The organism is Streptomyces sp. NPDC058650 (assembly GCF_042717315.1).
In the GTDB taxonomy this organism is placed as follows: Bacteria; Actinomycetota; Actinomycetes; order Streptomycetales; family Streptomycetaceae; genus Streptomyces.
In genome coordinates this window covers 1-55,036 of sequence record NZ_JBHXRL010000019.1, presented here as the reverse complement: position 1 = coordinate 55,036, position 55,036 = coordinate 1, and the positions used below count along the sequence as shown (strand labels likewise).

Annotated in this window: 53 protein-coding genes, 8 tRNA genes and 1 pseudogene (1 of these 62 cut by a window edge); 41 read left to right on the top strand and 21 right to left on the bottom strand. The window is 72.4% G+C overall.

Annotated features, from left to right (window positions below):
- The 3 genes in view from argB to ACFWWU_RS28200 are tightly spaced (at most 7 nt apart) and all read left to right on the top strand, a layout consistent with a single transcriptional unit that may run on beyond the window.
- Positions 1-480, top strand: the 3' portion of a protein-coding gene (argB, locus tag ACFWWU_RS28210) for an acetylglutamate kinase (RefSeq protein ID WP_384149052.1). Its footprint begins 444 nt before the window's first position; 480 of the gene's 924 nt are visible here — the last part of the coding sequence; its start codon lies off the left edge, out of view; its stop codon occupies positions 478-480.
- Positions 477-1,682, top strand: a complete 1,206-nt coding sequence (locus tag ACFWWU_RS28205; protein ID WP_384149050.1) for an acetylornithine transaminase — start codon at positions 477-479, stop codon at positions 1,680-1,682. The genes argB and ACFWWU_RS28205 overlap by 4 nt, the downstream gene beginning before the upstream one ends.
- A 7-nt stretch (positions 1,683-1,689) precedes the next feature.
- The gene (locus tag ACFWWU_RS28200; RefSeq protein ID WP_329624456.1) at positions 1,690-2,223 is read left to right on the top strand and encodes an arginine repressor; all 534 of its coding nucleotides are present in this window, start codon (positions 1,690-1,692) and stop codon (positions 2,221-2,223) included.
- A gap of 18 nt (positions 2,224-2,241) precedes the next feature.
- Here ACFWWU_RS28200 and ACFWWU_RS28195 read toward each other — a convergent pair whose 3' ends face one another.
- On the bottom strand, positions 2,242-2,436 hold the full coding sequence (locus tag ACFWWU_RS28195) for a hypothetical protein (RefSeq protein WP_384149048.1): 195 nt from the start codon (positions 2,434-2,436) through the stop codon (positions 2,242-2,244).
- Positions 2,433-3,779 (bottom strand): hypothetical protein, encoded by a 1,347-nt coding sequence (locus ACFWWU_RS28190; protein ID WP_384149046.1) that lies wholly within the window; start codon positions 3,777-3,779, stop codon positions 2,433-2,435. Before ACFWWU_RS28190 ends, ACFWWU_RS28195 begins: the two co-directional genes overlap by 4 nt.
- Positions 3,780-3,803: 24 nt before the next feature.
- On the opposite strand from ACFWWU_RS28190, the gene ACFWWU_RS28185 reads away from it, so the two are divergent.
- Both ACFWWU_RS28185 and argH read left to right on the top strand, forming a co-directional pair.
- Positions 3,804-4,034 carry a hypothetical protein gene (locus ACFWWU_RS28185; RefSeq protein ID WP_384149044.1) on the top strand — a complete coding sequence of 77 codons (231 nt, stop codon included), beginning with the start codon at positions 3,804-3,806 and terminating at the stop codon, positions 4,032-4,034.
- A 39-nt stretch (positions 4,035-4,073) separates the two neighbouring features.
- Positions 4,074-5,501 carry an argininosuccinate lyase gene (gene argH / locus ACFWWU_RS28180; RefSeq protein ID WP_384149042.1) on the top strand — a complete coding sequence of 476 codons (1,428 nt, stop codon included), beginning with the start codon at positions 4,074-4,076 and terminating at the stop codon, positions 5,499-5,501.
- Between the two features lie 11 nt (positions 5,502-5,512).
- Here argH and ACFWWU_RS28175 read toward each other — a convergent pair whose 3' ends face one another.
- Entirely contained in the window at positions 5,513-6,022 is a 510-nt protein-coding gene (locus ACFWWU_RS28175) for an HAD domain-containing protein (protein ID WP_384149040.1), read from the bottom strand.
- A gap of 84 nt (positions 6,023-6,106) precedes the next feature.
- Between ACFWWU_RS28175 and ACFWWU_RS28170 the strand changes: the two genes are divergently transcribed.
- Together ACFWWU_RS28170 and ACFWWU_RS28165 are read left to right on the top strand one after the other, a co-directional pair.
- Complete coding sequence (locus tag ACFWWU_RS28170) at positions 6,107-6,658, top strand: TetR/AcrR family transcriptional regulator (RefSeq protein ID WP_384149038.1); 552 nt, start codon at positions 6,107-6,109, stop codon at positions 6,656-6,658.
- The gene (locus ACFWWU_RS28165) at positions 6,655-8,199 is read left to right on the top strand and encodes an MFS transporter (RefSeq protein WP_384149036.1); all 1,545 of its coding nucleotides are present in this window, start codon (positions 6,655-6,657) and stop codon (positions 8,197-8,199) included. Before ACFWWU_RS28170 ends, ACFWWU_RS28165 begins: the two co-directional genes overlap by 4 nt.
- 71 nt (positions 8,200-8,270) lie before the next feature.
- On the opposite strand, the gene ACFWWU_RS28160 is transcribed toward ACFWWU_RS28165, so the two are convergent.
- Positions 8,271-8,942, bottom strand: coding sequence for a 1-acyl-sn-glycerol-3-phosphate acyltransferase (locus tag ACFWWU_RS28160; RefSeq protein WP_024760652.1), 672 nt, complete (start codon positions 8,940-8,942; stop codon positions 8,271-8,273).
- Between the two features lie 226 nt (positions 8,943-9,168).
- Between ACFWWU_RS28160 and ACFWWU_RS28155 the strand changes: the two genes are divergently transcribed.
- The 3 genes from ACFWWU_RS28155 (at position 9,169) to ACFWWU_RS28145 (ending at position 11,590) form a co-directional block, all read left to right on the top strand.
- Positions 9,169-10,338 (top strand): glycerophosphodiester phosphodiesterase, encoded by a 1,170-nt coding sequence (locus ACFWWU_RS28155; RefSeq protein ID WP_384149034.1) that lies wholly within the window; start codon positions 9,169-9,171, stop codon positions 10,336-10,338.
- A gap of 114 nt (positions 10,339-10,452) precedes the next feature.
- Complete coding sequence (locus ACFWWU_RS28150; RefSeq protein WP_384149032.1) at positions 10,453-11,058, top strand: sigma-70 family RNA polymerase sigma factor; 606 nt, start codon at positions 10,453-10,455, stop codon at positions 11,056-11,058.
- Between the two features lie 37 nt (positions 11,059-11,095).
- On the top strand, positions 11,096-11,590 hold the full coding sequence (locus ACFWWU_RS28145; RefSeq protein ID WP_384149030.1) for a GNAT family N-acetyltransferase: 495 nt from the start codon (positions 11,096-11,098) through the stop codon (positions 11,588-11,590).
- A 16-nt stretch (positions 11,591-11,606) separates the two neighbouring features.
- Here ACFWWU_RS28145 and ACFWWU_RS28140 read toward each other — a convergent pair whose 3' ends face one another.
- Positions 11,607-12,047, bottom strand: coding sequence for a hypothetical protein (locus ACFWWU_RS28140; RefSeq protein WP_384149028.1), 441 nt, complete (start codon positions 12,045-12,047; stop codon positions 11,607-11,609).
- A 2-nt stretch (positions 12,048-12,049) separates the two neighbouring features.
- The gene (locus tag ACFWWU_RS28135; protein WP_384149026.1) at positions 12,050-12,412 is read right to left on the bottom strand and encodes a hypothetical protein; all 363 of its coding nucleotides are present in this window, start codon (positions 12,410-12,412) and stop codon (positions 12,050-12,052) included.
- A gap of 583 nt (positions 12,413-12,995) precedes the next feature.
- On the opposite strand from ACFWWU_RS28135, the gene ACFWWU_RS28130 reads away from it, so the two are divergent.
- From ACFWWU_RS28130 to ACFWWU_RS28095, 8 genes are all read left to right on the top strand, one after another.
- A complete protein-coding gene (locus ACFWWU_RS28130; protein ID WP_384149024.1) occupies positions 12,996-14,069 on the top strand; it encodes a methionine ABC transporter ATP-binding protein in 1,074 nt (357 codons plus the stop codon).
- Positions 14,066-14,734, top strand: a complete 669-nt coding sequence (locus ACFWWU_RS28125; RefSeq protein WP_384149022.1) for a methionine ABC transporter permease — start codon at positions 14,066-14,068, stop codon at positions 14,732-14,734. The genes ACFWWU_RS28130 and ACFWWU_RS28125 overlap by 4 nt, the downstream gene beginning before the upstream one ends.
- A gap of 96 nt (positions 14,735-14,830) precedes the next feature.
- Positions 14,831-15,694: a MetQ/NlpA family ABC transporter substrate-binding protein gene (locus ACFWWU_RS28120; protein WP_384149020.1), complete on the top strand. Its 864-nt coding sequence runs from the start codon at positions 14,831-14,833 to the stop codon at positions 15,692-15,694.
- Positions 15,695-15,878: 184 nt separating this feature from the next.
- Positions 15,879-16,514, top strand: a complete 636-nt coding sequence (locus ACFWWU_RS28115; protein WP_384149018.1) for a GNAT family N-acetyltransferase — start codon at positions 15,879-15,881, stop codon at positions 16,512-16,514.
- 72 nt (positions 16,515-16,586) lie between these two features.
- Positions 16,587-17,867, top strand: a complete 1,281-nt coding sequence (cbiE, locus tag ACFWWU_RS28110) for a precorrin-6y C5,15-methyltransferase (decarboxylating) subunit CbiE (RefSeq protein WP_384149016.1) — start codon at positions 16,587-16,589, stop codon at positions 17,865-17,867.
- A 330-nt stretch (positions 17,868-18,197) separates the two neighbouring features.
- Positions 18,198-21,863: a nicotinate-nucleotide--dimethylbenzimidazole phosphoribosyltransferase gene (gene cobT, locus ACFWWU_RS28105; protein WP_384149014.1), complete on the top strand. Its 3,666-nt coding sequence runs from the start codon at positions 18,198-18,200 to the stop codon at positions 21,861-21,863.
- A 317-nt stretch (positions 21,864-22,180) separates the two neighbouring features.
- Positions 22,181-23,422 carry a uroporphyrinogen-III C-methyltransferase gene (gene cobA, locus ACFWWU_RS28100; RefSeq protein WP_384149012.1) on the top strand — a complete coding sequence of 414 codons (1,242 nt, stop codon included), beginning with the start codon at positions 22,181-22,183 and terminating at the stop codon, positions 23,420-23,422.
- Positions 23,423-23,497: 75 nt separating this feature from the next.
- Entirely contained in the window at positions 23,498-24,316 is an 819-nt protein-coding gene (locus ACFWWU_RS28095; RefSeq protein WP_384149010.1) for a TrmH family RNA methyltransferase, read from the top strand.
- A gap of 120 nt (positions 24,317-24,436) precedes the next feature.
- On the opposite strand, the gene ACFWWU_RS28090 is transcribed toward ACFWWU_RS28095, so the two are convergent.
- Entirely contained in the window at positions 24,437-25,621 is a 1,185-nt protein-coding gene (locus ACFWWU_RS28090; RefSeq protein ID WP_329624474.1) for a serine/threonine-protein kinase, read from the bottom strand.
- A 560-nt stretch (positions 25,622-26,181) separates the two neighbouring features.
- Here ACFWWU_RS28090 and ACFWWU_RS28085 point away from each other — a divergent pair.
- The 3 genes from ACFWWU_RS28085 to ACFWWU_RS28075 all read left to right on the top strand — a co-directional run bounded on the left by ACFWWU_RS28085 (position 26,182) and on the right by ACFWWU_RS28075 (position 27,918).
- Positions 26,182-26,349 carry a hypothetical protein gene (locus tag ACFWWU_RS28085; RefSeq protein ID WP_024758747.1) on the top strand — a complete coding sequence of 56 codons (168 nt, stop codon included), beginning with the start codon at positions 26,182-26,184 and terminating at the stop codon, positions 26,347-26,349.
- A gap of 307 nt (positions 26,350-26,656) precedes the next feature.
- Positions 26,657-27,589 carry a phosphotransferase gene (locus ACFWWU_RS28080; protein WP_384149214.1) on the top strand — a complete coding sequence of 311 codons (933 nt, stop codon included), beginning with the start codon at positions 26,657-26,659 and terminating at the stop codon, positions 27,587-27,589.
- Between the two features lie 47 nt (positions 27,590-27,636).
- On the top strand, positions 27,637-27,918 hold the full coding sequence (locus ACFWWU_RS28075) for a zf-TFIIB domain-containing protein (protein ID WP_384149008.1): 282 nt from the start codon (positions 27,637-27,639) through the stop codon (positions 27,916-27,918).
- A gap of 47 nt (positions 27,919-27,965) precedes the next feature.
- Here ACFWWU_RS28075 and ACFWWU_RS28070 read toward each other — a convergent pair.
- From ACFWWU_RS28070 to ACFWWU_RS28045, 6 genes are all read right to left on the bottom strand, one after another.
- A tRNA-Val gene (locus tag ACFWWU_RS28070) sits at positions 27,966-28,040 on the bottom strand.
- Between the two features lie 42 nt (positions 28,041-28,082).
- Positions 28,083-28,154: transfer RNA gene (locus tag ACFWWU_RS28065), tRNA-Val, on the bottom strand.
- Between the two features lie 41 nt (positions 28,155-28,195).
- Positions 28,196-28,267: transfer RNA gene (locus ACFWWU_RS28060), tRNA-Val, on the bottom strand.
- Positions 28,268-28,301: 34 nt separating this feature from the next.
- Positions 28,302-28,373 (bottom strand) — tRNA-Val (locus tag ACFWWU_RS28055).
- A gap of 1 nt (position 28,374) precedes the next feature.
- Positions 28,375-28,448: transfer RNA gene (locus ACFWWU_RS28050), tRNA-Cys, on the bottom strand.
- Positions 28,449-28,487: 39 nt separating this feature from the next.
- Positions 28,488-28,560 (bottom strand) — tRNA-Gly (locus ACFWWU_RS28045).
- A 244-nt stretch (positions 28,561-28,804) separates the two neighbouring features.
- Here ACFWWU_RS28045 and ACFWWU_RS28040 point away from each other — a divergent pair.
- The 3 genes from ACFWWU_RS28040 to ACFWWU_RS28030 are packed head-to-tail and all read left to right on the top strand — an operon-like array spanning position 28,805 to position 31,595.
- On the top strand, positions 28,805-29,872 hold the full coding sequence (locus ACFWWU_RS28040) for a chorismate-binding protein (RefSeq protein WP_384149006.1): 1,068 nt from the start codon (positions 28,805-28,807) through the stop codon (positions 29,870-29,872).
- Positions 29,869-30,699 (top strand): aminotransferase class IV, encoded by an 831-nt coding sequence (locus tag ACFWWU_RS28035; protein ID WP_384149004.1) that lies wholly within the window; start codon positions 29,869-29,871, stop codon positions 30,697-30,699. The genes ACFWWU_RS28040 and ACFWWU_RS28035 overlap by 4 nt, the downstream gene beginning before the upstream one ends.
- Before the next feature lie 56 nt (positions 30,700-30,755).
- Positions 30,756-31,595, top strand: a complete 840-nt coding sequence (locus tag ACFWWU_RS28030; protein ID WP_384149003.1) for a GNAT family N-acetyltransferase — start codon at positions 30,756-30,758, stop codon at positions 31,593-31,595.
- A gap of 7 nt (positions 31,596-31,602) precedes the next feature.
- On the opposite strand, the gene ACFWWU_RS28025 is transcribed toward ACFWWU_RS28030, so the two are convergent.
- Complete coding sequence (locus ACFWWU_RS28025; RefSeq protein ID WP_384149001.1) at positions 31,603-32,118, bottom strand: DsbA family protein; 516 nt, start codon at positions 32,116-32,118, stop codon at positions 31,603-31,605.
- Between the two features lie 111 nt (positions 32,119-32,229).
- Here ACFWWU_RS28025 and ACFWWU_RS28020 point away from each other — a divergent pair, with 111 nt between their 5' ends.
- Together ACFWWU_RS28020 and ACFWWU_RS28015 are read left to right on the top strand one after the other, a co-directional pair.
- Positions 32,230-32,679 carry a hypothetical protein gene (locus tag ACFWWU_RS28020; protein ID WP_384148999.1) on the top strand — a complete coding sequence of 150 codons (450 nt, stop codon included), beginning with the start codon at positions 32,230-32,232 and terminating at the stop codon, positions 32,677-32,679.
- Positions 32,680-32,788: 109 nt separating this feature from the next.
- Positions 32,789-32,971: a hypothetical protein gene (locus ACFWWU_RS28015; protein WP_384148997.1), complete on the top strand. Its 183-nt coding sequence runs from the start codon at positions 32,789-32,791 to the stop codon at positions 32,969-32,971.
- Between the two features lie 73 nt (positions 32,972-33,044).
- Here ACFWWU_RS28015 and ACFWWU_RS28010 read toward each other — a convergent pair whose 3' ends face one another.
- Both ACFWWU_RS28010 and ACFWWU_RS28005 read right to left on the bottom strand, forming a co-directional pair.
- Positions 33,045-33,602 (bottom strand): CGNR zinc finger domain-containing protein, encoded by a 558-nt coding sequence (locus tag ACFWWU_RS28010; RefSeq protein ID WP_384148995.1) that lies wholly within the window; start codon positions 33,600-33,602, stop codon positions 33,045-33,047.
- Positions 33,603-33,793: 191 nt separating this feature from the next.
- Positions 33,794-34,207 carry an SsgA family sporulation/cell division regulator gene (locus tag ACFWWU_RS28005; protein WP_015032345.1) on the bottom strand — a complete coding sequence of 138 codons (414 nt, stop codon included), beginning with the start codon at positions 34,205-34,207 and terminating at the stop codon, positions 33,794-33,796.
- A gap of 190 nt (positions 34,208-34,397) precedes the next feature.
- Between ACFWWU_RS28005 and ACFWWU_RS28000 the strand changes: the two genes are divergently transcribed.
- Together ACFWWU_RS28000 and ACFWWU_RS27995 are read left to right on the top strand one after the other, a co-directional pair.
- Positions 34,398-34,820 (top strand): TIGR02611 family protein, encoded by a 423-nt coding sequence (locus tag ACFWWU_RS28000; RefSeq protein WP_384148993.1) that lies wholly within the window; start codon positions 34,398-34,400, stop codon positions 34,818-34,820.
- A 54-nt stretch (positions 34,821-34,874) separates the two neighbouring features.
- Positions 34,875-34,949: transfer RNA gene (locus tag ACFWWU_RS27995), tRNA-Val, on the top strand.
- Between the two features lie 90 nt (positions 34,950-35,039).
- Here the strand turns inward: ACFWWU_RS27995 and ACFWWU_RS27990 are convergent.
- Entirely contained in the window at positions 35,040-37,580 is a 2,541-nt protein-coding gene (locus ACFWWU_RS27990; protein ID WP_384148991.1) for an SCO7613 C-terminal domain-containing membrane protein, read from the bottom strand.
- Positions 37,581-37,662: 82 nt separating this feature from the next.
- Between ACFWWU_RS27990 and ACFWWU_RS27985 the strand changes: the two genes are divergently transcribed.
- Positions 37,663-38,109, top strand: a complete 447-nt coding sequence (locus ACFWWU_RS27985) for an SRPBCC family protein (protein WP_384148989.1) — start codon at positions 37,663-37,665, stop codon at positions 38,107-38,109.
- A gap of 39 nt (positions 38,110-38,148) precedes the next feature.
- Positions 38,149-38,220 (top strand) — tRNA-Val (locus ACFWWU_RS27980).
- Positions 38,221-38,293: 73 nt separating this feature from the next.
- On the opposite strand, the gene ACFWWU_RS27975 is transcribed toward ACFWWU_RS27980, so the two are convergent.
- Entirely contained in the window at positions 38,294-39,022 is a 729-nt protein-coding gene (locus ACFWWU_RS27975; RefSeq protein WP_384148987.1) for a 3'-5' exonuclease, read from the bottom strand.
- Between the two features lie 120 nt (positions 39,023-39,142).
- On the opposite strand from ACFWWU_RS27975, the gene ACFWWU_RS27970 reads away from it, so the two are divergent.
- From ACFWWU_RS27970 to thrS, 3 genes are all read left to right on the top strand, one after another.
- Entirely contained in the window at positions 39,143-39,709 is a 567-nt protein-coding gene (locus ACFWWU_RS27970) for a DUF4365 domain-containing protein (RefSeq protein WP_329624487.1), read from the top strand.
- On the top strand, positions 39,709-41,049 hold the full coding sequence (locus tag ACFWWU_RS27965; RefSeq protein ID WP_384148985.1) for a hypothetical protein: 1,341 nt from the start codon (positions 39,709-39,711) through the stop codon (positions 41,047-41,049). The genes ACFWWU_RS27970 and ACFWWU_RS27965 overlap by 1 nt, the downstream gene beginning before the upstream one ends.
- A gap of 259 nt (positions 41,050-41,308) precedes the next feature.
- Positions 41,309-43,285 carry a threonine--tRNA ligase gene (thrS, locus tag ACFWWU_RS27960; RefSeq protein WP_384148983.1) on the top strand — a complete coding sequence of 659 codons (1,977 nt, stop codon included), beginning with the start codon at positions 41,309-41,311 and terminating at the stop codon, positions 43,283-43,285.
- Between the two features lie 15 nt (positions 43,286-43,300).
- On the opposite strand, the gene ACFWWU_RS27955 is transcribed toward thrS, so the two are convergent.
- Complete coding sequence (locus tag ACFWWU_RS27955) at positions 43,301-43,987, bottom strand: potassium channel family protein (RefSeq protein WP_384148981.1); 687 nt, start codon at positions 43,985-43,987, stop codon at positions 43,301-43,303.
- Between the two features lie 65 nt (positions 43,988-44,052).
- On the opposite strand from ACFWWU_RS27955, the gene ACFWWU_RS27950 reads away from it, so the two are divergent.
- On the top strand, positions 44,053-44,616 hold the full coding sequence (locus tag ACFWWU_RS27950; RefSeq protein ID WP_384148979.1) for an HIT family protein: 564 nt from the start codon (positions 44,053-44,055) through the stop codon (positions 44,614-44,616).
- An 84-nt stretch (positions 44,617-44,700) separates the two neighbouring features.
- Here the strand turns inward: ACFWWU_RS27950 and ACFWWU_RS27945 are convergent, their stop codons facing one another.
- A complete protein-coding gene (locus ACFWWU_RS27945) occupies positions 44,701-46,359 on the bottom strand; it encodes a hypothetical protein (protein ID WP_384148977.1) in 1,659 nt (552 codons plus the stop codon).
- A gap of 183 nt (positions 46,360-46,542) precedes the next feature.
- Positions 46,543-48,750 (bottom strand): elongation factor G-like protein EF-G2, encoded by a 2,208-nt coding sequence (locus ACFWWU_RS27940; RefSeq protein ID WP_384148975.1) that lies wholly within the window; start codon positions 48,748-48,750, stop codon positions 46,543-46,545.
- 272 nt (positions 48,751-49,022) lie between these two features.
- Between ACFWWU_RS27940 and pgsA the strand changes: the two genes are divergently transcribed.
- From pgsA to ACFWWU_RS27905, 7 genes and pseudogenes are all read left to right on the top strand, one after another.
- Positions 49,023-49,682, top strand: coding sequence for a phosphatidylinositol phosphate synthase (gene pgsA, locus ACFWWU_RS27935; RefSeq protein WP_384148973.1), 660 nt, complete (start codon positions 49,023-49,025; stop codon positions 49,680-49,682).
- A gap of 5 nt (positions 49,683-49,687) precedes the next feature.
- A complete protein-coding gene (locus ACFWWU_RS27930; RefSeq protein WP_384149212.1) occupies positions 49,688-50,623 on the top strand; it encodes a phosphatidylinositol mannoside acyltransferase in 936 nt (311 codons plus the stop codon).
- Complete coding sequence (locus ACFWWU_RS27925) at positions 50,620-51,771, top strand: glycosyltransferase family 4 protein (RefSeq protein WP_384148971.1); 1,152 nt, start codon at positions 50,620-50,622, stop codon at positions 51,769-51,771. The genes ACFWWU_RS27930 and ACFWWU_RS27925 overlap by 4 nt, the downstream gene beginning before the upstream one ends.
- Before the next feature lie 187 nt (positions 51,772-51,958).
- Complete coding sequence (locus ACFWWU_RS27920; protein ID WP_384148969.1) at positions 51,959-52,501, top strand: hypothetical protein; 543 nt, start codon at positions 51,959-51,961, stop codon at positions 52,499-52,501.
- Between the two features lie 115 nt (positions 52,502-52,616).
- Complete coding sequence (gene pdxS, locus ACFWWU_RS27915) at positions 52,617-53,531, top strand: pyridoxal 5'-phosphate synthase lyase subunit PdxS (RefSeq protein ID WP_384148967.1); 915 nt, start codon at positions 52,617-52,619, stop codon at positions 53,529-53,531.
- 6 nt (positions 53,532-53,537) lie between these two features.
- Positions 53,538-54,131 (top strand): pyridoxal 5'-phosphate synthase glutaminase subunit PdxT, encoded by a 594-nt coding sequence (pdxT, locus tag ACFWWU_RS27910; protein ID WP_384148965.1) that lies wholly within the window; start codon positions 53,538-53,540, stop codon positions 54,129-54,131.
- A gap of 62 nt (positions 54,132-54,193) precedes the next feature.
- A pseudogene (locus tag ACFWWU_RS27905) lies at positions 54,194-54,943 on the top strand (YebC/PmpR family DNA-binding transcriptional regulator); the annotation flags it as partial.
- Between the last annotated feature and the right edge of the window lie 93 nt (positions 54,944-55,036).

Genomic DNA, 55,036 nt, shown 5'->3' with positions numbered 1-55,036 from the left:
CCGGTCATCGACGGCGAGCAGGTCGACATCGGCCGGGTCGGCGAGATCACCGCCATCGACACCGGCGCCATCGAGGCGCTCCTGGAGGACGGCCGGATCCCGGTCATCTCCTCCATCGCCCGCTCCCAGGACGACGGACATGTCTACAACGTCAATGCTGATACGGCGGCTGCGGCACTCGCTGCGGCGCTGGGTGCCGAGACCCTGATGGTCCTGACCGACGTCGAGGGCCTCTACGAGGACTGGCCGAACAGCGACGAGGTCATCAGCAGGCTCACCGCGAGCCAGCTGGAGAAACTGCTGCCCGAGCTCTCCAGCGGCATGGTCCCCAAGATGGAGGGCTGCCTGCACGCCGTACGGAACGGGGTCACCACGGCCCGCGTGATCGACGGCCGGGTCCAGCACTCGATCCTGCTGGAGATCTTCACCGACGAGGGCATCGGCACGATGGTCGTACCGGACGGACAGGGGGACGGATGAGCGGCACCGGCAACGAGCAGCTGACCCAGCGGTGGCAGGGCTCGCTCATGAACAACTACGGCACCCCCCGGCTGCCCCTCGTCCGCGGTGAGGGCGCCAAGGTCTGGGACGCCGACGGCAAGGAGTACCTCGACTTCGTCGGCGGCATCGCCGTCAACGCCCTCGGCCACGGCCACCCGGCGATCGTCGAGGCCGTGACCCGGCAGGTCCAGAGCCTCGGCCACGTCTCCAATCTCTTCGTCGCCGAGCCGCCCGTCACCCTCGCCGAGCGGCTGCTCGGCCTCTTCGGCCGGCCCGGCAAGGTCTTCTTCTGCAACTCCGGCGCCGAGGCCAACGAGGCCGCGTTCAAGATCGGCCGGCTCACCGGCCGGACGCACATGGTCGCCACCGAGGGCGGCTTCCACGGCCGGACCATGGGTTCCCTCGCGCTCACCGGCCAGCCCGGCAAGCAGACCCCCTTCCTGCCGCTGCCCGGTGACGTCACCCACGTCCCGTACGGCGACGTCGAGGCACTGCGCGCCGCGGTCACCGAGGACACGGCCCTCGTGATCATCGAGCCGATCCAGGGCGAGAACGGCGTCGTCGTCCCGCCCCCCGGCTACCTCAAGGCCGCCCGCGAGATCACCCGCGCCACCGGCACCCTCCTCGTCCTCGACGAGGTCCAGACCGGCATCGGCCGCTGCGGCCACTGGTTCGAGTACCAGGCCCACGACGGCGTCGAGCCGGATGTCGTGACCCTCGCCAAGGGGCTCGGCGGCGGCCTCCCGCTCGGCGCGACCGTCGCCTTCGGCCCGGCCGCGGACCTCTTCGGCCCCGGCCACCACGGCACCACCTTCGGCGGCAACCCGATCGCCTGCGCCGCCGGACTCGCCGTCCTGGACACCCTCGGGGCCGACGCGGCCCTGGACCACGTCAAGGCGGTCGGGGAGCGGCTGCGCTCGGGAATCGAGGGTCTGGGCCACCCGCTGGTCTCCCACGTCCGTGGAGCGGGCCTCCTGCTGGGTATCGTGCTCACGGAGTCCCTCGCACCCCAGGTGCAGCAGGCGGCTCAGGACGCCGGTCTCCTGGTGAACGCGCCCGCCCCCGATGTCGTACGGATCATGCCTCCGCTGGTCCTCACCGACGCCGAGGCGGACGCCTTCCTCCGGGCCCTCCCCGGAGTCCTCGACGTGGCGAACGGGCAAGGACGAACCGGAGAATGAGACGACGATGACCGACGCGCAGGAGAACGAGCACGGCGGGCCGTCCGTTCCGCAGACCCGCACCGCACGCCACCGCAGGATCGTCGACATCCTCAACCGCCAGCCGGTGCGCTCGCAGAGCCAGCTCGCCAAGCTCCTCGCGGACGACGGGCTGAGCGTCACCCAGGCGACGCTCTCCCGCGACCTCGACGAGCTGGGCGCGGTGAAGATCCGCAACACCGGTGGCGAGCTGATCTACGCGGTGCCCAGCGAGGGCGGCTTCCGCACCCCGCAGGCACCGCTCGGCGAGTCCGCCAAGGAGGAGCGCATGCGGCGCCTCTCCGGCGAACTGCTGATCTCCGCCGAGGCCTCCGCCAACCTGGTGGTCCTGCGGACCCCGCCGGGCGCGGCCCAGTTCCTCGCGTCGGCCATCGACCAGGCCGAACTCCACGCGATCCTCGGCACGATCGCGGGCGACGACACCCTCCTGCTGATCAGCCGGGACCCGACGGGCGGCCAGGGACTCGCCGACCACCTGCTGCGCCTGGCGCAGAAGGGCTGACCTGACGTAGTACCCGTGTCAGCACCGGTTGATCGCCGTCGGACCGCTCAGCGTGCCGACGGCGAAGTGCTGTCGGCACGCGGGATCCGCCCAGACGAGCCCCGCGCGCAGGACGTCGCCCGACACGGCCACCCAACCGACCGTCGCCCCGCCCCCGTCGACGCGCAGGAAGACACGGCTGTTCTGCGGACCGCCGGGGCGCCACCGTCTCACATCCCGGGTGTCCGAGTGCGATCGCGCCCGCGGGCGAGGCGGAGCACCCGGAGCACCCACGCGCCCGGCTTCGGGGCCGTCGCGCGGACCGGCGCTCCGGCCCCCGCGCGGACCGCCGTGCCGACCGTCGCTCCGGCCCCCGCGCGGACTGCCGCGCCGGCCGTCGTGCCGACCGGGGCATCGACCCGGCCGGTGGCTGGCGCGCCGACCGTCACCCCGGTCGGTACCTCGGCCGGGGTAGCGGGCGGAAGGTGGTCGGGCCAGGGGGCCAGCGCCTTCGTGGCCTCCCGTACGACCCGCGGCGAACCGTCGTCGAGCAGCGGTACGAGCCGCTGGGGCCGGACGGCGTCGAGCAGCCGCAGCCCCACCACGGCGCCGGCCCGCACCCGGGGCCGCTCGTGTGCGATGAGCGACCAGAGCGTCGGCACGTCCGTGGCCCGGTCGCCGCACTCGGCGAGACCCACCGGAGCGAAGTCGGGCGTCCGGTCCCCGGCGGCGCAGGCGGCCCGGTAGAGCGGCAGCGGATCCGTACCCACCTGCCGCAGGGCCCAGCGGGCGCAGGCCCGTACGAGCACGGAGCGGTCGTACAGGAACGGCTCGGCCTCGGCGGCCCGCCCGCTCCGGCGCAGCGCCGTGACGCCCGCCGCCCGCACGCGGCCGGTCCGGGAGCCCAGCAAGGGGGCGAGCACGGTCTCGTCGACGGTGTCGCCCGCCGCGGCGATCGCCGCGCTCGCGCACAGGTCCTGGACGACCACGTCCGGGTCGCCGGCGGCGATCGTGGCGAGCCGCGCGGGGGAGAGGAGACCGCGCTCCACGGCGACCCGGTGCGCGAGCCGCCGGACGGCCCGGTCCTCGGCGGTGAGCAGCGAGGTCAGATGCGCCGCGGGACCCTCGCTGAGCCGCGCGGTCAGCAGTTCGCGTGCGGACTCCCCACGCAGCCGCCGGGCCTCCCGGAGGACCACGGAGGCCACGGTGGCGAGCGCCTCGGGCGCGAGACCCGGCAGCTCCGCGCGCAGCAGGGCCCGGGCCCGGTCCCGTACGGGCTCGGCCCAGTCGGCGCACCGGATCACGACCAGGGGGAGGAGTGCGGGGAGGTGGGTGACGTACGGGAGGGCGGCCTCCCTGGTCCGGCCGTCGGGGTCGCACAGGGCGAGTGCCAGCTCGACGGCGGTGGGCGGGCGGCTCGGCGTGGGGGAGAGCCACGTGCCCCGGGGCGGGACACGGCCGCCCCACCGGACCAGGCCACGGACGTGCCCGTCCAGTTCGGCCCACGCGCCCGCGTCGGCCCCCTCCATGGCCTGGGCCAGCCGGTCCGTGACGTCCAGGTGCGCGTTGCTCGACATGGCGGGAGCCTAGGACCCGGGACGGTGGGACGGCCCCTGATTATCGGGATCACCGGGATCACCGGGATCACCGGGATCACCGGGATCACCGGGATCACCGGGATCACCGGGATCACCGGGATCACCGGGATCACCGGGTTCACCGGACCGACGCCGACCGACCGGCCAGACATCGCGTTGACAAAACATACGGTGCACCGCATAGTTATGCCTCATAGAGGGTGCGCGATCGCCGCCCGGTATGACCTGGCGTGACCCGCACACGTACACCCACCCTCCTGAGGAGTAGCAGCTGTGAGCAGCAACAACGGTGACGTCCGGCTCTGGGGCGGCCGGTTCGCCGACGGCCCCGCCGAGGCCCTCGCGAAGCTGTCCGCGTCGGTCCACTTCGACTGGCGTCTCGCGCCGTACGACATCGCCGGCTCCCGCGCCCACGCGCGCGTGCTGCACAAGGCGGGCCTGCTCACCGAGGACGAGCTGACGCGCATGCTCGCGGGCCTCGACCTGCTGGAGGCGGACGTCGCCGACGGCTCCTTCGTCGGCACCGTCGCCGACGAGGACGTCCACACCGCCCTGGAGCGCGGCCTCCTGGAGCGCCTCGGCGCCGACCTCGGCGGCAAGCTGCGCGCCGGCCGGTCCCGGAACGACCAGGTCGCCACCCTCTTCCGGATGTACCTCCGGGACCACGCCCGCGTCATCGGCGGTCTCATCGCCGACCTCCAGGACGCCCTGGTCGGCCTCGCCGAGGCGCACGCGGACGTCGCCATGCCCGGCCGTACGCACCTCCAGCACGCCCAGCCGGTGCTCTTCGCCCACCACGTGCTGGCCCACGCCCAGTCCCTGTCCCGGGACGGCGAGCGGCTGCGCCAGTGGGACACCCGGACGGCCGTCTCCCCGTACGGCTCCGGCGCCCTCGCGGGCTCCTCGCTCGGGCTCGACCCGGAGGCGGTCGCCAAGGACCTCGGCTTCGAGCGCGGCTCGGTCGGCAACTCGATCGACGGCACGGCCTCCCGTGACTTCGTGGCGGAGTTCGCCTTCATCACGGCGATGATCGGGGTGAACCTCTCCCGGATCGCGGAGGAGATCATCATCTGGAACACGAAGGAGTTCTCCTTCGTGACCCTGCACGACGCCTTCTCCACGGGCTCGTCGATCATGCCGCAGAAGAAGAACCCGGACATCGCCGAGCTGGCGCGGGGCAAGTCGGGCCGTCTCATCGGCAACCTGACGGGCCTGCTCGCCACCCTCAAGGCCCTCCCGCTCGCGTACAACCGCGACCTCCAGGAGGACAAGGAGCCGGTCTTCGACTCCTGTGACCAGCTGGAGGTCCTGCTGCCCGCCTTCACCGGCATGATGGCCACGCTCACGGTCCACCGCGAGCGCATGGAGGAGCTGGCCCCGGCGGGCTTCTCGCTCGCGACGGACATCGCGGAGTGGCTGGTCAAGCAGGGCGTGCCGTTCCGGGTGGCGCACGAGGTCGCCGGCGAGTGCGTGAAGGTCGCCGAGTCCGAGGGCAAGGAGCTGGACGAGCTCACGGACGAGCAGTTCGCCAAGATCTCCGAGCACCTCACCCCCGAGGTCCGCACGGTCCTCAACGTCCCCGGCGCCCTCGCCTCCCGCGACGGCCGAGGCGGCACGGCCCCCTCGGCGGTCGCCACCCAGCTCGTCGAGGTCAAGGCAGACCTGGTGATCCAGCACGCCTGGGCCACCGCCAAGCAGTAGAGCTCAGCACGTCACAGCGCCGCCGCCCACTCCGCGAGCGCGTCGAAGTCCGGCCGGAGCAGTCCGAGCCGGGGGTCGACGTGCAGCAACAGGGCGGCGGCGCGGTGGTTCTGCTCCACGTACTCGTGGTCGTACGACGTGATGTCGTCGTCGACCCAGGCGAACGGCCGCCCCCGCGCGTACTCCAGGATGTACTGCGTCTTCCAGAAGGTCCCGCGAGGGGCCTTTCCGTGCATCCGGGGCCAGTCGATGTACGGCAGCTCGGGCAGCCCGAGGTGCGGCGCGATCCAGTCGTTCGCCTCACCCTTCCAGGTCGTCGCCCACACCAGCTCGTACGCCTCGGCGAGCGCGAGCAGCTCACCCCCGTGCGCCGGGTTCAGCCACACCCGCAGCGGCTTCGTCTCGAACCAGCCGCCCGGCCGCATGCGGTGCGTCGTATACCCCTGCGGGCGCCGCTCGCGCTGCGCCGCGTACGGATTCAGCGGCCCGTCGACATCGATCAGCAGCAGTGGCTTCGTCATGTTCACAGCATTCCGTCCCCGACTCGGTGAGGCGTTGAAATATCGAATGAGACAATGATGTCTCATTCGGTGTATGGTCGTCTCATGTCAGTCGATCGCACCCAGGTGCTCCACAGCGCCGCCGGCCTGCTCTCCCGCAAGGCGACCGCCACCATGGACGAGGTCGCGCGGGCCGCCGGGATCGGTCGGGCCACGTTGCACCGGCACTTCGCCGGGCGCGACGCCCTGGTCAGGGCTCTGGAGGAGCTCGGGATCCAGGAGCTGGAGGAGGCCCTCGACCGGGCCCGTCTCGACGAGGGGCCCGCCGACGAGGCCGTACGCCGGCTCGTCGCCGGGACGGAGCCGATGGCTCCGCTGCTGTCGTTCCTCGTGACCGAGAACCAGCTCTTCGAGGGCGACCAGCAGAACGAAGGCTGGGCCCGCCTCGACGCCCGGGTCTCCGACCTCTTCCGGCGCGGCCAGGAGCAGGGCGCCTTCCGGATCGACCTGACCCCCGCCTGGCTCACCGAGGCCCTCTACGGGCTCATCGGTTCGGCCGCCTGGGCCGTGCAGGACGGCCGGGTCGCCGCCAAGGACTTCCAGTACATGATCGTCGAGCTGTTGCTCGGCGGAGCGCGCAGGAGCGTGGAGAAGTGAGCACCAGCACCGTCAAGCACCCGGACCATATCGAGGGCGTCCGCCGCCCCGGTCGGTGGCTCGCCCTTTCCGTTCTCGTCCTGGCCGTCCTCCTCGTGGCGGTGGACGCGACGGTCCTCGGCCTCGCCACCCCCTTCCTCTCCGAGGACCTCAAGCCGTCCGGCTCCCAGCTGCTCTGGATCGGCGACGTCTACTCGTTCGTCATCGCCGGACTCCTGGTCTCCATGGGCAGCCTCGGCGACCGCATCGGCCGCAAGAAGCTGCTGCTCATCGGCGCCACGGCCTTCGGCGCGGTCTCCGTCCTGAACGCCTACGCGACCAGCCCCGAGATGATGATCGTGGCCCGCGCGCTGCTCGGCGTCGCCGGCGCCACCCTGATGCCGTCCACCCTGGCGCTCATCCGGAACCTCTTCCACGACCCGCGCGAGCGCAGCCTCGCCATCGGCATCTGGGGCGCCATGGCCTCGGCCGGTGCCGCCGTCGGACCGGTCGTCGGCGGATTCCTCCTGGAGCACTTCTGGTGGGGCTCGGTCTTCCTCATCAACCTGCCCGTCATGGCGGTCCTCGTCCTCGTCGGCATCAAGATGATCCCCGAGTCGAAGAACCCGAACCCGGGCCCCTGGGACCTCGCCAGCGTCGGCCTCTCCCTCGTCGGCGTGATCGCCGTCGTGTACGCGATCAAGGAGCTCGCCTCCCACGGCCTCTCCCTCGACGCGGGCCTCGCCGCCCTCGCCGGCGCCACCGCCCTGACCTGGTTCGTCCGCAGGCAGCTCACCCTGCCCGCGCCGCTCCTGGACATGCGCCTCTTCCGCAACCGCGGATTCTCCGGCGCCGTCCTCGCCGACCTGCTGACCATCCTGGGCCTCTCCGGCCTGGTGTTCTTCCTGTCCCAGTTCTTCCAGCTGGTCCAGGGCCGCCAGCCCCTGGAGGCCGGTCTCGCCGAGCTCCCCGCCGCCATCGGCGCCGTCACGGCCGGTCTCGTCGCCGGTGTCGTCGCCCGGCGGTTCTCCGTGCGGTCCGTCGTGGCGGGCGGTCTCGCGGCCGTCGGCCTCTCCCTCGCCGTCCTGACGACGATCGACGGAGACACCGGCTATCCGCTGCTCGGCGCGAGCCTGCTCGTCGTCGGTGTGGGCGCCGGTTTCGCCTTCACCGTCACCGCCGACGTGATCCTGTCCAGCGTCCCGAAGGACCAGGCGGGCTCCGCCTCCGCCGTCTCCGAGACCGCGTACGAACTCGGCGCCGCGCTCGGCATCGCCGTTCTCGGCTCGATCGTGACCGGCGTCTACCGGAACTTCGCCACCCCGGCCGGCGTCCCCACCGACATCGCCTCGGCCGCCCACGAGTCGCTCGGCGGCGCCGTGGAGGCCTCCGGCGCCCTCGCCCCGGAGACGGCGACGGCCCTGGTGTCCGCCGCCCAGCTGGCCTTCGTCGACGGGCTGCGGATCGCGGCCGGCGTCGGCGCGGCGGTCCTCCTCGCGGCCTCGGTCGCGGCCTGGTTCCTGCTCAGGGGCCAGAAGCTGGAGGACGGCGTCGAGCACTGACGCCGGGGAACATGCCGGTGCCCCCGTACAGCCCTGCTGTACGGGGGCACCGGCACGTGCGTATACGAGAGTTACGCGGCCTTCGCCTTGGTGGCGTACATGTCCACGTACTCCTGCCCGGACAGCCGCATCACCTCGGCCATCACCGAGTCCGTCACCGCCCGCAGGACATAGCGGTCGCGGTCCATCCCGTCGTACCGCGAGAACTCCATCGGCTCGCCGAAGCGGACCGTGACCTTGCCCGGCCGCGGCAGCCCCGCCCCGCCCGGCTGGATCTTGTCGGTGCCGATCATCGCGAACGGCACCACCGGCGCACCGGTCATCAGGGTGAGGCGCGCGATGCCCGTACGGCCCCGGTACAGCCGGCCGTCGGGGGAGCGGGTGCCCTCCGGGTAGATCGAGAAGATCTTGCCCTCCTCCAGGACCCGCCGCCCGGTCATCAGCGCCGCCACACCGCCGCGCCCGCCGTCCCGGTCCACCGGGATCATGCCGACGCTGGTGAAGAACCAGGCCATCGCCCGGCCCTTGATGCCCTTGCCCGTCACGTACTCGTCCTTGCCGATGAAGAAGACCTGACGGTCCAGGCAGATCGGCATGATCATCGAGTCGATGAAGGTCAGGTGGTTGCCGGCGAGGATGACGGGACCGGTCCCCGGGATGTTCTCGGCGCCCTCCACGCGGGGGCGGAACATCAGGCGCATGACCGGCCCGAGCACTGCCTTGATGATCGCGAGACGGGACAACGGTTCCTCCGGGTGACGCGCGGGCGGGGTCGGGCCAGCTGACGGTGCAGCTGGCGACGATACTCGCGGGTCACCGCCGTACGCACATCGGGTTCACCGACTGGATACGCAGTGTTGACGTGTGTTTCCGCCATGTTCGGCAGAGGTCTGCCGTCCGTAGGGCCTCCTTGCCTAGCCTCGGAGCTCCCCGTTGACAGGTGCGGGACATCACACACGAGGAGCCTTCATGACCCAGGGCGAGCGCCGGACCCCGGCACGGCGGACCGTTCTCGGAGCGGCCGGAGCGGCGGCGGTACTGGGGGCTTCGACGGCCCTCCCCACGGGCACCGCCCACGCCGACGAGGCCCGGGGCGACAGCCGCGGCCGCGGCTACCGCTCCCTCCCCGTCCCCACCGTCATCGCCCACCGCGGCGCCAGCGGCTACCGCCCCGAGCACACCATCGGGTCCTACCGGCACGCCCTCGACCTCGGCGCCCACGTCATCGAGCAGGACCTCGTCCCCACCCGGGACGGGCACCTCGTCTGCCGCCACGAGAACGACATCACCGGCACCACCGACGTCGCCGACCACCCCGAGTTCGCGTCCCGGAAGACCACCAAGAGCGTCGACGGCACCACGCTCACCGGCTGGTTCACCGAGGACTTCACCCTCGCCGAGCTCAAGACCCTGCGGGCGAAGGAGCGCATCCCCGGCACCCGCCAGGAGAACACCCTCTACGACGGCCGCTGGACGATCCCCACCTTCGAGGAGGTGCTGCGCTGGGCCGAGGAGGAGGGCCGCCGCCGGGGCCGCGACGTCTGGCTGCACGTCGAGACCAAGCACCCCACCTACTTCCGTTCCCTCGGCCTCGGCCTGGAGGAGCGGCTCGCCAAGCTCCTGCGCCGCTACGGACGCCACCGCGCGAACTCCCCGGTCTTCCTCCAGTCCTTCGAGCCCGGCAGCATCCAGCGCCTGGCGAAGCTCGTCGACTCCCCGGGAGTGGTCCTGCTCTCCGCCGCGAGCAGCCGCCCCTGGGACTTCGTCCAGGCCGGCGACCCGCGCACCGTCGCCGATCTGGTGAAGCCCGAGGGCCTGCGCTGGATCGCCTCGTACGCGCAGGGCATCGGCCCCACGCTCGACCTGGTGATCCCGAAGGACGCGACCGGCCGCCTCGGCACCCCGACCACCCTCGTCCGCGACGCGCACGCCGAGGGGCTGCTCCTCCACCCGTACACGCACCGCAACGAGAACAGCTTCCTGCCCGCCGACTACCGCCGGGGCACGGACCCGACGGCCTACGGCGACGCCTTCGGGGCGCTGAAGCGGTACCTGGAGACGGGAATCGACGGCATCTTCTCCGACAACCCCGACACCGCGCTCCTCGCCGCCGCGGACCTCACCGCCGCCCGCGACTGACCGGCTCGGGAGGAGGCCGTCCGGCCCCGGCCGTTCGGGCCGGTACGACCTCCTCCCGGGTGGTTTACGCCCCGCACCGCAACCGACCCCGTGCACCCGGACATCGTGCCGGTCATGACCACCCCCGAGACCACGACGTACGCGGACCCGGCCCCCGCCCCGGCGTCCGCCCCCACTGCCGGCTCCCTCGCGACCCCCGGCCTCCTCGCCGCCCTCGCCCCGCTGCTCGCCGCCGAGTCGGACGCCGAGGCACCGGCCGCCGGCGTCGACCCCGGCGACCTCGAACAGGCCGTCTGGCTCCGTCTCCTGGAGCGCCTCCAGGAGACGGGCGCTCCCGAGCGCCCCGCCGACTGGCTACGCCGCGCCGTCCGCGCCGAGGCCCGCCGCGCCCGCCGGACCACCGACCGGGAGCGTCCCTACCAGGGCGAGCCGACCCCGCCGGCGGACACCGAAGGACCGGACGGCTCCCCGGAGACCTCGCTCCTCGTCGCCGAACGCCACCGCACCCTGCGCGCCGCCGTCACCCGAACGCCCGGCCGGTGCCCGCGCCTGCTCACCGCGATGCTCGACCCCGAAGACCCCACCTACCGGGAAATCGCAGGAGAGTTGGGTATCTCACAAGGCAGTTTGGGGCCGATGCGTTCCCGTTGCCTGGGATGCCTGCGCAGAATGCTGGCTGCAGAGGTTCCCGCCCCCGGCCGACGGGGAAGGGTGCGATAAACCGACGGCGAACCACATGAGCGGGAGGCGTGCACACATGGGCCTGAGTGTGACCATCTCAGCAGCGGACGCGCAGGACGCGGAGCACATCCTGAAGCTGCAGTACCTCTGCTACCAGAGCGAGGCGGAGCTGTACGGAGACTGGTCCATCGAACCGCTCACCCAGTCGCTCGACGCCCTGCGCGCCGAACTGGACGAGGGGCACGGCCTGGTGGCCCGGCTCGGCGACGAGGTCGTCGCCTCGGTGCGGGCCCGCCTCGAAGAGGACGGCACGGTACGGATCGCGAAGCTGATCGTCCACCCGCGCATGCAGCGCCACGGCCTGGGAGGCCGCCTCCTCGACGGCATCGAGCGCCACTTCGCCGCCGCGACCGCACCGGCCGAGCCCGCCGCCAAGCGCTTCCAGCTTTTCACCGGCCACCGCAGCGAGGGCAATCTGCGGCTCTACCGCAGCAAGGGGTACGCGCAGGTGGCGGCTCGCGAGCTGGGTCCCAAGCTCACCCTGGTGACGTTGGAGAAGGCCGCCGCCTGACTCAGGCGGCGACGGCTCAGACGCCGACGGCGGTACGCGACCGGCGCAGCCACCAGATGCCGGTCAGCGGCAGCAGTACCGGAATGAAGAGGTAGCCGTAGCCGTAGTCCGACCAGACCGTCGCGTCCGGGAAGGCGGACGGCTCCAGCAGAGTCCAGGTCCCCACGATCAGCACGCCCGCGAGCTCGGCGGCGCAGCAGACCAGCGCCGCCCTGCGGGCCGTCTCCCCGCCCCGTACCAGGGTGTAGGTGATGAAGGCGTAGACCACGGCCGCCGCCGCCGACAGGCCGTACGCCAGCGGCGCCCGGTCGAACTCGGTCGCGATCTGGTAGATCGAGCGGGAGACCGCGCCGACCGACATCACGCCGTACAGCCAGACGAGCAGAATGCCCGGGCCCGAGACCAGACGGGTCCTCGCGCCCTGTGCCGTCTTCTCCTGCGTCCCCGTCTCGGTCATGGTCAGCCCACCGTCCAGATGTCGTAGAGACGCACTTCGAGAACGGCGAGGACCACCGCGCCGGCGGCCACCGTCGCCGAGCCCCACCGGCTGCGCTCCGCGAGCGACATGAACCCGGCGATCGGCACCGCGCACAGCGCGCCCAGCAGATAGGCGACGAAGATCGTCGTGCCCTCCTCGGCCTTCTCGCCGCGCACGAGCTGCACGATGCCGACGATCAGCTGGGCCAGGACCAGGAAGGTCACCACGGCCATGCCGATGAAGTGCCAGTCCTTGGTCGGCTGGTCCCGGAAGGCGGCGAAGCCGCACCAGGCGGCGAGGGCGAGCGCGGCCACGGAGACCGTGGTCGTCAGGGCGTCGAGCATGCGCCCGAGGGTATTACGGTCCGAAAGGCCCGATGCGCTCGCCCCCTGCCTCCCACTGCCGCACCCGGTAGGTGGCGGACGCACCGACCGTGGCCTTGGCCACACCCGCCGCCCGCGCCCGGCCGGAGCCGCGCCGCCGGCCCCGGCCGGCCGGGGCCGTCCTCGCAGGCCACGCACCGGGCAGCGGCCCGCGTACGTCCCACCGGCGGGTGTCCGCATGGCGTCTCAACAGCGTCCGCTATTCGGACGCCCCCCTTTCGTTCGCGACTGCGCATGCTTTACTTGCAGACATGACCACGACGAGCAGCCGCACCCTTGCGACCGAGGCGATCACGACGCCCGGTGCTCGTTGTATGTGTCGAATGTGCGCCTTCTGAGGGCCCCCGCAGAGTCTCGCGCCCCGAAGCGAGACCAGACGGCCGAGCCGATCCTCCCGCCGACCGGCGGCGGACCGTGCCTGCCCCGCGCGCACACCGCCTCCGGCCACCAGCCGGACCGGCCTCCGTGCGCCTGACTGTCCGAACGACGAATGCCCCGTGCCCGGCGGACCCCGCGCCGCGCACTCGACAGTGACGGAAACCCTGTGATCACCACTTCGGGCCTGACCAAGGTCTACGAGTCGCGCGGCCGCCAGGTCACCGCTCTGGACGGCGTCGACCTGCACGTCCGTGAGGGCGAGGTCTTCGGCGTGATCGGCCAGAGCGGCGCCGGCAAGTCCTCGCTCATCCGCTGCGTCAACCTCCTGGAGCGCCCCACATCCGGCACGGTGACCGTCGACGGAGTCGACCTCACCGCCCTCGCCGGAAAGGGCCGCCGCGCCGGGAAGGACCTGCGCCGGGCGCGCAGCAGCATCGGCATGGTCTTCCAGCACTTCAACCTGCTGTCCTCCCGCACGGTCAAGGACAACATCGAGCTCCCCCTGGAGATCCTCGGCGTCTCCGGCGCCGAACGCTCCCGCCGCGCCCTCGAACTCCTCGACCTCGTCGGCCTCGCCGACAAGGCCAAGTCCTACCCGGGCCAGCTCTCCGGCGGCCAGAAGCAGCGCGTCGGCATCGCCCGCGCCCTCGCCGGCGAGCCCAAGGTCCTCCTCTCCGACGAGGCCACCAGCGCCCTCGACCCGGAGACCACCCGCTCCATCCTCCAGCTCCTGCGCGACCTCAACCAGCAGCTCGGCCTCACCGTCCTGCTCATCACGCACGAGATGGACGTCGTCAAGACGATCTGCGACTCCGCCGCCCTGATGCAGCACGGCCGCGTGGTCGAGTCCGGCACCGTCAGCGGACTGCTCGCCACCCCCGGCTCCCAGCTGGCGGCCGAGCTCTTCCCGGTCAGCGGCGCCCCCACGGGCCCCGACCGCACGGTCGTCGACGTCACCTTCCACGGCGAGTCCGCGACCCAGCCGGTCATCTCCCAGCTCTCCCGCACCTACAACATCGACATCTCGATCCTCGGGGCGGCGATGGACACCGTGGGCGGCAAGCAGATCGGCCGGATGCGGATCGAGCTCCCCGGACGGTACGAGGAGAACGTCGTCCCGGTCGGCTTCCTGCGCGAGCAGGGCCTCCAGGTCGAACCCGTCGACCTCGACGCAGCCGCCGAAGCGGACGCCGCACCGGCCGACACCGTGCCCGTACTGGCCAAGGAAGGTGCCAAGTGACCTGGTCCGAGATGCAGCCCCTGCTGGAGCAGGGCACCGTCGACACGCTCTACATGGTCCTCTGGGCCACCGTCGTCACCGTGCTCGGCGGCCTGCCGCTCGGCATCCTCCTCGTCCTCACGGACAAGGGCGGACTGCTGCAGAACCGGCCGGTGAACAAGATCGTCGGTGCGATCGTGAACATCGGGCGTTCGCTGCCCTTCATCATCCTGCTGATCGCGCTGATCCCCTTCACCACCTTCGTCGTCGGCACCTTCATCGGCCCCACCGCGATGATCGTGCCGCTCGCCATCGGCGCCATCCCCTTCTTCGCGCGCCTCGTCGAGACGGCGATCCGCGAGGTCGACCACGGGCTCGTCGAGGCCGTCCAGGCCATGGGCGGCGACATCCCCACCATCGTCCGCAAGGTGCTGCTCCCGCAGGCCCTGCCCTCGCTCGTCTCCGGCGTCACCACCACGGTGATCGTGCTCATCGGCTACTCGGCGATGGCCGGTGCGGTCGGCGGCGAGGGCCTCGGCTCCAAGGCCGTCACCTACGGATACCAGCGCTTCGACACCACGTTCATGCTCGTCACCGTCGTCGTCCTGGTCCTGATCGTGACCGTCGTCCAGCTCATCGGCGACGGAGTCGTCCGACTCCTCGCCCGCCGGGGCCGCACGGCCTGAGCCGTCCCGCCCCACCCCCCAAGGCTTCGTTTTTCGAAGAACAGCCCGGACTTGTTGTCCAGGCGTCCACCGCTCCACCGGAAAGAGGCACTCTTCGTGCGTAAGAACATCAAGCTCACCGCCGGTATCGCCGCCACCGCCGCCCTCGCCCTCGGCCTCACCGCCTGCGGCACCTCCTCGGACCCGTCCTCCTCCAAGGACTCGGCCGGCTCCGGCGACACCTCCAAGCCGCTCGTCGTCGCCGCGTCCCCGACGCCGCACGCCGACATCCTCAACTACGTCAAGGACAAGCTGGCCGAGAAGGAAGGCCTGAAGCTGGAGGTGAAGGAGTTCACGGACTACGTCCTGCCGAACACCGCCACCCAGTCCGGCCAGGTCGACGCCAACTTCTTCCAGCACAAGCCGTACCTCGACGACTTCAACCAGAAGAACAAGACCACCATCGTCCCGGTGGTCAACGTCCACCTGGAGCCGCTGGGCCTCTACTCCAAGAGCCTCAAGTCGGTGAAGGACATCAAGGCGGGCCAGACGATCGCCGTCCCCAACGACACCACCAACGGCGGCCGCGCGCTCCAGCTGCTCGCCGAGAACGGCCTGATCACCATCAAGCCGGGTGTCGGCACCAACGCCAAGCTGTCCGACATCACCGACAAGAAGGGCCTGGAGTTCAAGGAGCTGGAGGCCGCCACCGTGCCCCGCGCCCTGAACGACGTGGACGCCGCCGTCATCAACGGCAACTACGCCATCGAGGCCAAGCTCCAGCCGGCGAAGGACGCCCTCGCCCTGGAGAAGGCCGACGGCAACCCGTACGCCAACTTCCTCGCCGTCAAGGAGGGCAACGAGAAGGACGCCCGCGTGCAGAAGCTCGCGAAGCTCCTCAACTCGCCCGAGGTGAAGAAGTACATCGAGGACACCTACAAGGGCTCGGTCATCCCGGCCTTCGGCGCCGTCGCCAAGTAGGACCCGGCGTCCGAGGAACCGTCAGACCGGTTTCCCCGTACAGTCCTTGTGACGAAGGCCCCCGCATCCCGTCCGATGCGCGGGGCCTTCGCCACACCCCCACCCGGCCATGCGCGCGGACGGCCGCATGCTGCATGCTGTGCGTTCACGGTCGATTCGGACGGTCCACGGCATGGAGCTGAGCATGACTACCACCTTTCCGGACATCTCCATCAACACGGACCGGTTGGTGCTGCGCGCGCTCGAAGAGGCCGACGCCCCGGCTCTGGCCGAGATGATGAACGACGAGATGGTCGGGGCATGGACCGCCGTACCCCAGCCGTACACCGAGTCCGCCGCCCGCCGCTGGATCACCGAGTACGCCCCCACCGAACGCGCCGCCGGCCGAGGCCTCGACCTCGCCGTCACCGAGTTCCTCACCCAGCGGCTCGTGGGCGTCGTCCAGCTGGGGAACACCAATTGGCGTGTGCGCTCCACCGAGCTCTCCTACATCATCGCCCCGTGGGCCCGTGGCGAGGGCTACGCCTCCGAAGCCTCGCTCGCCACCGCGCAGTGGCTCTTCGGCGACCAGAAGTTCGAGCGCCTCGAACTGCGCACGGCGGCGGACAACACCGCTTCCCAGCAGGTCGCCCAGAAGATCGGCTGCATCAGCGAAGGCGTCCTCCGCAACGCCTGCATAGCGCGCACCCGTACCGAGGACGGCGGCTGGACCGACCTGCGCACCGACTTCATCGTCTGGGGCCTGCTCCCCGAGGACCTCGACGGCGTCGCCGACCAGATGGCCGAGGCCGGCTACTCCTCGTACACCGACTGGAGCTGAGCCCCGGAGACCAACCCGGGGTACGCTCGGCACGCCCCCGACCTGCGACAACACCACAGGAGACAGACGACGATGGCGGACCGCGTCACGGTGATCGGCTGGGACGGCTCGCCCCTCACCTCGGCGGCCACGTCCGCGCTCTCCGCCGCCACCCTCGTGGCCGGCGCGGCCCACCACCTCGCGCTGCCCGAGGTACCCCCCGCAGCCGAACGCGTCCGCCTCGGCAGCGTCGACCTCGCCGCCCGCCGTATCGCGGGCCACCGCGGTACCGCCGTCGTCCTCGCCGACGGCGACCCCGGCTTCTTCGGCGTCGTCCGCTCCCTGCGCGCCCCCGAGCACGGCCTGGAGGTCGAGGTCGTCCCCGCCGTCTCCTCCGTCGCCGCCGCCTTCGCCCGCGCCGGGATGCCCTGGGAGGATGCCCGGATCGTCGTCGCCCACCAGCGCACGCTGCGGCGCGCCGTGAACGTCTGCCGCGCCCACCCCAAGGTCGCCGTCCTCACCTCGCCGGGCGCGGGCCCGGCCGAACTCGCCCTCCTCCTCGCCGGGGTCCACCGCACCTTCGTCATCTGCGAGGAGCTCGGCACCGACCGCGAACGGGTCTCCGTCCTCACCTCCGACAGTGCCGCCGACCACGCCTGGCGCGACCCCAACGTCGTCCTCGTCATCGGGGGAGTGGGCGGCGCGGGCACCCCCACCCCGGCCGTGCCCTGGCTGATGGGCCAGGATCCGGCCGTGCGGTCCGTACGGGGCTGGGGCCTGCCCGCCGAGGAGTACGCCCCCGGGGGGCACGACGCGCGGGGGTACGGCGCCGGCGCCATCGGCGCCGTCCCGCCGGTCCGGCCCGGAGCCGGTGAGGACCCGGCCCTGCGCGCCGCCCAACTGGCCCGGCTCGGCCCGCGGGTCGGCGACCTCGTCTGGGACATCGGCTGCGCGGGCGGCGCCTTCGCCGTCGAGGCCGCCCGCTTCGGCGCCGCCGTCATCGCCGTCGACACCGACCCGGCCGCCTGCGCCCGCACCGAGGCGGCCGCCCGCCGCCACGGCGTACCGCTCCAGACCGTCCCGGGCCGCGCCCCGCACGTTCTGGAGGACCTCCCCGAACCCGATGTCGTACGCATCGCGGCCGGCGGCGTCCCCGTCGTCACCGCCTGCACCGACCGGCGCCCCGAGCGCATCGTCGCCCACGCGTCCACCCGCGACGAGGCGGAGGCCATCGGCACCGCCCTCGCCGACGGCGGCTACACCGTCGAGAGCCTCCTCCTCCAGACCGTCGGACTCGACCCGCACGACTGGTCGGAGCGCGAGCGTTCGGTCGTCTTCCTGCTGGCCGGACGCAGGAGCGACGGCGCCCCGTGACCCTGCCGCCCCGCGCGGGCAGGTAGGCTGGCCGATTGTTGTACCGCACCGGGACGTTCGGCATTTCTCCCCCTCACTACGCTGGGGGACCCCCGTCGAATGTCTCGAATCGGCGGCCCTTTCGGCTCGCTGATGTGGTACGGAGCAAGGGGGGACCGCGCGACGTGGCGCAGTCCACAGCACGCCGTGGCGGATCTGCCTGCCACGACGGCCGAGGGCCGCGACAATGAGTGGGTGTCCGCGCGTCCTTCGTGCCGCGCGGCGCGTGCGCTCGTTGTTATCGACGGGCGCAGGTCTGAAGGAAGCACAAGCGATGGGCGAGGGGTACGCATGACGGACACCGGCCAGGTCTCGGGCGAGGGACTGCCGGAGAACGCAGGCATGGTCGAGCAGCCGGGCATCCCCGCACCGGGCGCGTACACCTTCCTGGACCCCTCCGAGCACGCAGCCGAAGACGACGACATCCTTCTCATGCCGGGCGCCCAGGGCGCCTGGAGCGAGCACCCGCCGGGCGTCGCGCCCGCGCCGCCGGTCGCCGTACCGGCCCCGCAGGTGCCCCCCGTGGTCCCGCACCAGGGCGGGCTGCCCGGGACCGCCGCCGCGCCGGCGGCCCCGGAGACGGCAGCCCCGATGGGCGACCCGCTCACCGACCCCCTCACGGGCCCGCTCCCGGACTCCTTCGTCCTCGCCGACGTGCTGACCGCTCCTCAGGGCCAGACGCCGCCGCAGGCACAGGCAGTCGGCACACCGGCGCACGGGACCCCGGTGCACGGCACTCCGGCGCACGGGACCGCGGTGCACGGCACTCCGGCGCACGGGACGCCCGCCCAGGGCACCCCGGCGCACGGCGTCCCCGCCGCCGCGCAGGAGCCCGTCCTCGCCGACCACGGCTACGAGCCCGGCATCCTCGACACCGGCGCCCACGAGGCCGCGGGCCGCGACTCCGGTTCGGTCGACCTCGGCGGCGTCCGCGTGCCGCCGCCCGCCGGCGCCCCGACCCCGCCGCCCGCCCGGCGCCCCCTGCACATGGGCCCGCCCGTGCCCGACGTCACCGGTGGCGTCGTGCTCTCGCTCGCCGACCGCGGCCCGGCCGCCGCGCCCGCCCAGGTCCCGCAGCCCGCGCCGGTCGTGGCCACCGCGCCCGCGCCGATGCCCGTACGGAACCCGGGACCGCCCACGACGGGCCCCGAGTACTTCGACATCCCGCAGGACCGGCAGCTCGCGCCGCAGGGCGCCGAGCCGTGGGCCGCGCAGCCGCAGGAGGCCGTGGCACCCCAGCCGGTCGCCCCCGCAGAAACGGTCGTCCCGACGACCGGACAGTTCGTCCAGGTGGAGGGCTCCGTCCCGACGGCCCCGCACCTGGCCCCGACCCCGCCCCCGGCCGCCGAGGCCGAGGAACCGGCCGAGGCTCCCGTGGCCGTCACACCCGAGGCGCCGGCGGAGGAGCCCGCCGAGGCCGTCGCCCCGGAGCCCGTCGAGGCCCAGGCCACCGTGCCCGCGCCGCGCGAGGCCGAGCCGGCCGCGGAGGCCCCTGCGCCCGCACCCGAGGCGGAGCAGGTGCCGGAGCCCGAGCCAGCCGAGGAGCAGGCGCAGGAGCAGGCGCAGGCGGCCGAGCGCGCCGTCGTGGCCGAGGCTCCGGTAGCCGAGCAGGCACCGGTAGCCGAGCAGGCACCGGTGGAGAGCGTCATCGTGGCGGAGGCCACCCCCGAGCCCCTGCCCGAGCAGGCGCCCGAGGCGCAGGCGGAGATCCCGGCCGAGGCCGAGGCCGTGACGCCCGATCAGCCGGAGCAGCCCACCCCTGCCGAGCCCATCGACACGGTGGCGGCGCAGCCCGAGGCCGTCGCCGAGGTGGTAGCCGCCGAGGCCGCAGCCCCTGAGACGGTTCCCGCGGAGGCGCCCGCCCAGGAAGCCGACCTTGAGGCGACCCCCGAGGCGGAGACGGACTCCGAGGGCTTCGTGGACGCCGCGGAGCTGGTGGAAGCGGACGAACTCCCCGCAGCCGAACAGCTCACACACGAGCTCACCGCCCCGGACGAACTCACCGTCACCGAAGAACTCGTCTCGACCGACGAACGGCCCGTCACCGACGAACCGACCGTCACCGACGAAGTCATCGTCACCGATGAGCTCACCGTCCCCACGGAGCTCACGGGCCCCACAGAGCTCACCGGCCCCGCGGAGATCACGGAGCTCACCGACACCACGGAGCTCACCGACCCCACAGAGCTCACCGATCCCACGGAGGAGCCCGCCTCGGCCCAAGGCGCCCCGGCGCCCGGCTACGACGACGCCGAACGCGAGGCCGTCCTGCGTGTGATGCGCGAGCGCCGCGACATCCGCAACGGCTTCCGCTCCGACCCGATCCCGCACGAGGTGCTGCTCCGCGTCCTGGAGGCCGCCCACACGGCCCCCAGCGTCGGCCACTCGCAGCCCTGGGACTTCGTCGTCATCCGCTCCGCCGAGACCCGGCAGGCGATGCACGAACTGGCCCAGCGGCAGCGCGACGCCTACGCCAAGTCGCTGCCGAAGGCCCGGGCCAAGCAGTTCAAGGAACTGAAGATCGAGGCCATCCTCGACACCCCGGTCAACATCGTCGTGACCGCCGACCCGACCCGGGGCGGCCGCCACACCCTGGGCCGCTACACGCAGCCGCAGATGGCCCCGTACTCCTCGGCGCTCGCCGTCGAGAACCTCTGGCTCGCCGCCCGTGCCGAGGGCCTCGGCGTCGGCTGGGTCAGCTTCTTCGACGAGCGCGAGATGGTCCGTACCCTCGGCCTGCCCGAGCACCTCGAAGTCGTCGCCTACCTCTGCGTGGGATACGTCGACGAGTTCCCCGAGGAGCCCGAGCTGATGCAGGCGGGCTGGTCCAAGCGCCGTCCGCTGTCCTGGGTCGTCCACGAGGAGACGTACGGCCGCCGCGCCCTGCCCGGCGAGGAGCCGCACGACCTGCTCCAGGAGACCGTCGCCACCATCCGCCCGCTGGACGCCAAGGCGCTCGGCGAGGCCTGGGAGCGCCAGAAGCGCATGACCAAGCCCGCGGGGGCCCTGGGCATGCTGGAGATCATCTCCGCACAGCTCGCCGGCCTCTCCCGCATCTGCCCGCCCCCGATCCCGGAGCCCGCGGCCGTCGCGATCTTCGCCGGTGACCACGGGGTCCACGCCCAGGGCGTCACGCCCTGGCCGCAGGAGGTCACCGGCCAGATGGTGGCCAACTTCCTCGGCGGGGGAGCGGTCTGCAACGCCTTCGCCAACCAGGTGGGTGCCGAGGTCTGCGTCATCGACGTGGGCGTGGCATCCGAACTCCCGGCGACCCCCGGTCTCCTGCCCCGCAAGGTCCGCCCGGGCACCGGCGACTTCACCACGGGTCTCGCGATGACCCACGAGGAAGTACTCGCCGCGATCGAGGTGGGCATCGAAACGGCCCGCGACCTCGTGGCCGCAGGCAACAAGGCGATCCTCACCGGCGAGATGGGCATCGCGAACACGACCGCGTCCGCCGCGCTGATCTCGGTCTTCACCGGCGTCGACGCCGCCGAGGTCACGGGCCGCGGCACCGGCATCAACGACGAGACGCACGCCCGCAAGGTGGACGTGGTCCGCCGTGCGCTCGACCTGCACAAGCCGGACCCGGCGGACCCGATCAGCGTCCTCTCGGCGATCGGCGGCCTGGAGCACGCGGCCCTCGTCGGCCTGATCCTGGGCGCGGCCTCGCTGCGTACCCCGGTGATCCTCGACGGCGTCTCGACCGGCGCGGCGGCCCTCGTGGCCCGCGCGATCGCCCCGGAGTCGCTCGCGGCCTGCATCGCCGGCCACCGCAGCGCGGAGCCGGGCCACGTGGCGGCCCTGAACAAGCTGGGCCTGCGCCCCCTGGTCGACCTGGACCTCCGCCTGGGCGAAGGCACGGGAGCCCTCCTGGCGCTCCCCCTGGTCCAGAGCGCGGCCCGAGCGATGCACGAGGTGGCCACGTTCGACTCGGCGGGAGTCACCGAGAAGTAGCACCACCGGCGCGTCTCCCACGGCAAAGGGGAGTGGGGGACGCGCGGGGAACGTGTTCGGGACGTAGAGCGTGTTCTGTGGCGCATGAGAGCCCCCGGCCCTCATGCGCCCGCAGGCGCCGTAAAACACGCAGTCCCGAACACGCTCCCGGAGCGTCCCCACGCACGGACGCACCACGGGGAGATCCGTCACAGCGTGACGGCCCCTCACCCCGGATATCGTGGGGCGCCGGGGAGGTTCCCACCCCCCACCCCACCAGCCGCTTCACCGCAGCAGCGGCCCGCACACGCACAGCCTCTCCGAGGAGCCGCTCACCCATGGCCGAGCACACCGAGAACGCGACGCACCCCGCCTACCCCGTCGGTCTGCGTCTAGCGAGCCGACGCGTCGTCGTTCTCGGCGGCGGCCAGGTAGCCCAGCGCCGCCTGCCCGCGCTGATCGCCGCGGGCGCCGACATCACGCTGATCTCCCCCTCCGCGACCCCCTCCGTGGAGGCGATGGCCGAGGCGGGCGAGATCACCTGGGTGAAGCGGCGGTACGAGGACGGTGACCTCGCCGACACCTGGTACGCGCTGGTGGCCACCACCGACGCGACCGCCAACGCAGCGGCCTCCGCCGAGGCCGAGCGGACCCGCACCTGGTGCGTGCGCTCCGACGACGCCGAGGCGGCCACCGCCTGGACCCCGGCCACCGGCCGCGACGCCGGCATCACCGTCGCCGTGCTCACCGGCCACGACCCCCGCCGCTCCGCCGCCGTGCGCGACGCGATCGTCGAGGGCCTCCGCGACGGCTCCCTCGCCGCCCCCGCACACCGCTCCCGTACCCCCTTCGTCGCCCTGGTCGGCGGCGGCCCGGGCGACCCGGACCTCATCACCGTCCGCGGACGCCGGCTGCTCGCCGAGGCCGACGTGGTCATCGCCGACCGGCTCGGCCCCCGTGACCTCCTCGACGAACTGCCCCCGCACGTCGAGGTGATCGACGCGGCGAAGATCCCGTACGGGCGCTTCATGGCCCAGGAGGCCATCAACAACGCGCTGATCGAGCACGCGAAGGCCGGAAAGTCGGTCGTCCGCCTCAAGGGCGGCGACCCCTTCGTCTTCGGCCGAGGCATGGAAGAGGCCCAGGCGCTCGCCGTCGAAGGCATCGCCTGCACGGTCGTCCCCGGCATCTCCAGCTCGATCTCGGTCCCGGGCGCGGCCGGCATCCCGGTCACCCACCGGGGCGTGGCCCACGAGTTCACCGTGGTCAGCGGGCACGTCGCCCCGGACGACCCGCGCTCCCTCGTCGACTGGGCCTCGCTCGCCAAGCTCACCGGCACCCTGGTGATCCTCATGGGCGTCGACAAGATCGGGAAGATCGCCGAGGCGCTCATCGCCCACGGCAAGGCCCCGGACACGCCGCTGGCGCTCGTCCAGGAGGGCACCACGGCGGCCCAGCGCCGGGTGGACGCCACGCTCGCGACGGTCGCCGAGACCGTCAAGGCCGAGGAGGTCCGCCCGCCGGCGGTCATCGTCATCGGTGACGTCGTCACCGAGGGTCCCGGCAAGCTGGTGAAGTGACCAGGGGTAACTGAAACCTGTCACCACCCGTCGCACACCATTGGCACCACACCCCGGACAAGGCAGTATCACCCCGTGGCCGAACTCATCACGATCGACGACCCCGACGACCCGCGCCTGCGCGACTACACCGGCCTGACCGACGTCGAGCTCCGGCGCAGACGCGAGCCCGCCGAGGGCCTGTTCATCGCGGAGGGCGAGAAGGTCATCCGCCGCGCCAGGCAGGCGGGGTACGAGATGCGGTCGATGCTGCTCTCCGCCAAGTGGGTCGACGTCATGCGCGACGTCATCGACGAGGTCCCGGCGCCGGTGTACGCGGTCCAGCCGGACCTCGCCGAACGCGTCACCGGATACCACGTGCACCGCGGCGCGCTCGCCTCGATGCAGCGCAAGCCGCTCCCGGACGCGACGGAGCTGCTCGCCGGCGCCCGCCGGGTGGTGATCATGGAGTCGGTCAACGACCACACCAACATCGGTGCGATCTTCCGCAGTGCCGCCGCCCTGGGCATGGACGCCGTCCTGCTCTCCCCGGACTGCGCGGACCCGCTCTACCGACGCTCCGTCAAGGTCTCGATGGGCGCGGTCTTCTCCGTCCCGTACGCCCGTCTGGACACCTGGCCGCGGGGCCTGGAGGCGGTACGGGAAGCGGGGTTCAAGCTCCTGGCGCTGACCCCGGCGGAGAAGGCGACGTCGATCGACGAGGCGGCCCCGCACCGGCTGCAGCGGGTGGCGCTGATGCTCGGAGCGGAGGGCGACGGCCTCTCCACGCAGGCACTGCGCGCGGCCGACGAATGGGTCCGGATCCCCATGGCCCACGGAGTCGACTCGCTCAACGTGGGCGCGGCGGCGGCGGTCGCGTTCTACGCGGTGGCGACGGGCCGCCCGGAGTCCTGACAGGAAAGCCGACCGAGGTCAGACGACCTCCGGCACCGAAGAGCCGACCGAGGTCAGACGACCTCCGGTCGGCTCTCCGCCGTTCCAGGGCACATCCGACCCTGATCCGCCGGGTACGCCCTAGCCCTGCAAGGCCTGCGCGGCGGCGATGCCCAGGGCCACGACCAGTGTCACGACGACGAAGACGAAGAGCCGCTGGCGCAGCAGGCGGGGGTTGGCGGGACGGCGTCCCGTCGACGTCGAGCGGGCGCCCGGCCGGGTGCCGGGACGTGACTGGGGGGCCCGGGAGCCGCCGGTCCGCGGCCCGGCGGAGGGCCGTGAGGCGGGGCCCGTGCCCCGCGCCTGCCCCCGCTGCTCGCGCTCCGCGTCCCGCTCGGGACCGTGACCGCGGGTGTCCCGCTCCGTGTACCGCTCGGTCGGCCGGGCGGTGTTCCGCTCCTCGGCCCGCTCCCGCTGAACGGGCGGACGCGAGACCGGCAGGCCCTGCGCCTCGCGGGCGGCGATCTCCTTGAGCCGCATCGACAGCTGGAGCGTGCTGGGACGTTCCTCCGGGTCCTTCGCCAGACAGGCCCGGATCAACGGGGCGAGCGCGTCGGGGACGCCGTGCAGCTGCGGTTCCTCGTGCACGACCCGGTAGAGCATGACCTCCGAACTCCCGTGCCCGAAGGGGGAGTCGGCCATCGCCGCGTACGCGAGGGTGGCGCCGAGCGAGAACACGTCCGTGGCGGGGGTGACGGCCGCGCCGCGCACCTGCTCCGGGGCGAGGAAGCCGGGCGAGCCCACGGCCGTCCCCACGTGGGTGAGCGTGCTGGCTCCGGTGGCCCAGGCGATCCCGAAGTCGATGATCCGGGGTCCCTTGGGGGAGAGCAGGATGTTCGAGGGCTTCAGGTCGCGGTGGACGACGCCGGCCTCGTGGACGGCGACGAGGCCCTCCGAGAGCGCGGCCCCGATGGAGGCCACGTCGGCGGCGCGCAGGCCGCCCTCCTCGGCGACCCGGTCGTGCAGCGAGGGGCCGGGCACGTACTGGGTGGCGAACCAGGGGCGCTCGGCCTCCAGGTCGGCGGCGACCAGCCGGGCCGTACAGCCGCCGCGGATCCGCCGGGCAGCGGAGACCTCGCGGGCGAAGCGGGACCGGAACTCCTGGTCCTCGGCCAGGTCCGGCCGGATCACCTTGAGCGCCACGCGCTGACCGCGCCGGTCGGACCCGAGGTACACGACCCCCATCCCGCCGGCACCCAGCCTGCGGTGGAGCCGGAACGACCCGACGATCCGCGGATCCTCGCGCCGGAGCCGCATCATCGCCATGTCCGTCCCCTCGTCCGTTCGACGTGGCACAGCTTACGTAGTGGCGCCCGAACGCGCTCATAGGCCGCGCCCTCGCACCGGGATCGATTGTCAGTGCTGAGGGGGACGCCGAGACAGAGCGCGAACCCGGCCGCCGCCTCAACCCCCCTTCGCAGCCGATCACTTGACGGAGGGTCGCGAGAGTCCCGGCATGGCCCGGAGGGCGCCTCCCCGAGGCCCGGGACCCGAAGATCCGGACAAGCCGCGGCGACGTGAGCGATGTCACGCCCGGTGACCTGCCGGGCACCCGCCGGAGCCCGCCGGGCGGCACCTCCGTCGCCGGCCGCGGCGGCCACCGGACGGGCCGACCCCTCCGGGAAGACCCCCACTTCCGGACCCCCGTCTCCACCCAGGGGAGTACTCCGCGCGGCCGGGCGTCATCCTCCGGGAGGCCCGCAAGTCGGTACGCGGGCATGACGTCCGGAGGTCCCCCGCTGCCTAGTGTTGTTGTCAGCGGCGGGTGCAGCACTCGTCCCCCGAGGTCACGTACCCGCCGCGCCAGACACGACAGGAGAGGAACCATGGCGTACACGGCACCGCGGTCGACCACCAGCCCTTCGGGCCGTCGTCACCCCTTGGTGGCCACGGCCATGGTCCTCCCTCTCGCGGCCCTGCTCGTGGTCGTCTTCGGCGGCTGGGAAGCAGTGGTCACACAGGCGTCGTCCGTGGGCGTGATGTTGGGGCGCTGAACAGCGCCCGGACCAGGGAGAGCGGCCCGGGTCAGGGACATCCGGCCATCAACCCCGTGGGGACGGGGGTGTGGCGGACGGCAGCGTGAGGCCGGTCAGCTGGGGAGCTGACCGGCCTTCGCGCTTCCCGGAACCCGGTCCCCACGGCCGTCGCACGGGGTGCGGCGCGTACGCTCCCCGCGTGGACCCCGCCGCCCAGCCCTCACGACCTTCACCGCCCGCCGCGCCCTCACCGGCCACCGCCGCACCCACCCCGACGCCGCCCGCGAGGCTCGACGAGCTCGACCTCCGCGACCGGCTCGCCGCCGTGGCGCGTGCGGCCGCTCACAGCCCCGGTGAGCCGTGCCGCTGCGCGAGCGACCTCGTCGGGGTGCTCGCCGACCGGGACGACGGGACCGTCGTACGCCACGGGCCGCTCGTCGCCAAGGCGCACGCCCCCGACACCGACCCCGAGGCGCACCGCGCCAGGCTGGCGCTCGCCGGGCACCCCGACGTCGACGGCATCCTCCTGCCGCCGCTTCCGCTCCCGGTCCCGTCGCAGGGAGGCGGCGCCGCACTCGAAGGCCGTCCCGTCACCGTCTGGCCGTACGGGCCGCCCGTCGCCCCGGACGACCCGGACGCCGCCCCCTGGGAGGACGCGGCGCGGCTCCTCGCGCTGCTCCACCGCACGCCGCCCCCGCCGGCCTTGACCCCGAAGCTCCCGGAGATGCGGGCCCCGCTCAAGGTGTCGCTCGCCGTGGACCGGATGCGCCGGACGGCGCCGGACCACCCGGCCGCCGCCACCGTGCTGGGCGCCTGGCGGACGATCCCCGACGCCGTCGGGTCGGGCCCCCGGCTGCTCTGCCACGGCGACTTCCACCTCGGTCAACTGGTGCGTGAGCCCCGGTCGGTCGGGAACGGACCCTGGCGGCTCATCGACGTCGACGACCTCGGCCTCGGCGATCCCGCGTGGGATCTGGCCCGCCCCGCCGCCTGGTTCGCCGCCGGCATCCTGCCGCCGGAGGTGTGGTCCCGTTTCCTCGGCGCGTACCAGGCGGCGTCCGGTCCGGCCGTCGGCGCCGATCCGTGGGTCCAACTCGACGTCCCGGCCCGGGCCCTGACGGTCCAGACGGCGGCTCTGGCCCTCGCCAAGTCCGCGGCCGAGCGCCGTCCGCTCGACGAGGTGGAGGGCGTGATGATCGACACCTGTGCGCGGATAGCGGGACACCGAACCGATTCGGCCGCTTCGGCGTCCACGTAAAGTGAAAGGCACCATTCGATCGGCAATGTCAGGGAGTTGAGCCGAGCATGCAGTGTCCCAAGTGCCATGCGGCCATGCACACGTACAACCGCAACGGCGTCCAGATCGAGCAGTGCAGCGGCTGCCGCGGGATATTCCTGGACTTCGGCGAGCTGGAGGCCCTGACTCGCCTGGAGTCCCAGTGGGCCCAGCAGGCGCCGCCGGCCCCGCAGGCCTACCCGGCGCAGCCCGCCCCCGCGGCCCCCGCCTGGGGAGCCCCGCACCAGGGCGGTCACCACGGCGGTCACTACCGCCAGCGCGGGTTCGGCCGGATGCTCTTCTCCTCCTGAACACGAAGAAGCCCCCGGCGCGAGATGCGGCCGGGGGCTTCTTCAGGTGGTGCGCGATACTGGGATTGAACCAGTGACCTCTTCCGTGTCAGGGAAGCGCTCTCCCGCTGAGCTAATCGCGCGGGATGGTACACACGTCGTATCCGAAGATACTCCGTACTGCGTGCGCGATACTGGGATTGAACCAGTGACCTCTTCCGTGTCAGGGAAGCGCTCTCCCGCTGAGCTAATCGCGCGTGTGGTGCACGCGTCGTGATCGACGTGCCGGGGTGCTGTGTGCGCGATACTGGGATTGAACCAGTGACCTCTTCCGTGTCAGGGAAGCGCTCTCCCGCTGAGCTAATCGCGCGGGGGATCCGGAGATCCAGGACCCGAGGGTCCAGTGGACGATACTGGGATTGAACCAGTGACCCCTTCCGTGTCAGGGAAGTGCTCTCCCGCTGAGCTAATCGTCCTTGGAGGTGGAGACGGGATTTGAACCCGTGTAGACGGCTTTGCAGGCCGTTGCCTCGCCTCTCGGCCACTCCACCAGGAGTGATAACAGGGGTTCGGGAAGATCCCCCACATCGAGCGGACGACGAGATTCGAACTCGCGACCCTCACCTTGGCAAGGTGATGCTCTACCAACTGAGCCACGTCCGCTTGTCGTTTCCGTTCCGCTTGCGCGTCCCGGCGACGTGTTGAACTCTAGCGGATTCCTGGGCCAGTACAAAAACGCGTTTCCGCAGCGTGCTGACCTGCGCGCCGATCGGGGTGCCCGTCGCGGCGCCCCGGAGGGTTCGCGTGGCGTTCACTCGCCGTGTCGCCCGAGTGGCGCGCAGCCCCGGCGTGCCCGGACCCGTACACGCGAACAGGGGACCCGGTCCACCCGACCTAGACTCGATGCGTGCACGACTTTGCTCCTCTGGCCCGCTTCGGCGGCCTCGTCGCGACCGATCTCCGGGACGTCACCCATGACCCCGAGGCCCTGGACTCCACCGGCTTCTGGGCCGTCTGCGCGGACTTCGAAGGCCGCCTGACCTGCGCCCGCTTCGGCGACGTGCGGCCCGACCCGGTGCCCACGCCCGTGCCGGGAGCCTGGCGAGGACCGGGGGCCGGTGACTGGACGTCCTCGCTCGACCGCGACGCGTACACCGCGGGCGTCCGGCGCGTGCGCGAGCACATCGCGCGCGGCGAGGTCTACCAGGCGAACCTCTGCCGGGTGCTGACCGCGCCGCTGCCGGACCCGGCCGCCGCCGACGTCGACGCCCTGACCGCGCTGCTCGCCCGGGGCAACCCGGCGCCCTACGCCGGAACGATCCGCCTCCCCGCCCACGGTGTGGAGATCGCCACCGCTTCCCCCGAGCTGTACCTCCGTCGCGAAGGGGCCCTGATCACCTCGGGTCCCATCAAGGGCACCGGCCGCACCGCCGCCGACCTCCTCCCCAAGGACCATGCCGAGAACGTGATGATCGTCGACCTGGTCCGCAACGACCTGGGACGCGTCAGCGAGACCGGCTCCGTCGCCGTCCCCGCCCTCTGCGCGGTCGAGGAGCACCCCGGCCTCGTCCACCTGGTCTCCACGGTCACCGGCCTCCTGCGCGAGGACGCGGGCTGGCCCGAGCTCCTCTCCGCGACCTTCCCGCCCGGCTCCGTCACCGGCGCGCCCAAGTCCAGCGCCCTGCGGATCATCGAGGCCCTGGAGACCGCCCCCCGCGGCCCGTACTGCGGAGGAATCGGCTGGGTCGACGCCGACGCGGACACGGCCGAGCTGGCCGTCGGCATACGCACCTTCTGGATCGACCGCCCCGAGGGCGTGCTCCGCTTCGGCACCGGCGCCGGGATCACCTGGGGTTCCGACCCGGAGCGCGAGTGGGAGGAGACCGAGCTGAAGGCGTCCCGGCTGGTCGCGATAGCGTCGGGCGCCTACGAGTCGGACGCCTACGAGGCGAGCGGAAAGGCCATCTCTCGATGAAACTCTGGGTCAACGGCGGACTGCACGACGCGGAGACCGCCCTGGTCTCCGTACTGGACCACGGGCTGACCGTCGGCGACGGCGTCTTCGAGACGGTCAAGGCCGAGCGTGGAGAAACGTTTGCTCTCACGCTCCACCTGGACCGCCTCACCCGCTCCGCCCGCGGACTCGGCCTGCCCGACCCGGATCTCGACGAGGTCCGCCGCGCCTGCGCCGCCGTCCTCGCGGCCAACCCGATGGAGCTCGGCCGGCTGCGCATCACGTACACCGGCGGTCTCTCGCCGCTCGGCTCGGAGCGCGGCGACGCCGGCGGCAGCCTCGTCGTCGGCCTCGGCGAGACCGTGCGTCGCGCCGATGCCACCGCGGTGATCACCGTGCCCTGGACCCGTAACGAGCGCAGCGCCCTCGCCGGCCTGAAGACCACCTCGTACGCGGAGAACGTCGTCGCCCTCGCCAGGGCGCGCGAGCAGGGCGCCTCCGAGGCGCTCTTCGGCAACACCCTGGGGCGGCTCTGCGAGGGCACCGGCTCCAATGTCTTCGTCGTGCTCGACGGCGCGATCCACACCCCGCCCGTCTCCTCCGGCTGCCTGGCGGGCATCACCCGGGCCCTCGCCGTGCGGTGGACCGGCGCCGAGGAGACCGATCTGCCGCTGGACGTGCTGGAGAGCGCCGAGGAGATCTTCCTGACCTCGACCCTCCGCGACGTGCAGGCCGTGCACCGCGTCGACGGGCGCGCGCTCACCGGCGCCCCCGGGCCGGTCACCGCCAAGGCCATGCGGATCTTCGACGAGCGCGCGGCCCAGGACCGGGACCCGCGCCTCGCGTGAGCCGCCTCGTGTAAATCGGGATGACGGACGGCCCAGGGGTGGGTAGAACACCCATGATGACCACCACCCTGCGGCCGGCCGGGCCGCTTCAGCAGACGCCCGACGGCGGCCGTTCCCGTACCTACGACGTGTGCGTGAACAGTCGCCGCGTCGGCTCCGTCCGTCTCTCGACCGATCCGGGCTTCGGCGCCGCCTCGGGCGTGATCCAGGGGCTCCGGGTCGACGAGCCGGACCGGCGGCGGGGCCGTGGCACGGTCGCCGCGCTCGCCTCCGAGGAGGTGCTGCGGAGCTGGGGCTGCGTCGAGGTGCAGATATCGGTGCCCGCCGACGCGGCGGCGGCGCTGCGGATGGCCCGCTCGCTGGGCTATGGCGAGCGCAGCCGGAACATGGTCAAGGAGCTGGCCGCCGAGCCGCCGGCCCTGCCGGAGGGCGTCGAGGTCCGGCCCATGACCGGGAGCGAGTTCACCGAGTGGGAGGCGCGGGCCAGGGAGGGCTTCGCGCAGAGCTGGATCGACCGCGGCGTCCCCGAGGACCAGGCCCGCGCCAAGGCCGACGACAGCCACCGCCGGTACCTCCCGCAGGGCCTGGCCACCCCTGGCGTCGCGATCCACGTGGTCGTCGGGGACGGGCGGCCCGCCGGCTTCCTGTGGACCGGCCGCATCGAGCTCGAACCGGGACGGTGGGCCGCCTTCGTGTACGACATCGAGGTCGCGGAGGAGCAGCGCGGCCGCGGCTACGGCCGGGCCCTCATGCTGCTCGCCGAGCGGGTCGCGCGGGAGGCCGGGGAGGAACTGCTCGGACTCCACGTCTTCGCGGGCAACACCCCGGCCATCCGGCTCTACGAGTCCCTCGGCTACCGCACGACCTACGTGAACAGCGCCAAGGTGCTCCTGTAGGGGGTGGTCAGCCCTTCAGGAGCCGGTCGGCGATCTCCTCGACGCGCTGCCGCAGGCCGTCCTGGCTCTGGCCGCCGTCGAGGCGCTCGCCGCCGATCACGTACGTCGGGGTGCCGGTGACCTTGATCGCCTTCCCCTCGGCCTCGTCCGCGTCGACGGTCAGCAGGTGCCGGCCGTCGATCAGGGCGGTGTCGAACTCCTCGGCGTCCAGTTCCAGTTCGGCCGCCACCTCCAGGAGCACCGGCTCGCCCCGGTCGCCGAGTTCGGCGGTCCTGGCCAGCAGTGCCTCCACGTACGGCCAGCCCTTGCCCTGCTCGACGGCCTCCTCGGCGGCCTGGGCGGCGGCGTAGGCGTGCTTGTGCTTCGCCAGCGGGAAGTGGCGCAGCTGTACGTCGAGGCGGTCGCCGTACGTCTCGCGCAGCGCGCGGACGTCGTCGAGGGCCACGAAGCAGTCGGGGCACTGGAGGTCGAACCAGGCCTCCAGGACGACGGGGGAGGCGGGTGCGGTGGTGGAGTCGCTCATGGCAGCAGTGTCCCTCACCAGCCCCTGGGGAGGAGATCCGGCCGCCGTGACCCCGAGATCTCCCTGAGAACGGCCCCGGGACATGGCCCCGGGCGCCCTCGGCGGTGCAGGATGGAAGGGACGTATCACCCGGACCTGGAGGATCGCATGATCGCCGAGACCATTTGCTCCGCGGCGGCCGCGGCGGGCCTGGGCATCGCCGCGATCACGGCGTACCGGAAGCGCTTCCTGTCCGCCGCCCGGATCGCCGCCTACTCGCTGGTGCCGCTGGGTCTCGTGATGACCGGTGCCGTGGAATGGCTCGCCGACACGGCCTTCAGCCCGGTGGCCTGGGCAGGCTTCGGCGTGCTCGGTGCCGCCTGGCTGCTCTTCTCGTCCACGCGGGCCATCGAGCGGCGCCGGGGCGGCCGTAAGGAGACCACCGGGGGAGCGGAGCCGCGTGCCGTGGCGCCGGCCGCTTCCTCGCCCTCGCGCTCCGTGGCGCCGAAGCCGCAGGCCGGCCGGTCCGCCGGGGAGGACTTCAGCGACATCGAGGCGATTCTGAAGAAGCACGGAATCTGATCACTTCTGGCGATTCCCCTTCCCGTGATCCACGGGAAGGGGTGAACAGCCCCTGCGGTGAGGCGTGTTGCGGGTTCCCGGGCGCGGCGTGCGTCATCATCCCCCCGAGATGCTGGATACCTCGCGGGAGCCCGTCCCCGCCACCCCCGATGCCGCCGGACCCGTCGACCTGCCCGCGGAGGAAGCGCGCGGTTGTCTGTTCGCGCTCTCCCAGCCGCCGCTGATGATCTTCCTCGCGGTGATCGGCTGTCTGCTGCTGACGGCCGCCGTGCACGATCTCTTCGTGCTGTGAGTCTTCGTGCTCTGGCTCTTCATGCCGTGACCCCTCGCAGGGGGACCCGGTGCGCGGGGAGAGGGTCCGGCTGTCAGCCCGCCGCTTCCTTGCGGCGCGCCCGGTACGCGGCCACGTGCAGGCGGTTGCCGCAAGTGCGGCTGTCGCAGTAGCGGCGCGAGCGGTTCCGGGACAGGTCGACGAAGGCCCGGCCGCAGTCCGGTGCCTCGCAGCGGCGCAGCCGCTCCTGCTCGCCCGCCACGACGATGAACGCGAGGGCCATGCCGCAGTCGGCGCCGAGGTGGTCCGCCACCGAGGCGCCCGGCGCGAAGTAGTGCACGTGCAGGTCGTAGCCGTCGTGGTCGGTGAGCTGCGGGGTGGTGCCCGCCGCCGCCACCAGCTGGTTGATCAGCGGGGCCGCGATCCGGGGTGCGGGGGCCGAGAACACCGCGGCGAACTTCTCGCGGACCGCGCGGACGGCTTTCAGGTCGCCGGGCCCGAGCTCGCCCACGTCGCTGATCTTGTGTGCCCGTACGAAGGTCCGCAGCCCTTCGAGATCCGCGAGCTCGTCGGGGCGGTCGCCCTGGGGGGCCGTGTTCATCAGATCGACGACGGTGTCGAGGGCGATCCGGGTGTCGTGGGGGATCAGCACGATTCGCTCCCTGGCCGGCCGCGGGCGGGCGCCCACGGAATGGCGCTGACTCTAGCGCGGCCGGGAAAGGGACAACGGCGCCCACCACCGCGCCGGCTGCGCGGTGGGGAACGCCGTCGTCGTGCCTATGTGACTGCCCACGCGGCGCCGTCGCCCCGAGTCGGACGGCGCCGTGCGGCTCTCGGCCTGGCTCAGCTGTCCGCCAGGATGTGGGAGAGCTCCGTATCGAGATCGAAGTGCCGGTGCTCGGTGCCCGGTGGCACGGCGGCGTCGGTCCGCTTCAGGAACGACTCCAGGGCCCTCGCCGGGGCCTCGAGCAGGGCTTCTCCCTCGGGTGAGCTCAACGCGATGCAGACGACTCCCTGGCCGTGACTACGGGATGGCCAGACGCGGACGTCGCCCGTGCCGGTGGGCCGGTGCAGCCCCTCGGCGAGAAGGTCGCGGGCGAAGACCCACTCGACCGTCTCTTCGGCTCCGGTGTGGAAGGTGGCGTGCACGGCATACGGATCGGCCGTGTCATACCGCAGGCCCGCGGGTACAGGCAGTGAGGACTCGCTCGACACAACGAGGCGCAGGTGCAGCTCGCAGCTGACCGTGGTGTTCATAAGCGCCAGGGCCTTTCGCTCAGTGTGCGCTCGGGGATTCGCACGTCGGCGAAATCGACATGCCACCTCCAGTGCCGTTGTAAACCCCTCTGTCGGTTTTGTGATCGTTCAGGTAGCTCGGATGGCCGTATGTAACTTGGGGTAATACCGCCATACCGGTAGGCCCCTCGCGTCCGGTAAGTTGGGGAGTATGAATGCGGAGAGTGACGAGCACACAGGGGATTCCGCAGCCGGCCAGGAAGCCGAATTGGGATCCCGCGCACCGGAGTTCATCAAGTCCCGACGAGGTCTGCATCTGAGCTGGCAGGTCGGTGTCTTCGTCGTGGGACTGGCCGTGGTCGGCGCGGGCATCGTGATGCTGCCCCTGCCCGGGCCCGGCTGGCTGGTCATCTTCGGCGGCATGGCGATCTGGGCGACCGAGTTCGTCTGGGCACAGCTCGTGCTCCGCTGGACCAAGCGGAAGGTCACCGAGGCCGCCCAGCGCGCCCTCGATCCCAAGGTCCGTCGCAGGAACATCATCCTCACCACCGTCGGCCTGGTGATCATCGGCGTCCTGCTCGGCTTCTACCTCTGGAAGTTCGGCTTCGTCATGCCGTGGAAGATCGACGAGTGACCTTCGGGCGGTTCGGGAGCCCCGCTGACATGGGGTAATGTTTGCGGTGCGCCCGGGCGATTAGCTCAGTGGGAGAGCACTTCGTTCACACCGAAGGGGTCACTGGTTCGAACCCAGTATCGCCCACCACCCGGCCCGAAGGCCCGGAGACGGAACACCGTCTCCGGGCCTTCGGCGTATGTCTCCGGGCCTTCGGCGTATTCGGTGTCCTACGGCGTGTCACCGCATCCGACCCAGCCGCTCCCGCAGCCGCCGGGCATCCCGCAGCCGCTGCTCGTACGTGGCGCCCACCGCGAGCAGCAGGAGCCCGGCGAGGGCCGGCGGCAGCCAGCGCGGCAGCGCGCCCACCGCCTGCACGACGTACGGGGCCAGCTCGTGCAGCCCGTCCAGGGCCAGCACCCCACCGCCGAGCACGAGCAGCGCCTGGAGCCGGAAGCGTGCGCCGAGCAGCGTCACGACGAGCGCCGCGACCCCCAGGAGCAGCGGGCGCACCCAGTCCGGGTCCACCCAGGCCGCGACGAGGCTCGGCAGCAGCGTCGCCGCGAGACCGGGCCCGTACGCCGTCCAGGACGAGGCCTCCGGGTCCCGGCGCCGCCGCAGGAACCCGACGGCCAGCGCGGGCACGGTCACCGGCAGCGTGTACGCCTCCGGGGTCGTCACGTCCGAGACCACGAGCCGGACCCAGGTGGCGAGCAGGAACAGGGCCGCCGCCGTCCACGAGGCGAACCCCCGCCGCTCCGGCCGGATCGCCGTCGCCGCCGCGATCAGCCCGCCGACGGCCAGCGTGAGGGCGAGGAAGGCGGGCCGGGACGCGGCGATCCCCAGGGCGAGCAGCCCCACGGACGCGCCGGTGATCTCGACCGTCAGGGTCACCGGGCCCGTACGCGTCCGGGCGGCAAGCGCCGCGGTGGCCGCCGGGACCAGGAGCAGTGCCAGTGCCGTCCACTGGTCCTCGAACGCGGCCGCGGCCGCCACCGCCAGGACGAGCCCCGTCGCCGTGAGGACGGCGACGCAGGCGGAGACCGCCCGGCGCGCGCCCTCCCCGAGCACGGCGACGCCCGCGAAGAGGCCGAGCAGCACCCCCAGCGAGGCGAAGGTGGCTTCGCGGACGTCCAGCGCCGACGCGACCGCGCTCACGGCGGACGCGAGCCCGCCGGCGTACGCGCACCAGCCGAGCGCGGTACGGGGCTCCAGGACGGTCGCCTGCGCCTGGGGCCGCAGGGGCGCCCAGGTGCCCCAGGGGGTCCCGGGACCGGAGGGCGGCGGCACGGCCTTCGTGGTCGGCGCCTCGCCCCGCCGCAGTCCGCGCGGGAGCGGGCCGGGGCGGACGGCGATCCAGAGGGCGGCCGCCGTGGTGAGGAGCTGGAGGACGAGTGTCGCCGCGTACGGCAGGTCCAGGGCGACGGGCAGGGCCGTGAGCAGCGCCCAGACCACCGCGAGCGCGCCGCAGCGGGCCCAGAGCCGGGGGACCGCCGCGAGCGCGGCGGCGACCACCAGGAGGACCAGGGCGGCGGTCGCGGGGTACGAGGTCAGGGCCCGCTCGGCGTGCTCGCCGGACCACACGTCCGTCGTCCGGGCCACCGGTCCCAGCAGCCCCACGGCCACGGGCGGCAGCGCCCACAGCGCGCCGAGTGCCATGACCCCGGCACCGGCGCCGGCCAGCCCGAGCCGGACGCCACGCGGCAGCCACGAGGGCGTGGCCGCCCGGACCGTGGCATCCGCGCCGGTCGCGCCGGCGTCCGTCCCGGGCGCCGGCACGGAGGCCGCGCCGAGGAGCGGCCCGCCCGCGCGCCACAGCGACGCCAGGGCGAGGCCGCACAGCACGTACCCCGGGACCGTCCAGTCCGCCGGAAGCGCCGCCCGGAGGAGGCCGCCGAGGGCCGCCACCGCCGACAGGCCCGCGAGCGCCGAGGCCGCCGCCGCGAGCGAAGGCCGGCGCCAGGCCACGTACAGCGCCAGGGCCGCGCCCGCCAGGAGGAGCGGCGCGCCGCTCCACGGCGCGGACAGGGAGAGCCAAGCGCCCGTCAGGAGCGACCAGCCGCCCAGCGCCGTCGCCCCGGTGGCCGCCGTGATCCGGACCGCCATCGGGCGGGTCCACAGCACCACCGCCACGTCCGCCGCGACCGTGACCAGCGCAGCCCAGGCGAAGGCCGTCGGCCCGCCCCCGGCCGCGAGCACGCCCAGCGGCAGCGGCAGCTGGGCCGCGACGACGGCCACCGGCAGCGGGATCCGCAGCCGGGGCAGCGCCGAGCCGTACGCCGTCCACGCACCCGCGAGGACCGCGGACGCCACCGCCGTGTAGCCCAGGCCGTCGGTCGCCGCGAGCGCCACCCGGTGCAGCGCGTACGCGTCGAGGACCATCAGGACGAGGCCCAGCGCCGCCACCGACTCGGCCGTCGAGACCAGACCCTTCCGCAGCAGCGCCACCGGCGCGGCCAGGGCCGCTGAGGTCACCACGAACAGCACCGCCGCGCGGCCGCCGATCCCCATCGAACCCCAGCTCACCAGGGTGAAGGCGACCGCGGCGATCGTCAGGAGCGTCCCGCCGAGCGTCAGCAGCACGTTCTGCGCGCTCCGCGGGGTCGAGTCCGTGACCGCCCTGCTCCCCGGCCACGGCGGCGGCGCCGCCGGGACCGGGGCGTACAGTGCCCGGATCAGCCAGGCCCGGCGGGCCAGCAACTGGGCCCGGCGCGCGTCGAGTTGCGCCAGCTCGCGGTCGACGAGCGCCAGCTCGTCCGCGGGCGGCAGGGAAGTGTCCATAACCGGAGTGTGGCCCCGGCCACACGCGCTGGGAATGCGTCACCGTACTCAGATCCCGGCCTGAGTACCCCACACTGAAGCCATGGACTGGTGCCGGTACCGCTTCCGGAGCGTCTGGCGGCTCGCCGCGCCGCCCGACGCCGTCTACGCCGTACTCGAACGCGCCGAGGAGTACCCCCGCTGGTGGCCCCAGGTCCGCGAGGTCGTCCTCCTCGACGACACCACCGCCACCGCCCGCTTCCGCTCCCTCCTCCGGTACGAGATCGTCGTCACCGCCCGCTCGCTGCGCCGCGACCCCGACGCCCGGATCCTGGAGGTCGGCCTCGGCGGGGACCTGGAGGGGTGGGCCCGCTGGACCCTCGTGGCGGAAGGGGCCGGCACCCGCGCCGTGTACGAGCAGGAGGTGGAGGTCCGCGCCCGGCTCCTGCGGGCCCTCGCCGTCCCGGGACGGCCCGTCTTCCGGGCCAATCACGCGCTGATGATGCGGGGAGGGAGGCGTGGACTCGCCGCCCGTCTGCGCGCGGTTTGAACGAAACCCGTACGGGCCTGTATGGTTCAACCCGTTCCCGGGCGATTAGCTCAGCGGGAGAGCACTTCGTTCACACCGAAGGGGTCACTGGTTCGATCCCAGTATCGCCCACCGGGAAAGGCCGGTCCGTCGAAAGACGGACCGGCCTTTGTCATGCGGCGGACGCGTCGGTCCGGCCCATGTGTCAGGCCGCCGTGCGCAGTTCAGGCCGCAGCGGCCAGGCCGGGTCCACCGTCTCCGGTGTGCCCTGTCGCGTGAACCACGCCTGGAGCCCGCGCGCCTGGGCCGCGTGCCACACCGCCTGGAGCGTGTGCAGCTCCGCCGGGGTCAGCCGCTCGAGACGGGACGAGAAGCGCCGCGCCACCGCCCGTACGACATCCAGGGCCGCGGTCGCGTCCGCCGCCGCGTCGTGCGCCCCGGCCAGCTCCACCTCGTAGTGCGCGCAGAGGTCGGTGAGCGTGCGACGGCCCTTGCGGTACCGGTCCAGGTGCTTGTCCAGGACCCGCGGGTCGAGCACGCACAGCGGCGAACTCGCCAGGTAGTTGCCCAGCGACGACGCCCGGTGCCGGCGCAGTTCCCGGTCCAGGATCGTCAGGTCGAACGGCGCGTTCATCACCACGAGCGGCCGCCCCGAGGCGATCTGCTCGGCGAGCGCCCGTGCCAGCTCCTCCATCACCGGAGCCGGCCACCGGCCGTTCCGCTGGAGGTGATCGTCCGTCAGTCCGTGTACGGCCGTGGCCTCCTCCGGCACGGATATGCCCGGATTGACCAGCCAGCGCGTCACCCGCGGACGCGCCCCGGCCGTGTCCTGCACGACGAGGGCGGCCGAGACGATCCGGTCCTCCTCGACGTCGACTCCCGTGGTCTCCGTGTCGAAAGCGGCCATGGGACCTTCGTACCAGTGCGTCGTCATCCCCGAACTCCTCGCACCCCAGCGGCAGATGGCCAACCCCCTGCCCGAAACGGTGATACCCGGACTGTTTGCGCCGTACGCGGACCGGTCACAACACCAGGGACGGGGAAGGACATCGACATGGCGCTCGCCCAGCCCGAGTCGGGAGGGCTGCCGCCTCAGCGGGCAGCATCGACGCGCGGCTCACTCGCCACCACCGCCTGCATGGAGACCCTCCAGGTGGGCTACCTCCACGCGGTCGCCGCGGCGGCCGGCTGTTCACTGTCCCAGCCCTTTCCGGACAACGGCATCGACTGGCACGTCAGCCACGGCTCTCCCGCGCACACCGTCGACGACGAAGTGACCATCAAGGTGCAGCTCAAGTGCACCTACCAGATTCCGCCGCACCCGCCGGGCAACTCCTTCTCGTTCACGCTCGACAACGACCACCTGGTGAAGCTCGCCCGGACGCCCGTGTCCGTGCACAAGATCCTGGTCGTGATGATCGTCCCGAGGACGCAGGAGGACTGGCTGAGGGCGAGCCACGACCGGCTCGACCTGCGGCACTGCTGCTACTGGATCAACCTGGCCGGACACCCGGTCACGGGACGTCGCCGGACCACGGTGCGCATCCCGACGGCGCGGATCTTCGACGACCGGGCGCTCTGCGAGATCATGACCCGGGTCGGCGTGGGAGGGAGACCTTGATGCACCGACCGATCGGTGACCCGGACGGCGGGTACGGAGCCGGTGGTGAGGGCGGCGGCGGTTCCGGCTCCGTACCGCCGCCCTACCGGCCCCATCCGGCGCCCGGCGACACCCCCGGGCCCTGGACCGGGATCCCCGCACCGCCCGCGGGACCCTGGGCCGACACACAGGGACCGCCCGACCCCGCCCGGGTCGACCCGCGCGTCCTTGGCGCCCTCCTCGCCCGCCACGGCTGGCGGCGGCGCGGCGGGGCGGCCGGGCGCTACAGCCGCTGGACCCCGCCCGGAGGCCCCGGCGGCGGGACGGGAAGGGGCGGCACGAGCCTGCTCGTCCCGGAGAGCCGGGCCTTCCCCGACTGCGAGGACCTGCTCGGCGAGGCGCTCGCCGCCCTCGCCCACAGCGGCACGCCCTCCGCGCGCGAGGTCCTCACCGGCCTCTCCGTCCCCAGCGACGAGATCCGCTGGTGGCGCGACGTACCGCCGGGCCCGGCCGGCACGGTCCCGTGGACCGTGCAGGAACAGCTCAGGTCGGCGGCCCGCCAGCTGCTCCTCGCGGGCGCCCTCGCCGTGCGCGGACGAGCGGGGTACCACGGCGCCCGCCACCGCCGGCCCGCCCAGGCCTCCCTGGAGACCGTCGTCGTGGGCGCCGCCCCCGGCGGACGCGGCCTGACCGCCTTCCTGCCGGTCGAACCGGGCCGCCCCATCGCCGTCCGGCTCTACCACGCGCTCTACGCGGCCCGGGAGGCCACCGACTACCAGCGGGCCACCGGCGGCATGGAGGCCTTCGACGCCGCCGTCGAGGCGGGCGTCAGCCGCGAGCTCACCGAGGCCCTCGTCGCCCTGGTCCGGGGCACGGAAGGAGCCAGGGTCGCCCTCGAATGGGCCCCGGCCGCCGGAGCGCCCGAGGGGTGCGCCGCCCGCCCCGAACCCGTCGAGTTCTCGCCCGGTGACCTGCCCGCCCTGCGCGAGGCGAGCGCCCGCTATCTGACCGACGAGCCCTCCATGCCGGTACGCATCACCGGGGCCGTCGTCCGCATGCGCCGCTCGGGGGCGCGCGGCGACGGCACCGTCCGGCTGCGGGTGCTCGGCGGGGCCGAGGTCCCGCACGTCCGCGTCACGCTCGGGGAAGAGGCGTACCGCACCGCCGTCCACGCCCATCTCGTCGGGCTGCCCATCAGGGTCGTGGGCCGCCTGGAGAGCCGGGGCGGCTTCCGGCGCCTGACCGACGCCACCGGGGTCGTCCCCGTCCAGGTCGACGAGGCGGAACGGGACCGGCTGATGAAGTCGCTCCACGAGAACCTCGACTTCTTCGAGGAGGCGTGCGGCCCGGACGAGGGGTGACCGCCGGTTCGGCGTTCGAGTACGCCCGCCTGCGGGACCGGCGACCGAGCCGAAGGGGCGCCGGGGGGAACAGGGCCGACGCGCGGAGCCCCCGGGGAACGAGGGAGGCGAGCACGGTCGACCCCGTGAGCCCGCTTAAGGCGCCCCGGAGGTGAACCGAGCCCTTAAGATCAGAGGCGACGCGGCACCTCGTCTCTGTCGCGCACCGTCGGCGCCGGCACCTCGTGCCTGCCTGCGCCCCAAGGGAAGAAGAACACCAGTGTCCGAAGTCCGTGTGACCGTCCAGTCCGCCTCAGAGGCAGAGGAGAGGGCGGTGAGCGCGGGCACCACCGCCGGTGCCCTCTTCGCCGACGACCGCACCATCATCGCCGCCCGCGTGGGCGGCGAACTGAAGGACCTCTCGTACGAGCTCGCCGAGGGCGATGTCGTCGAGGGCGTCGAGATCTCCTCCCCGGACGGTCTCGACATCCTGCGCCACTCCACCGCGCACGTCATGGCCCAGGCCGTGCAGGAGCTCTTCCCCGAGGCCAAGCTGGGCATCGGCCCGCCGGTCCGGGACGGCTTCTACTACGACTTCGACGTCGAGAAGCCCTTCACTCCCGAGGACCTCAAGGTCATCGAGAAGAAGATGCAGGAGATCCAGAAGCGCGGCCAGCGCTTCTCCCGCCGCGTGGTGACCGACGAGGCCGCCCGCGAGGAGCTCGCGGACGAGCCGTACAAGCTGGAGCTCATCGGCATCAAGGGCTCCGCGTCCACCGACGACGGGGCCAACGTCGAGGTGGGCGGCGGCGAGCTGAGCATCTACGACAACCTCGACGCCAAGACCGGCGAGCTGTGCTGGAAGGACCTCTGCCGCGGTCCCCACCTGCCGACCACCCGGAACATCCCGGCGTTCAAGCTCATGCGCAACGCGGCCGCCTACTGGCGCGGCAGCGAGAAGAACCCGATGCTCCAGCGCATCTACGGCACCGCCTGGCCGTCGAAGGACGAGCTGAAGGCCCACCTCGACTTCCTGGCCGAGGCCGAGAAGCGCGACCACCGCAAGCTCGGCAACGAGCTCGACCTCTTCTCCGTCCCGGACGAGATCGGCTCCGGCCTCGCGGTCTTCCACCCCAAGGGCGGCATCATCCGCCGGGTCATGGAGGACTACTCGCGCAAGCGCCACGAGGAGGAGGGCTACGAGTTCGTCTACTCGCCGCACGCCACCAAGGGCAAGCTGTTCGAGAAGTCGGGCCACCTGGACTGGTACGCCGAGGGCATGTACCCGCCCATGCAGCTCGACGAGGGCGTGGACTACTACCTCAAGCCCATGAACTGCCCGATGCACAACCTGATCTTCGACGCGCGCGGGCGCTCCTACCGGGAGCTGCCGCTGCGCCTGTTCGAGTTCGGCACCGTGTACCGGTACGAGAAGTCCGGCGTCGTCCACGGTCTGACCCGGGCGCGCGGCTTCACCCAGGACGACGCGCACATCTACTGCACCCGCGAGCAGATGGCGGAGGAGCTGGACAAGACCCTCACCTTCGTCCTCAACCTGCTCCGCGACTACGGTCTGAACGACTTCTACCTGGAGCTGTCCACCAAGGACCCGGAGAAGTTCGTCGGCTCCGACGAGGTGTGGGAGGAGGCCACCGCGGTCCTCCAGCAGGTCGCCGAGAAGCAGGGCCTCCCGCTGACCCCCGACCCGGGCGGCGCCGCGTTCTACGGCCCGAAGATCTCGGTGCAGGCGCGGGACGCCATCGGCCGTACCTGGCAGATGTCGACCGTGCAGCTCGACTTCAACCTGCCGGAGCGCTTCGACCTGGAGTACACCTCCCCGGACGGCACCAAGCAGCGCCCGGTCATGATCCACCGCGCGCTGTTCGGTTCGATCGAGCGCTTCTTCGCGGTGCTCCTGGAGCACTACGCGGGTGCGATGCCGCCGTGGCTGGCGCCCGTTCAGGCGACCGGCATCCCGATCGGCGACGCACACGTCGACTACCTGCACGAGTTCGCCGCCAAGGCGAAGAAGCAGGGCCTGCGGGTGGACGTCGACTCGTCCTCGGACCGGATGCAGAAGAAGATCCGGAACGCGCAGAAGCAGAAGGTCCCGTTCATGATCATCGCGGGTGACGAGGACATGGCCGCCGGCGCCGTCTCCTTCCGCTACCGCGACGGTTCGCAGGAGAACGGCATCCCCGTCGACGAGGCCATCGCCAAGATCGCCAAGATCGTCGAGGACCGCGTCCAGGTCTGACGGCCGCACGCGTGATCAGGCCCCCGGGGAATCCCCCGGGGGCCTCTTCTCGTCCTCCCGCGTGAACGCCTGGATCAGCCACGACGAGAACGAACCCGTCACCGCCCCGAGCAGCGCGAGCCCGCAGGCCATCACGCCCACCGCCGTCACCCGGCCGCCCGGGGTCACCGGGGCGACGTCCCCGTACCCCACCGTGGCGAGCGTGGCGCAGACCCACCACACCGCGTCGCCGAAGGTGAGGATCGTGGCGCCCGGGGCGTCCGCCTCGTACCGGTAGACGGTGAGTGCTCCCGCGAAGCCCAGCAGGGTCGTGGTGAGGCCGGCGTAGACCATCACGCGCGCGTAGAGGCTGAGCCGCGGCTTCTCCTGGCGGCGCTGCACCCGGTCGTAGAGGGTGACCATCCGCACCGGCCGCAGCAGGGGCAGCAGCAGGACCACCGTGTCGAGGAGGTGGGTGCGGACGAAGCGGAGCGGGCCGAGGCCGCTCAGGCGGAGCCGTACCGCGTAGTCCGCGACGAAGACGGCCCAGGAAGCGAGGGTGACGGCGAGGCAGAGGTCGAGCCAGCCCTGGGGGAGACCTCGGTGGCCGAGGACCCGCACCGCGTAACCCGTGAGATAGGCGAGGGAGGCCACGGCGAGCGGCGTCTCCATACGGCGGTCCCAGCGTTCCTGCCGGGGCGGTTTCGGTCGCCTGTCGATCATCGGATCAGCATGGCGTCTGCATGGATCTTCCGCCCCGGCGACACGTTCCGAACGGGCGACGCAATATGCTGCACAGCATGACGACTGAGCCGGAGCAGCAGATCGGAGTCGGGACGCGGGACGCGTTCCAGCGCCTGTGGACGCCCCACCGGATGGCGTACATCCAGGGCGAGAACAAGCCGACCGGGCCGGGGGCCGACGACGGCTGTCCGTTCTGCTCGATTCCGGCGAAGTCCGACGAGGACGGTCTGGTGATCGCCCGCGGCGCGAGCGTGTACACGGTCCTCAACCTGTACCCGTACAACGGCGGCCACCTCATGGTCGTCCCCTACCGGCACGTCGCCGACTACACGGACCTGGACGTGGCGGAGACGGCGGAGCTCGCCGACTTCACCAAGCGCGCGATGGTCGCGCTGCGGACGGCGTCGGGTGCGCACGGCTTCAACATCGGCATGAACCAGGGCGCCGTCGCCGGCGCCGGGATCGCCGCGCACCTCCACCAGCACGTGGTGCCGCGCTGGGGCGGCGACACCAACTTCATGCCGGTCGTCGGACACACCAAGGTGCTTCCACAACTGCTCGCCGACACCCGGAAGATGCTGGCCGACGCCTGGCCGACCACCATCTGATCCGTACGGGCTGATCCGTACGCGCTGATCCGGACGCACGCGAAGGCCCGGGCCGAGTGGCCCGGGCCTTTCCCGCGCGCCCCGTCAGGCGTCGTAGGCGTCGGCCTTCTTCGGGCCCGGGTCCTGGACGGCTCCGCCGAGGAACAGCGAGCGGTTGGTGAAGCGCTCCGTGTCCACACCGTGGTCGTCGAGCATCTTGACGGTCGCGGCGTGGACGGCCCGCAGCACCGGCGTCGCCATGCGGATCGCGTCGTCGGCCATGAAGCGGTTCTTCCAGAGCGGGCCCGCCCAGGCGTGACGGAGGCCGAAGGGCTCCGGCAGGACGAGCTTGCCGCCGAGGAAGTCCAGGAGCGGCGGGTACCAGGAGAGCGGGGCGCGGACCGCGAGCCGGACCACCTCGTCGGTCTCCATCAGCGGCTGCTGGATCTCCTTCGTCTCCCAGAAGCGGACGGCCTTCGAGACCTCCTTGGTCTTCGCCTTGGGCTTCGTGGTGAAGAGGGAGTGCACGGGCCCCAGGGCGTGGCCGGTGACCTCGACCCGCAGCGTGTGGTGGAGCGAGGTGACGGTGACCAGCATCGTGAGGACGAGGTTTCCGTCCCACAGGATGAACTGCACGCCGAGGTAGTGGCGGTTGCCGGCACCGAACTGCTGGTCGTTGCAGATGCGCTGTATCTCGTGCGGTTTCACCTGGTAGTGGACGATGCTGTCGCCCTCGGGGCGGCTGACCTCGTCGGCGCCCTCGCCGACCGGGGAGACGATCCAGTGCTTGACGGTCGGCTTGGGGAAGCCCGTCTTGAGGGAGCCGCGCTCCAGGAGCGTGAGCTGGTCGTGGATCTTCCGTATGACGTCCCAGGCGCGGAAGTCGTGGATCTCCCGGCCGGGCTGCGGTACGAGCTCCTCGGCGAGGGTCCAACTGCCCCAGCGGGTACCCATACCGAGGATGCCCTTCGTGCCCGCGTAGAAGACGATGTTGGACTGCTGCTCGGCGGAGAGCTTCTCCAGGTTCAGCCGGAGGGCCTCGGCGGCCTTCTCGCTCGGATCCTGCGGCACGGCCTCGGGGATCTTCGGACCGGCGCCGCCGCCGCTGAGCAGGGAGGTCCACTGCGCGCGCAGGGCGACCGCGGTCTTCTCGCAGATCCGGCGCGCGAGGAACCAGCCGACGACCGGAGCCACGAGCATGGCGCGCAGGTAGTTCGGCAGGATCCCGTCGAGGGGCAGCTTGACCAGCACGAGCAGGGCGAACAGGCCGGCGGCGACGAGGAGCACGGTGCCGACGGCGCTGGTGCGCCTGTTCGCGGAGCCCGCGGCGATCCGGCGGAGCTGGATGACGCCGAGCCAGAGGAGCAGACCGGGCAGGAAGAGGACGCCGCAGAGGACCGTGACCAGGGTCAGTCGGCTGTCGCGCTGCCTGCGGATCCGGGAGGCGGCGAGGCAGTGCTCGACGACCGGCTGGGGCTCGGCGCCGAAGGACTGGATGAGGGCCTTGCGGCCGCCGCCGAGCATGCGCACCTGGACCGCGCGGGAGAAGGCCTCGCCGAGGTCGGGGTGGAAGAGCTTGTTCCATCTCCCTTCCTTGACCTTCGACTTGTGCAGGTCGTTGTCGGCGTCCAGGATCACCTCGACCGGGCTGTCGCGGTACGCGACGGAGGCGAGGGCATGGGTCGCCGCCGTGCGTCCGTCCGACCCCTGGAGGGGAATCTGTGCCCCGGGTCCGAATCCGTCGAAAGCCACTGCCGCCCCCATCGCCGCGAGTACCTGTGCGGGCTGTTCCCGACTGCCGCGCCCCGCACACCTTCTGAGCTGGGCACCACAGCGTAACCGGGTACCGGCCGATGCGTCACCGATGCGTACGGTCCCGGCCGAATGCCGCCCGCCGGTTCGGTGCCGGCCGGGCGGCAGGGGCTTTCCCCTCGTCAACTACGAGCGTCAGGAACCCTTTTCGGCCTCGCCGCGGATCCTGTCCGCGAGGTGCGGGGGCATCGGTTCGTGCCGGGCGTACGCGCGGTCGAAGCGGCCCGTGCCGTGCGAGACGGAGCGCAGGTCGATCGCGTACCGGCTGATCTCGATCTCCGGCACCTCCGCCCTGACCAGGGTCCGTCCCGGCCCCGCCTGCTCGGTGCCGACGACCCGGCCGCGCCGCCCCGACAGATCGCTCATGACCGGGCCGACGTACTCGTCGGGGACGAGGACCTGGACCTCGGCGACCGGCTCCAGGAGGTCGACGGGGACGTCGGCGGCCGCCTCGCGCAGCGCGAGCGCCCCGGCCGTCTGGAAGGCCGCGTCGGAGGAGTCGACCGAGTGGGCCTTGCCGTCCCGCAGGGTGATCCGGACGTCGACGAGCGGGTAGCCGGCGGCGACGCCCCGGGCGGCCTGGGCCCGCGCCCCCTTCTCGACGGAGGCGATGAACTGGCGCGGTACGGCTCCGCCGACCACCTTGTCGACGAACTCGATGCCGCTGCCCGCCGGCAGCGGCTCCACGTCGAGCTCGCAGATCGCGAACTGGCCGTGGCCGCCGGACTGCTTGACGTGCCGGCCCCGGCCCGCCGACGCGCCGCCGAAGGTCTCGCGCAGCGACACTTTGTACGGCACGGCGTCGACCTGGACCCCGTACCGTCCCTGGAGCCGTTCCAGGACGACGTCCTGGTGGGCCTCGCCCAGGCACCACAGCACCACCTGGCGGGTGTCCTGGTTCTGTTCGAGGCGCAGGGTCGGGTCCTCGGCGACCAGCCGGGCCAGGCCCTGCGAGAGCCGGTCCTCGTCGGCCTTGCTGTGCGCCTCGACGGCGAGCGGCAGCAGGGGCTCCGGCATGCTCCACGGCTCCATCAGGAGCGGGTCGTCCTTCGCGGAGATCGTGTCGCCGGTCTCGGCGCGGCCGAGCCGGGCGACACAGGCGAGGTCCCCGGCGATGCAGTGCGCCATGGGCCGCTGCTGCTTGCCGAAGGGGGAGGTGAGTCCGCCGATCCGCTCGTCGACGTCGTGATCCTCGTGGCCGCGGTCGGCCAGGCCGTGGCCGGAGACGTGCACCGTCTCGTCGGGTCGCAGCGTCCCGGAGAAGACCCGTACCAGGGAGATCCGGCCGACGTACGGGTCGGCGGCCGTCTTGACGACCTCGGCGACCAGCGGGCCGTCGGGGTCGCAGGTGACCGGTGGCCGGGGCTGCCCGTCGGGCGTGGTGACGGCGGGCGGCTCGTGCTCCAGGGGGGAGGGGAAGCCGCCGGTGATCAGTTCCAGGAGTTCGAGGGTGCCGAGGCCCTGCGTCCCGCCGTCGACGGCGGGGGCGGCCGCGAGCACCGGGTGGAAGCCGCCCCGGGCGACGGCCTTCTCCAGGTCGTCGACGAGCGTCTTCACGTCGATCTCCTCGCCGCCGAGATAGCGGTTCATGAGGGTCTCGTCCTCGCTCTCCGCGATGATCCCCTCGATGAGCCGGGCGCGGGCCTCCGCGATCAGCTCCCGCTGGCCCTCGTCGGGCTCCTCCTCGCGTCGTACGCCCGTCGAGTAGTCGAGGATCCGCTCCGAGAGGAGGCCGACGAGTCCCGTGGTGGGCGCGTGCCCGTCGGCGCCCTCGGTGCCGCGCACCGGCAGGTAGAGGGGGAGGACGGCGTCCGGGTCGTCGTGCCCGAAGAGGTCGGCGCACACGGCGGTGAGCTCGGTGAAGTCGGTGCGGGCGGTGTCGAGATGGGTGACGACGATGGCGCGGGGCATGCCGACGGCGGCGCACTCCTCCCAGACCATGCGGGTGGAGGCGGCGACGGCATCGGCCTCCTGCGCGGCCGAGACGACGAAGAGGGCCGCGTCCGCCGCCCGCAGACCGGCCCTCAGCTCCCCGACGAAGTCGGCGTACCCGGGTGTGTCGAGAAGATTGATCTTGAACCCGTCCCAGCCGACCGGGACGAGGGAGAGTTGTACGGAGCGCTGCCGGCGGTGCTCGATCTCGTCGTAGTCGGAGACCGTCCCGCCGTCCTCGACGCGCCCCGCCCGGTTGACCGCCCCGGTGGCCTGGGCGAGCGCCTCGACGAGGGTCGTCTTGCCCGATCCGCTGTGGCCGACCAGCACCACGTTCCGTACGGACGCGGGCCGGTCGGCCGTCAAAGCCCTGCCGGCGGCTCCGGCGGCCGTGTTCGCCTTGTCACCCATGATGTGTTCCTCCCGACTGCTCGCACGGTGCGGCGGGACGCGGGCGCGGGGGAGTGGCGTGGCGCGGTGCGGCTCCTGCGGGTGCCCGCGGTGGTCCTTCGAGCTTTGCACCGGCTTCGGGAAGCGTCCATACGTCGTGCCTTGCACGGACCCGCGAGGGGACGGCGACGCGGCGGGGACGGGTGCCCGCCGCGTCGGCGGCGCGCGCGTGGCTACGATGGGTGAGCCGGTGGTCATAGGGGCCGCGCGGCCCACCGAACCTCGGGAAGGCCATGCTGAACAAGTACGCGCGTGCCTTTTTTACGCGTGTCCTCACACCGTTCGCCGCGTTTCTGCTCCGCCGGGGCGTCAGCCCCGACGCGGTCACACTCATCGGCACGGCGGGAGTGATGGCCGGTGCGCTGGTCTTCTTCCCCCGGGGAGAGTTCTTCTGGGGCACGATCGTCATCACCCTCTTCGTCTTCTCCGACCTCGTCGACGGCAACATGGCCCGGCAGGCGGGGATCTCCAGCCGTTGGGGGGCGTTCCTCGACTCGACGCTCGACCGGGTCGCGGACGGCGCCATCTTCGGCGGCTTCGCGCTCTGGTACGCGGGCACGGGCGACGACAACGTGCTGTGCGCCGTCGCCATCTTCTGCCTCGCGAGCGGCCAGGTCGTCTCGTACACCAAGGCCCGTGGCGAATCGATTGGCCTGCCGGTCGCCGTGAACGGTCTCATCGAGCGCGCCGAGCGGCTCGTCATCTCGCTGGTCGCCGCCGGTCTCGCCGGACTGCACGCCTTCGGCGTCCCCGGCGTCCAGGTGCTGCTCCCGATCGCCCTGTGGATCGTGGCGGTCGGCAGCGCGGTGACCCTGGGACAGCGCGTGGTGACGGTACGACGGGAGTCGGCCGAGGCGGACGCCGCGGCCAGGGGGAGCGAGGCGACGCCGTGAGCGCACTGAAGGACAGGCTGACCGACGGGCTGTACGGCCTCGGCTGGTCGACCGTGAAGAAACTGCCGGAGCCGGTGGCGACCGGCCTCGGCCGACGGATCGCCGACTTCGCCTGGAAGCGGCGCGGCAAGAGCGTCCTGCGGCTGGAGTCCAACCTCGCACGCGTGGTGCCGGACGCCACGCCCGAGCGGCTCGCCGAGCTGTCGAAGGCCGGCATGCGCTCGTACATGCGCTACTGGATGGAGTCCTTCCGGCTGCCGACCTGGAGCAAGGAGCGGGTCGAGAGCGACGTCGACATCAAGGGCGCCCACTACCTGCTCGAAGGGGTCGCCTCCGGGCGGGGCGTCATCGTCGCGCTGCCGCACCTGGCCAACTGGGACCTCGCGGGTGTGTGGGTGACCCGCGCGCTCGGCGTGCCGTTCACGACGGTCGCGGAGCGGCTCAAGCCGGAGACCCTGTACGACCGCTTCGTCGCCTACCGCGAGTCCCTCGGCATGGAGGTCCTCCCGCACACCGGGGGCTCCGCCTTCGGGACGCTCGCGCGGCGGCTGCGGGCCGGCGGCCTGGTCTGCCTGGTCGCCGACCGCGACCTGTCGGCCTCCGGCATCGAGGTCACCTTCTTCGGCGACACGGCGCGGATGCCGGCCGGCCCGGCGATCCTCGCGCAGCAGACGGGCGCGCTGCTGTTGCCGGTGACGCTCTGGTACGACGACACGGCCGTCATGCGGGGCCGGATCCACCCGCCCGTCGACGTGCCGGAGTCAGGTACGCGGGCCGAGAAGACGTCTGTGGCGACACAGGCGCTGGCCGACGCCTTCGCCGCCGGCATCGCGGACCACCCGGAGGACTGGCACATGCTGCAACGACTGTGGGTCGCGGACCTGGAAGAACGCCCTGAGCGCCCGCAGGGCCCGGACCGGGACGGGGAGCGGACCGCGTGAGGATCGGGATCGTCTGCCCGTACTCCTGGGACGTGCCGGGCGGCGTCCAGTTCCACATCCGCGACCTCGCCGAACACCTCATCCGGCTCGGCCACGAGGTCTCCGTCCTCGCGCCCGCCGACGACGAGACCCCGCTGCCGCCGTACGTGGTGTCGGCGGGCCGCGCCGTGCCCGTGTCGTACAACGGCTCGGTGGCGCGGCTCAGCTTCGGCTTCCTCTCGGCCGCGCGGGTACGCCGCTGGCTGCACGACGGCACCTTCGACGTCGTCCACATCCACGAGCCGACCTCGCCCTCACTGGGGCTGCTCACCTGCTGGGCGGCGCAGGGGCCGATCGTGGCGACCTTCCACACGTCGAACCCGCGCTCGCGGGCGATGATCGCCGCGTACCCGATCCTCCAGCCGGCCCTGGAGAAGATCAGCGCCCGGATCGCGGTGAGCGAGTACGCGCGGCGGACCCTCGTCGAGCACCTCGGCGGCGACGCCGTCCTCATCCCCAACGGCGTCGACGTGGACTTCTTCGCCCGCGCCGAGCCGAAGAAGGAGTGGCAGGGCGAGACGCTCGGCTTCATAGGGCGGATCGACGAGCCGCGCAAGGGTCTGCCCGTCCTCATGCGGGCCCTGCCCAGGATCCTGACCGAGCGGCCGGGGACCCGGCTGCTCGTCGCGGGCCGCGGGGACGAGGAGGAGGCGGTGGCGTCGCTGCCGCGCGAGATGCGCTCCCGGGTGGAGTTCCTCGGCATGGTCAGCGACGAGGACAAGGCGCGGCTGCTGCGCAGCGTCGACGTGTACGTGGCGCCCAACACCGGCGGCGAGAGCTTCGGCATCGTCCTCGTCGAGGCGATGTCGGCCGGCGCGCCGGTGCTCGCCGCCGACCTCGACGCCTTCACCCAGGTCCTCGACCAGGGCGGCGCGGGCGAGCTCTTCGCCAACGAGGACGCGGACGCGCTCGCGGAGGCGGCGATCCGGCTCCTGGGCGACGAGACGCGGCGCGCGGAGCTGAGCGCCCGGGGCTCGTCGCACGTCCGGCGCTTCGACTGGAGCACGGTCGGCGCGGACATCCTCGCCGTCTACGAGACGGTCACGGACGGCGCGGCGGCGGTGGACACGGACGAGCGGGTCGGTCTGCGGGCACGGCTGGGGCTGTAGGGCGCCCACGCCCACGCCCTCGGTCCGAGCCGGGCCCCGTCCCTCCCCGTGTGGGCCATCGCCCGCAGGGGCTGGGGCGGGGCCCGGCTCGCCGGGCTCGCGGCCGGTCGTCGCGCGCGTGTCCTGTTCGCCCCTGACCGTGACGTTTGGGGAGGGGGCTCCCGCCGTCCCGGTAGCCTGTGCGCCCGTGACCCAAACCCTGATCTGGACCGTTGTCGCGCTGATCCTCATCGGCGTCTATCTCAGCTGGACCGCCGGACGGCTCGACCGGCTGCACTCCCGTATCGACGCCGCCCGTGCCGCCCTGGACGCCCAGCTGCTCCGCCGGGCCTCGGTCACCCAGGAGCTGGCCACCTCCGGCGTCCTCGACCCCGCCGCCTCGATCGTGCTGTACGAGGCCGCGCACGCCGCCCGGCAGGCCGAGGAGGACCACCGGGAGGTCGCCGAGAGCGAACTCAGCCAGGCGCTGCGGGCCGTCTTCGGCGAGCCCGAGCAGGTGGAGCTCGTACGGGAGGCGCCCGGCGGTCCGGAGGCCGCGGGGGAGCTGGCCCAGGCCGTGCGCCGGGTGCCGATGGCGCGCCGCTTCCACAACGACGCCGTACGGGCCGCCCGCGCCCTGCGCCGCCACCGCAAGGTCCGCTGGTTCCGGCTCGCAGGCCACGCACCCTTCCCGCTGGCCTTCGAAATGGACGACGAGCCGCCGGTGGCCCTTGCCGATCGCCCGACCTGAGCCCGCGTCACCTGCGAAAACGATCCACCGAGTCCACATTGGCCCTTGATGTGGACCCCATGTGGCCTGTTTCCTCGTCTTGTCGTCAACCCCTGTTGTCACGAGTGAGGTATCCGTGTCCACCACGCCTTCCACCACCTTCCAGTCCCCCGAGACCGGCACCGCGCGCGTCAAGCGCGGCATGGCCGAGCAGCTCAAGGGCGGCGTGATCATGGACGTGGTCAACGCCGAGCAGGCGAAGATCGCCGAGGACGCCGGCGCCGTGGCCGTCATGGCCCTGGAGCGGGTCCCCGCGGACATCCGCAAGGACGGCGGCGTGGCCCGCATGTCCGACCCGAACATGATCGAAGAGATCATCGGCGCGGTCTCCATCCCGGTCATGGCCAAGTCCCGCATCGGTCACTTCGTCGAGGCGCAGATCCTGCAGTCCCTCGGCGTCGACTACATCGACGAGTCCGAGGTCCTGACCCCGGCCGACGAGGTCAACCACTCCGACAAGTGGGCCTTCACGACCCCCTTCGTCTGTGGTGCCACCAACCTGGGCGAGGCCCTGCGCCGCATCGCCGAGGGCGCGGCCATGATCCGCTCCAAGGGCGAGGCCGGCACCGGCAACGTCGTCGAGGCCGTCCGCCACCTGCGCCAGATCAAGAACGAGATCGCCAGGCTGCGCGGCTTCGACAACAACGAGCTGTTCGCCGCCGCCAAGGACCTGCGCGCCCCGTACGAGCTCGTCAAGGAGGTCGCCGAGCTCGGCAAGCTGCCGGTCGTGCTGTTCTCCGCCGGTGGTGTCGCCACCCCCGCCGACGCCGCGCTCATGCGCCAGCTCGGTGCCGAGGGCGTCTTCGTCGGCTCCGGCATCTTCAAGTCCGGCGACCCGGCCAAGCGTGCCGCCGCCATCGTGAAGGCCACCACGTTCTTCGACGACCCGAAGGTCATCGCGGACGCCTCCCGCAACCTGGGCGAGGCCATGGTCGGCATCAACTGCGACACCCTCCCCGAGTCCGAGCGCTACGCCAACCGGGGCTGGTAAGCACCGATGAACCCCTCTCCCGTCATTGGTGTCCTGGCCCTCCAGGGCGACGTACGGGAGCACCTGATCGCCCTGGCCTCGGCTGACGCCGTGGCCAGGCCGGTCCGGCGCCCCGAGGAGCTCGCCGAGGTCGACGGCCTGGTCATCCCCGGTGGTGAGTCCACCACCATCTCCAAGCTGGCCGTGCTCTTCGGCCTCATGGAGCCGCTCCGCGAGCGCATCGCCGCGGGCATGCCGGTCTACGGCACCTGCGCCGGGCTGATCATGCTCGCCGACAAGATCCTCGACCCGCGCTCGGGCCAGGAGACCTTCGGCGGCATCGACATGATCGTCCGCCGCAACGCCTTCGGGCGGCAGAACGAGTCCTTCGAGGCCGGCGTCACCGTCACGGGCATCGAGGACGGCCCCGTCGAGGGCGTCTTCATCCGTGCCCCGTGGGTCGAATCCGTCGGCGCCCAGGTCGAGGTCCTCGCCGAGCACGGCGGCCACATCGTGGCCGTACGGCAGGGGAACGCCCTCGCCACTTCGTTCCACCCCGAGCTCACCGGGGATCACCGACTGCACGGCCTGTTCGTCGACATGGTGCGCGCCGCGCGGTGACTCGATCCCGGTAGGATCTCTGGGGTTCGTTCAGAAATGGGTTACGCGAAGGAGACAGGCAGATGTCCGGCCACTCTAAATGGGCTACGACGAAGCACAAGAAGGCCGTGATCGATGCCAAGCGCGGCAAGCTCTTCGCGAAGCTGATCAAGAACATCGAGGTCGCCGCCCGTACCGGCGGCGCCGACCTGGACGGTAACCCGACGCTGTTCGACGCCGTCCAGAAGGCGAAGAAGAGCTCGGTCCCGAACAAGAACATCGACTCGGCGATCAAGCGCGGCGGCGGCCTCGAGGCCGGCGGCGTCGACTACGCCACGATCATGTACGAGGGCTACGGCCCGAACGGTGTCGCGGTGCTCATCGAGTGCCTCACCGACAACCGGAACCGTGCCGCCTCCGACGTCCGCGTCGCGATGACCCGCAACGGCGGCTCCATGGCCGACCCGGGCTCGGTCTCGTACCTGTTCAACCGCAAGGGCGTCGTCGTGCTGCCCAAGGGTGAGCTGTCCGAGGACGACGTCCTGGAGTCGGTGCTCGAAGCCGGCGCCGAGGAGGTCAACGACCTCGGTGAGTCCTTCGAGATCATCAGCGAGGCCACCGACCTGGTCGCCGTTCGTACCGCGCTCCAGGAAGCCGGCATCGACTACGACTCGGCCGACTCCAGCTTCGTCCCGACCATGCAGGTCGAGCTCGACGAGGAGGGCGCGCGCAAGATGTTCAAGCTGATCGACGCGCTGGAGGACAGCGACGACGTGCAGAACGTCTTCGCCAACTTCGACGTCAGCGACGAGGTCATGGAGAAGGTCGACGCCTACGCGAGCCACACCGTCCGCGCCTCCTCCAGCTCGTCGAGAGCGGCCACCAGCCGCCCCGGATCGAGCTCCCGGTCCTCGGGACCGAACCTG

Coding starts and splice junctions, on each gene's coding strand:
- ACFWWU_RS28035 (WP_384149004.1), top strand. CDS start 29,869: ATGAAACTCTGGGTCAACGGCGGACTGCACGACGCGGAGACCGCCCTG.
- ACFWWU_RS27985 (WP_384148989.1), top strand. CDS start 37,663: ATGGACTGGTGCCGGTACCGCTTCCGGAGCGTCTGGCGGCTCGCCGCG.
- ACFWWU_RS28030 (WP_384149003.1), top strand. CDS start 30,756: ATGACCACCACCCTGCGGCCGGCCGGGCCGCTTCAGCAGACGCCCGAC.
- cobA (WP_384149012.1), top strand. CDS start 22,181: ATGGCCGAGCACACCGAGAACGCGACGCACCCCGCCTACCCCGTCGGT.
- ACFWWU_RS28205 (WP_384149050.1), top strand. CDS start 477: ATGAGCGGCACCGGCAACGAGCAGCTGACCCAGCGGTGGCAGGGCTCG.
- ACFWWU_RS27955 (WP_384148981.1), bottom strand. CDS start 43,987: ATGATCGACAGGCGACCGAAACCGCCCCGGCAGGAACGCTGGGACCGC.
- cobT (WP_384149014.1), top strand. CDS start 18,198: ATGACGGACACCGGCCAGGTCTCGGGCGAGGGACTGCCGGAGAACGCA.
- ACFWWU_RS28155 (WP_384149034.1), top strand. CDS start 9,169: ATGACCCAGGGCGAGCGCCGGACCCCGGCACGGCGGACCGTTCTCGGA.
- ACFWWU_RS28145 (WP_384149030.1), top strand. CDS start 11,096: ATGGGCCTGAGTGTGACCATCTCAGCAGCGGACGCGCAGGACGCGGAG.
- cbiE (WP_384149016.1), top strand. CDS start 16,587: ATGGCGGACCGCGTCACGGTGATCGGCTGGGACGGCTCGCCCCTCACC.
- ACFWWU_RS27975 (WP_384148987.1), bottom strand. CDS start 39,022: ATGACGACGCACTGGTACGAAGGTCCCATGGCCGCTTTCGACACGGAG.
- ACFWWU_RS28090 (WP_329624474.1), bottom strand. CDS start 25,621: ATGGCGATGATGCGGCTCCGGCGCGAGGATCCGCGGATCGTCGGGTCG.
- ACFWWU_RS28150 (WP_384149032.1), top strand. CDS start 10,453: ATGACCACCCCCGAGACCACGACGTACGCGGACCCGGCCCCCGCCCCG.
- ACFWWU_RS28085 (WP_024758747.1), top strand. CDS start 26,182: ATGGCGTACACGGCACCGCGGTCGACCACCAGCCCTTCGGGCCGTCGT.
- ACFWWU_RS28200 (WP_329624456.1), top strand. CDS start 1,690: ATGACCGACGCGCAGGAGAACGAGCACGGCGGGCCGTCCGTTCCGCAG.
- ACFWWU_RS28000 (WP_384148993.1), top strand. CDS start 34,398: ATGAATGCGGAGAGTGACGAGCACACAGGGGATTCCGCAGCCGGCCAG.
- ACFWWU_RS27940 (WP_384148975.1), bottom strand. CDS start 48,750: ATGGGTGACAAGGCGAACACGGCCGCCGGAGCCGCCGGCAGGGCTTTG.
- ACFWWU_RS27970 (WP_329624487.1), top strand. CDS start 39,143: ATGGCGCTCGCCCAGCCCGAGTCGGGAGGGCTGCCGCCTCAGCGGGCA.
- ACFWWU_RS28140 (WP_384149028.1), bottom strand. CDS start 12,047: ATGACCGAGACGGGGACGCAGGAGAAGACGGCACAGGGCGCGAGGACC.
- pdxT (WP_384148965.1), top strand. CDS start 53,538: ATGAACCCCTCTCCCGTCATTGGTGTCCTGGCCCTCCAGGGCGACGTA.
- pgsA (WP_384148973.1), top strand. CDS start 49,023: ATGCTGAACAAGTACGCGCGTGCCTTTTTTACGCGTGTCCTCACACCG.
- ACFWWU_RS28190 (WP_384149046.1), bottom strand. CDS start 3,779: ATGTCGAGCAACGCGCACCTGGACGTCACGGACCGGCTGGCCCAGGCC.
- ACFWWU_RS27950 (WP_384148979.1), top strand. CDS start 44,053: ATGCTGCACAGCATGACGACTGAGCCGGAGCAGCAGATCGGAGTCGGG.
- ACFWWU_RS28005 (WP_015032345.1), bottom strand. CDS start 34,207: ATGAACACCACGGTCAGCTGCGAGCTGCACCTGCGCCTCGTTGTGTCG.
- ACFWWU_RS28015 (WP_384148997.1), top strand. CDS start 32,789: ATGCTGGATACCTCGCGGGAGCCCGTCCCCGCCACCCCCGATGCCGCC.
- ACFWWU_RS28025 (WP_384149001.1), bottom strand. CDS start 32,118: ATGAGCGACTCCACCACCGCACCCGCCTCCCCCGTCGTCCTGGAGGCC.
- ACFWWU_RS28170 (WP_384149038.1), top strand. CDS start 6,107: ATGTCAGTCGATCGCACCCAGGTGCTCCACAGCGCCGCCGGCCTGCTC.
- ACFWWU_RS28175 (WP_384149040.1), bottom strand. CDS start 6,022: ATGACGAAGCCACTGCTGCTGATCGATGTCGACGGGCCGCTGAATCCG.
- ACFWWU_RS27945 (WP_384148977.1), bottom strand. CDS start 46,359: ATGGGGGCGGCAGTGGCTTTCGACGGATTCGGACCCGGGGCACAGATT.
- ACFWWU_RS28115 (WP_384149018.1), top strand. CDS start 15,879: ATGACTACCACCTTTCCGGACATCTCCATCAACACGGACCGGTTGGTG.
- ACFWWU_RS27965 (WP_384148985.1), top strand. CDS start 39,709: ATGCACCGACCGATCGGTGACCCGGACGGCGGGTACGGAGCCGGTGGT.
- ACFWWU_RS28135 (WP_384149026.1), bottom strand. CDS start 12,412: ATGCTCGACGCCCTGACGACCACGGTCTCCGTGGCCGCGCTCGCCCTC.
- ACFWWU_RS28075 (WP_384149008.1), top strand. CDS start 27,637: ATGCAGTGTCCCAAGTGCCATGCGGCCATGCACACGTACAACCGCAAC.
- ACFWWU_RS28020 (WP_384148999.1), top strand. CDS start 32,230: ATGGAAGGGACGTATCACCCGGACCTGGAGGATCGCATGATCGCCGAG.
- ACFWWU_RS27990 (WP_384148991.1), bottom strand. CDS start 37,580: ATGGACACTTCCCTGCCGCCCGCGGACGAGCTGGCGCTCGTCGACCGC.